The organism is Pseudomonas fluorescens (genome assembly GCF_902497895.1).
GTDB lineage: Bacteria > Pseudomonadota > Gammaproteobacteria > Pseudomonadales > Pseudomonadaceae > Aquipseudomonas > Aquipseudomonas fluorescens_BP.
Window position 1 is genome coordinate 1 of the sequence record NZ_CABVHQ010000039.1, and the last position, 54,864, is coordinate 54,864.

At 61.0% G+C, this 54,864-nt stretch carries 40 protein-coding genes and 4 tRNA genes; 21 read left to right on the plus strand and 23 right to left on the minus strand.

Annotation, left to right across the window (positions count from 1 at the left end):
• Positions 1-784: 784 nt before the first annotated feature.
• A tRNA-Val gene (locus tag F8N21_RS19150) sits at positions 785-861 on the minus strand.
• Positions 862-1,044: 183 nt separating this feature from the next.
• Between F8N21_RS19150 and F8N21_RS19155 the strand changes: the two genes are divergently transcribed.
• Positions 1,045-2,328, plus strand: a complete 1,284-nt coding sequence (locus F8N21_RS19155) for an NAD(P)/FAD-dependent oxidoreductase (protein ID WP_150643600.1) — start codon at positions 1,045-1,047, stop codon at positions 2,326-2,328.
• Positions 2,329-2,596: 268 nt separating this feature from the next.
• Here the strand turns inward: F8N21_RS19155 and F8N21_RS19160 are convergent.
• The 19 genes from F8N21_RS19160 to leuC form a co-directional block, all read right to left on the minus strand.
• Positions 2,597-2,673: transfer RNA gene (locus F8N21_RS19160), tRNA-Asp, on the minus strand.
• Between the two features lie 101 nt (positions 2,674-2,774).
• Positions 2,775-2,851, minus strand: a tRNA-Asp gene (locus F8N21_RS19165).
• Positions 2,852-2,907: 56 nt separating this feature from the next.
• Positions 2,908-2,983, minus strand: a tRNA-Val gene (locus tag F8N21_RS19170).
• A gap of 159 nt (positions 2,984-3,142) precedes the next feature.
• Positions 3,143-3,907, minus strand: coding sequence for an SDR family oxidoreductase (locus tag F8N21_RS19175; protein ID WP_191624355.1), 765 nt, complete (start codon positions 3,905-3,907; stop codon positions 3,143-3,145).
• 5 nt (positions 3,908-3,912) lie between these two features.
• Positions 3,913-5,124, minus strand: coding sequence for an O-succinylhomoserine sulfhydrylase (locus F8N21_RS19180; protein WP_150643602.1), 1,212 nt, complete (start codon positions 5,122-5,124; stop codon positions 3,913-3,915).
• Between the two features lie 30 nt (positions 5,125-5,154).
• Positions 5,155-6,660 carry an amidophosphoribosyltransferase gene (gene purF / locus F8N21_RS19185; protein ID WP_150643603.1) on the minus strand — a complete coding sequence of 502 codons (1,506 nt, stop codon included), beginning with the start codon at positions 6,658-6,660 and terminating at the stop codon, positions 5,155-5,157.
• A 41-nt stretch (positions 6,661-6,701) separates the two neighbouring features.
• A complete protein-coding gene (locus F8N21_RS19190) occupies positions 6,702-7,262 on the minus strand; it encodes a CvpA family protein (protein ID WP_150643604.1) in 561 nt (186 codons plus the stop codon).
• Between the two features lie 275 nt (positions 7,263-7,537).
• Positions 7,538-8,173 carry an SPOR domain-containing protein gene (locus F8N21_RS19195; protein ID WP_150643605.1) on the minus strand — a complete coding sequence of 212 codons (636 nt, stop codon included), beginning with the start codon at positions 8,171-8,173 and terminating at the stop codon, positions 7,538-7,540.
• Positions 8,157-9,464, minus strand: coding sequence for a bifunctional tetrahydrofolate synthase/dihydrofolate synthase (gene folC, locus F8N21_RS19200; RefSeq protein ID WP_150643606.1), 1,308 nt, complete (start codon positions 9,462-9,464; stop codon positions 8,157-8,159). The genes F8N21_RS19195 and folC overlap by 17 nt, the downstream gene beginning before the upstream one ends.
• Positions 9,461-10,381, minus strand: a complete 921-nt coding sequence (gene accD, locus F8N21_RS19205) for an acetyl-CoA carboxylase, carboxyltransferase subunit beta (RefSeq protein ID WP_150643607.1) — start codon at positions 10,379-10,381, stop codon at positions 9,461-9,463. Before accD ends, folC begins: the two co-directional genes overlap by 4 nt.
• A gap of 291 nt (positions 10,382-10,672) precedes the next feature.
• On the minus strand, positions 10,673-11,296 hold the full coding sequence (locus F8N21_RS19210) for a phosphoribosylanthranilate isomerase (RefSeq protein WP_150643608.1): 624 nt from the start codon (positions 11,294-11,296) through the stop codon (positions 10,673-10,675).
• Between the two features lie 63 nt (positions 11,297-11,359).
• Positions 11,360-12,214, minus strand: coding sequence for a tRNA pseudouridine(38-40) synthase TruA (truA, locus tag F8N21_RS19215; protein WP_150643609.1), 855 nt, complete (start codon positions 12,212-12,214; stop codon positions 11,360-11,362).
• A 382-nt stretch (positions 12,215-12,596) separates the two neighbouring features.
• Positions 12,597-15,584 carry a FimV/HubP family polar landmark protein gene (locus tag F8N21_RS19220; RefSeq protein WP_150643610.1) on the minus strand — a complete coding sequence of 996 codons (2,988 nt, stop codon included), beginning with the start codon at positions 15,582-15,584 and terminating at the stop codon, positions 12,597-12,599.
• Between the two features lie 195 nt (positions 15,585-15,779).
• The gene (locus F8N21_RS19225; RefSeq protein ID WP_150643611.1) at positions 15,780-16,790 is read right to left on the minus strand and encodes an aspartate-semialdehyde dehydrogenase; all 1,011 of its coding nucleotides are present in this window, start codon (positions 16,788-16,790) and stop codon (positions 15,780-15,782) included.
• A 306-nt stretch (positions 16,791-17,096) separates the two neighbouring features.
• Entirely contained in the window at positions 17,097-18,209 is a 1,113-nt protein-coding gene (asd, locus tag F8N21_RS19230) for an aspartate-semialdehyde dehydrogenase (RefSeq protein WP_150643612.1), read from the minus strand.
• A 67-nt stretch (positions 18,210-18,276) separates the two neighbouring features.
• Positions 18,277-19,359 carry a 3-isopropylmalate dehydrogenase gene (gene leuB / locus F8N21_RS19235; RefSeq protein ID WP_150643613.1) on the minus strand — a complete coding sequence of 361 codons (1,083 nt, stop codon included), beginning with the start codon at positions 19,357-19,359 and terminating at the stop codon, positions 18,277-18,279.
• A 65-nt stretch (positions 19,360-19,424) separates the two neighbouring features.
• The gene (locus F8N21_RS19240) at positions 19,425-20,189 is read right to left on the minus strand and encodes a class I SAM-dependent methyltransferase (RefSeq protein WP_150643614.1); all 765 of its coding nucleotides are present in this window, start codon (positions 20,187-20,189) and stop codon (positions 19,425-19,427) included.
• Positions 20,190-20,313: 124 nt separating this feature from the next.
• On the minus strand, positions 20,314-20,958 hold the full coding sequence (leuD, locus tag F8N21_RS19245) for a 3-isopropylmalate dehydratase small subunit (protein ID WP_108217789.1): 645 nt from the start codon (positions 20,956-20,958) through the stop codon (positions 20,314-20,316).
• A gap of 2 nt (positions 20,959-20,960) precedes the next feature.
• On the minus strand, positions 20,961-22,391 hold the full coding sequence (leuC, locus tag F8N21_RS19250; RefSeq protein WP_150643615.1) for a 3-isopropylmalate dehydratase large subunit: 1,431 nt from the start codon (positions 22,389-22,391) through the stop codon (positions 20,961-20,963).
• A 146-nt stretch (positions 22,392-22,537) separates the two neighbouring features.
• Between leuC and F8N21_RS19255 the strand changes: the two genes are divergently transcribed.
• The 4 genes from F8N21_RS19255 to F8N21_RS19270 all read left to right on the plus strand — a co-directional run bounded on the left by F8N21_RS19255 (position 22,538) and on the right by F8N21_RS19270 (position 29,017).
• Entirely contained in the window at positions 22,538-23,428 is an 891-nt protein-coding gene (locus F8N21_RS19255; protein ID WP_150643616.1) for a LysR family transcriptional regulator, read from the plus strand.
• Positions 23,429-23,504: 76 nt separating this feature from the next.
• Positions 23,505-26,783, plus strand: coding sequence for a PAS domain S-box protein (locus F8N21_RS19260; protein ID WP_150643639.1), 3,279 nt, complete (start codon positions 23,505-23,507; stop codon positions 26,781-26,783).
• A gap of 147 nt (positions 26,784-26,930) precedes the next feature.
• A complete protein-coding gene (locus tag F8N21_RS19265; RefSeq protein ID WP_150643617.1) occupies positions 26,931-28,403 on the plus strand; it encodes a PAAR domain-containing protein in 1,473 nt (490 codons plus the stop codon).
• Positions 28,400-29,017, plus strand: a complete 618-nt coding sequence (locus F8N21_RS19270) for a hypothetical protein (protein WP_150643618.1) — start codon at positions 28,400-28,402, stop codon at positions 29,015-29,017. Before F8N21_RS19265 ends, F8N21_RS19270 begins: the two co-directional genes overlap by 4 nt.
• 204 nt (positions 29,018-29,221) lie before the next feature.
• Here F8N21_RS19270 and cqsA read toward each other — a convergent pair whose 3' ends face one another.
• The 3 genes from cqsA to F8N21_RS19290 form a co-directional block, all read right to left on the minus strand.
• The gene (cqsA, locus tag F8N21_RS19280) at positions 29,222-30,400 is read right to left on the minus strand and encodes an alpha-hydroxyketone-type quorum-sensing autoinducer synthase (protein ID WP_150643620.1); all 1,179 of its coding nucleotides are present in this window, start codon (positions 30,398-30,400) and stop codon (positions 29,222-29,224) included.
• 198 nt (positions 30,401-30,598) lie between these two features.
• Entirely contained in the window at positions 30,599-31,024 is a 426-nt protein-coding gene (locus F8N21_RS19285; RefSeq protein ID WP_150643621.1) for a PaaI family thioesterase, read from the minus strand.
• 46 nt (positions 31,025-31,070) lie between these two features.
• Positions 31,071-31,508, minus strand: a complete 438-nt coding sequence (locus tag F8N21_RS19290; RefSeq protein WP_150643622.1) for a hypothetical protein — start codon at positions 31,506-31,508, stop codon at positions 31,071-31,073.
• 364 nt (positions 31,509-31,872) lie between these two features.
• Here F8N21_RS19290 and F8N21_RS19295 point away from each other — a divergent pair, with 364 nt between their 5' ends.
• From F8N21_RS19295 to F8N21_RS19370, 16 genes are all read left to right on the plus strand, one after another.
• Entirely contained in the window at positions 31,873-32,649 is a 777-nt protein-coding gene (locus F8N21_RS19295; RefSeq protein ID WP_150643623.1) for an ABC transporter ATP-binding protein, read from the plus strand.
• Positions 32,646-33,368 (plus strand): ABC transporter ATP-binding protein, encoded by a 723-nt coding sequence (locus F8N21_RS19300; protein WP_150643624.1) that lies wholly within the window; start codon positions 32,646-32,648, stop codon positions 33,366-33,368. Before F8N21_RS19295 ends, F8N21_RS19300 begins: the two co-directional genes overlap by 4 nt.
• A 109-nt stretch (positions 33,369-33,477) precedes the next feature.
• A complete protein-coding gene (locus F8N21_RS19305; protein WP_150643625.1) occupies positions 33,478-34,692 on the plus strand; it encodes an ABC transporter substrate-binding protein in 1,215 nt (404 codons plus the stop codon).
• A 73-nt stretch (positions 34,693-34,765) separates the two neighbouring features.
• On the plus strand, positions 34,766-35,653 hold the full coding sequence (locus tag F8N21_RS19310; RefSeq protein WP_150643626.1) for a branched-chain amino acid ABC transporter permease: 888 nt from the start codon (positions 34,766-34,768) through the stop codon (positions 35,651-35,653).
• A gap of 2 nt (positions 35,654-35,655) precedes the next feature.
• Positions 35,656-36,660: a branched-chain amino acid ABC transporter permease gene (locus F8N21_RS19315; RefSeq protein ID WP_150643627.1), complete on the plus strand. Its 1,005-nt coding sequence runs from the start codon at positions 35,656-35,658 to the stop codon at positions 36,658-36,660.
• Positions 36,661-36,960: 300 nt separating this feature from the next.
• Complete coding sequence (locus F8N21_RS19320; protein WP_150643628.1) at positions 36,961-38,229, plus strand: OprD family porin; 1,269 nt, start codon at positions 36,961-36,963, stop codon at positions 38,227-38,229.
• Positions 38,230-38,454: 225 nt separating this feature from the next.
• The gene (locus F8N21_RS19325; RefSeq protein WP_150643629.1) at positions 38,455-39,558 is read left to right on the plus strand and encodes an AI-2E family transporter; all 1,104 of its coding nucleotides are present in this window, start codon (positions 38,455-38,457) and stop codon (positions 39,556-39,558) included.
• 44 nt (positions 39,559-39,602) lie between these two features.
• Positions 39,603-41,120: an efflux transporter outer membrane subunit gene (locus tag F8N21_RS19330; protein ID WP_412071652.1), complete on the plus strand. Its 1,518-nt coding sequence runs from the start codon at positions 39,603-39,605 to the stop codon at positions 41,118-41,120.
• The gene (locus F8N21_RS19335; RefSeq protein ID WP_150643631.1) at positions 41,113-42,252 is read left to right on the plus strand and encodes an HlyD family secretion protein; all 1,140 of its coding nucleotides are present in this window, start codon (positions 41,113-41,115) and stop codon (positions 42,250-42,252) included. Before F8N21_RS19330 ends, F8N21_RS19335 begins: the two co-directional genes overlap by 8 nt.
• Entirely contained in the window at positions 42,242-43,267 is a 1,026-nt protein-coding gene (locus F8N21_RS19340; RefSeq protein WP_150643632.1) for a DUF2955 domain-containing protein, read from the plus strand. The genes F8N21_RS19335 and F8N21_RS19340 overlap by 11 nt, the downstream gene beginning before the upstream one ends.
• A gap of 294 nt (positions 43,268-43,561) precedes the next feature.
• Complete coding sequence (locus tag F8N21_RS19345; RefSeq protein ID WP_150643633.1) at positions 43,562-46,222, plus strand: helix-turn-helix transcriptional regulator; 2,661 nt, start codon at positions 43,562-43,564, stop codon at positions 46,220-46,222.
• Between the two features lie 220 nt (positions 46,223-46,442).
• Positions 46,443-47,603 (plus strand): thiolase C-terminal domain-containing protein, encoded by a 1,161-nt coding sequence (locus tag F8N21_RS19350; RefSeq protein WP_150643634.1) that lies wholly within the window; start codon positions 46,443-46,445, stop codon positions 47,601-47,603.
• Between the two features lie 63 nt (positions 47,604-47,666).
• On the plus strand, positions 47,667-49,541 hold the full coding sequence (locus F8N21_RS19355) for a DUF1302 domain-containing protein (RefSeq protein WP_150643635.1): 1,875 nt from the start codon (positions 47,667-47,669) through the stop codon (positions 49,539-49,541).
• A complete protein-coding gene (locus tag F8N21_RS19360; RefSeq protein WP_150643636.1) occupies positions 49,538-50,899 on the plus strand; it encodes a DUF1329 domain-containing protein in 1,362 nt (453 codons plus the stop codon). The genes F8N21_RS19355 and F8N21_RS19360 overlap by 4 nt, the downstream gene beginning before the upstream one ends.
• Positions 50,900-50,974: 75 nt before the next feature.
• The gene (locus F8N21_RS19365) at positions 50,975-52,051 is read left to right on the plus strand and encodes a WD40/YVTN/BNR-like repeat-containing protein (RefSeq protein ID WP_150643637.1); all 1,077 of its coding nucleotides are present in this window, start codon (positions 50,975-50,977) and stop codon (positions 52,049-52,051) included.
• 36 nt (positions 52,052-52,087) lie between these two features.
• Positions 52,088-54,523: an efflux RND transporter permease subunit gene (locus F8N21_RS19370; RefSeq protein ID WP_150643638.1), complete on the plus strand. Its 2,436-nt coding sequence runs from the start codon at positions 52,088-52,090 to the stop codon at positions 54,521-54,523.
• The last annotated feature ends 341 nt before the right edge of the window (positions 54,524-54,864 follow it).

The window sequence follows — 54,864 nt, forward strand, 5'->3', positions numbered from 1 at the left end:
CGAACGAAAGGGGCAAGAGCCCTTGGTTACTTGGGGCTTTTCCAAGTGACCCGCCGTAAGGGCGGAACCCTGAGTCGCCGTGACCGCAGCAACGGATATGTACCCAATCAACAAAATACAAGCCGACCGGCTCTTGATCCACCGCCCCCTCGCTACGCCTGTGTGTGTGTGCCTGAAACCCGAGCTTAAGTGAACAGCATTGCGACTCAATGGCCGGGCTTTGGTAGTTATCGCCTGTCGTCAGATAACGGTGACTGTTCATCTGCCGCCGGCAGGTCCCTGTCAGCGGGGTCTATCCAGTCTTCGGGGCGCTCCTTCGATACGTCGTCCGGGCGGCCCAGCGGATCGTATTTGCCGGGACGTACAGGATCCAACGGCGGCCTGTCTGTGCCCGACTCTGGTTTCGCAGGAACAGAGCCTGGCATTTTCTTGTCTTCGAAACTCGAATCGGTAGACATACGCACCTCACTATTAAGGTCCAGCAATTCTGGGCCGTACAGGTTTGAAGTCGGGACTGAGGACGAGGTGCGATTGAGTTGACGAGTGGCAGAGGTAACCCCCCTCTGATCCAGGATCTTTTGAGTTGCTGCAAGGCATTAGGGCATGCGGACGAAACGAAGCACTATCAGGAGGGATACGAAGAAAAAGTAATCGACTCCCGGTGGTGGGCGCCGAGCTGGCGTTTTGAGTGGAGTATTGCAAAAGTTTTGCAAATCGCAGGCAACAAAAAAGGGCCCACCTTTCGGTGAGCCCTTCCAGACCGCCCAGCAGAGCGGATTTTGTTTGGTAGGCGCGATTGGACTCGAACCAACGACCCCCACCATGTCAAGGTGGTGCTCTAACCAACTGAGCTACGTGCCTGCTGTGTGGCGGCATTCTACGGAATTGCGGAGGGGTGTCAACACCTTTTTTGCGGCTAAGCCTATGAATATGCGAATTTTTTAATTTAAGCGCGACAAACAAGATTTTTCCCTGGCTGGCAGCCGTTTTTCAACTCAGGTAGGATCGATGCACTCGTAAAATATATTAAACAGAGGCCGCAGGATGGCGAACACCCCCTACCCCGATTCCTATTACGCCGCATCGGCCAACGCGGTAACGCCGCGTCCATTGCTGCAGGATGACGTAGAGACTGACGTCTGTGTGATCGGTGCCGGTTATACCGGCCTCTCCAGTGCGCTGTTCCTGCTGGAGAGTGGTTTTCGGGTAACAGTCCTGGAAGCGGCCAAGGTCGGCTTCGGCGCCTCGGGTCGTAATGGCGGCCAGATCGTCAACAGCTACAGCCGCGATATCGATGTGATCGAGCGCAGCGTCGGGCCCAGGCAGGCGCAACTGATCGGGCAGATGGCGTTCGAGGGTGGCAGGATCATTCGTGAGCGTGTGGCCAAGTATCAGATTCAGTGCGATTTGAAGGACGGGGGTGTGTTCGCCGCGATCACCGCCAAGCAGATGGGCCACCTGGAGGCGCAGAAGCGTCTCTGGGAGCGTTATGGCCATACCCAGCTGGAAATGCTCGATCAACGCCGCATACGCGAAGTGGTGGCCTGTGATCAGTACATCGGTGGCATGCTCGATATGAGTGGCGGGCACATGCACCCGCTCAATCTCGCTCTTGGCGAAGCCGCTGCGGTGGAGTCGTTGGGCGGGACTATTTATGAGCAGTCGCCGGCCGTTCGCATCGAGCGCGGGGCCAATCCGGTGGTGCATACGCCCCAGGGCAAGGTCCGGGCCAAATTTGTCATCGTTGCCGGTAACGCCTACCTGGGCCATCTGGTTCCGGAGCTGGCGGCCAAGTCGATGCCATGCGGCACTCAGGTCATCACTACCGAGCCCCTTGGCGATGAATTGGCGAAAAGCCTGCTGCCTCAGGACTATTGCGTCGAAGACTGTAATTACCTGCTCGACTATTACCGGCTCTCGGGTGACAAGCGCCTGATTTTCGGCGGTGGCGTGGTCTATGGCGCGCGGGATCCGGCGAATATCGAAGCGATCATTCGACCGAAGATGCTCAAGGCCTTCCCGCAGCTCAAGGATGTGAAGATCGGTTACGCCTGGACCGGCAATTTCCTGCTGACCCTGTCGCGTCTGCCACAGGTCGGACGCCTGGGCGACAACATCTACTACTCCCAAGGCTGTAGCGGCCATGGCGTGACGTACACGCATCTGGCAGGCAAGGTCCTGGCCGAAGCCCTGCGCGGCCAGGCAGAGCGTTTTGACGCCTTTGCCGACCTGCCGCACTACCCCTTCCCTGGCGGACAATTGCTGCGCACGCCATTCGCTGCATTAGGCGCCTGGTATTACGGCCTGCGGGACAAGTACGGCTTCTGATTCCCCGTAGGAACTGGCGCAGGGTGCGATCTTTTTCGCGGGTACCACCATCGCAAAGATCAAAAGATCGCAGCCTGCGGCAGCTCCTACGCCGACCGCGCATGCCTGCAAGGGTATCTTTTGGGGGGTATGGAACAGGAGGCAAGGGAAAGCCGAATTCCAGATACAAAAAACCCCGGTCTTTCGACCAGGGTCTTTGCTATCAATCAGAAGAAGCCAGTGGCTTTCTTCGTAGCTTCAAGGCGTTCAGTGGGCCTTGAGGCAGATATGGCGCAGCGGACGGGACTCGAACCCGCGACCCCCGGCGTGACAGGCCGGTATTCTAACCGACTGAACTACCGCTGCGTATCGCTTGGACTTGCGTCCATTTGAACCTTTGAAATCGTCTGACTGGAAAGCTTCGAGGCTTTTCAATCTCAAACCGGGTAAACCCGATCTGGAAAATATGGCGCAGCGGACGGGACTCGAACCCGCGACCCCCGGCGTGACAGGCCGGTATTCTAACCGACTGAACTACCGCTGCGCGTCGGTGGAGGCTTTTGACAGCTTCCGTCTTGCTTTCGCAAAACTCTCAAGAAGTGGTGGGTGATGACGGGATCGAACCGCCGACCCTCTGCTTGTAAGGCAGATGCTCTCCCAGCTGAGCTAATCACCCTTTGCTTCGTTGAGGCCGCGAAATTTACGCAGATATCGAAGCTAAGTCAATAGCCTGCTTGAAGTTTTTCTGAAAAAGACAAAATCGGTCATCTTTTCGGGACAGCCTTTCTTTCGAACCGCCCCATCGCACTAACCGCATCGCGAGCAAGCTGCGCTCCTACAGGTAGACCATCTTCTTGGTCATGCCGCCATCGACCACAAACTCCTGGCCGGTGACGAAACCTGCATTCTTCGACAGCAGCCAGGCCACCATCGCCGCCACGTCTTCCACGGTCCCTACCCTGCCCGCCGGGTGCTGAGCATGATCAGCGTCCGTCAGCGGCTCGGCACGCCGCACAGACGGGTCTCGGGCATCGATCCAGCCGGGACTGACCGCATTGACCCGGATCTCCGGGCCAAGGCTGATCGCCAGGGCATGGGTCAGCGCCAGCAATCCACCCTTGCTCGCCGCATAGGCCTCTGAATCAGGCTCTGACTGTCCGGCCCGGGTCGAGGCCAGATTGACGATGACCCCGGCGTGAGCACGCAGGTAAGGCGCGCAGTGCTTGGCCAGCAACATCGGCCCGCTGAGGTTTACCGCCAGAACGCGATTCCAGTAAGCCAGATCAAGGCATTCCAGGGTGATGTTGTGCGGATCGGCCACCGCCGCGTTGCACACCAACGCATCCAGGCGCCCGAACTGCCCGAGCACCTCGGCAACGCCCACGGCGACCTGCCGCTCGTCCGCCACGTCCATGCTGATGAACCAGGCGCTTTCGCCGAGGACCTTGGCGACCTTCGAACCACGCACCCGATCCAGGTCCGTCAGCACCACCTGCCAGCCTTCGCTGATCAGCCAGGCCGCAATCCCCAGACCAATGCCACGCGCCGCGCCGGTGACCAGCGCGACACGCCCATGGGTGCTACCCGCCGCCATGGACATCTCGATCACAAGGCAGCCAGCCCACGCGCCAGATCGGCCTGCAAGTCGCCGACATCTTCCAGACCGACCGCAACCCGGATCAGGCTGTCGCGAATCCCCGCTGCCTCACGCTCTTGCGGCGCTAGACGGCCGTGAGAGGTGGTGCTCGGGTGGGTGATGGTGGTTTTGCTGTCACCCAGGTTGGCCGTAATCGAAATCAGCCGGGTCGCATCGATAAAGCGCCAGGCGCCGTCTTTGCCGCCCTTGACCTCGAAACTCACCACCGCACCGAAGCCGCGCTGCTGACGCAGGGCCAGTTCGTGCTGCGGATGGCTCTTGAGGCCGGCGTAATGCACTTTCTCGATGCCCTCCTGCTGCTCCAGCCACTCGGCCAGGATCTGCGCATTGGCGCAATGAGCACGCATGCGCAGGCTCAAGGTTTCCAGGCCCTTGAGGAAGATCCAGGCGTTGAACGGACTCAGGCTCGGCCCGGCGGTGCGCAGGAAACCCACCACTTCTTTCATCTGTTCGCTGCGACCGGCGACCACGCCGCCCATGCAACGGCCCTGGCCATCGATGAACTTGGTGGCCGAATGCACCACGATGTCGGCACCCAGTTTCAACGGCTGCTGCAACGCCGGCGTGCAGAAGCAGTTGTCGACCACCAGCAGCGCGCCCTTGGCGTGGGCAATCTCGGACAAGGCCGCGATATCCACCAGCTCCGCCAGGGGGTTGGACGGTGATTCAACGAACAGCAATTTGGTATTGGCCTTGATCGCCGCATCCCAGCCGGACAACTGCGCCAGGGGCACGTAATCGACTTCGATACCAAAACGCTTGAAATACTTGTCGAACAGGCTGATGGTCGAGCCGAACACACTGCGCGACACCAGCACATGATCGCCGGCACTGCACAGGCTCATCACCACCGCAAGGATCGCGGCCATGCCAGTGGCAGTGGCTACAGCCTGTTCGGCACCTTCCAGCGCAGCGATGCGTTCTTCGAACGCCCGCACTGTCGGGTTGGTGTAACGGGAATAGACGTTGCCCGGCACTTCACCGGCGAACCGCGCAGCCGCATCGGCGGCCGTGCGGAACACGTAACTGGAGGTGAAGAACATCGGATCACCGTGCTCGCCTTCCGGCGTTCGGTGCTGACCGGCGCGCACGGCCAGGGTATCGAAAGCTACGCCATCGAGGTCGCTGTCCAGCCGACCGGCATCCCAATCCTGACTCATGCTGCCTACTCCTTAGTCTTGATATCTAAATCAGTTGTTGTACAGGTCGATAATCGCGCTGACAGCCTGGGTCTTGACCTTGGAGGCATCGTTGCGCGCCTGCTCGATCTTGTTCAGGTAAGCCTCGTCGATGTCGCCGGTCACGTACTTGCCGTCGAATACCGCACAGTCGAAGTTCTCGATCTTGACCTTGCCGCCGCCGACCGCTTCGATCAGGTCCGACAGGTCCTGGTAGACCAGCCAGTCCGCGCCGATCAGATCCGCGACGTCCTGGGTGCTGCGATTGTGCGCGATCAGTTCGTGGGCGCTTGGCATGTCGATACCATAAACGTTCGGGTAGCGAACCGCCGGAGCCGCCGAGCAGAAGTAGACATTCTTCGCACCCGCTTCACGGGCCATCTGAATGATCTGCTTGCAGGTGGTGCCGCGAACGATGGAGTCGTCCACCAGCATCACGTTCTTGCCGCGGAATTCGAGTTCAATGGCGTTGAGCTTCTGGCGTACGGATTTTTTCCGTGCGGCCTGGCCCGGCATGATGAAGGTCCGGCCGATGTAGCGGTTCTTCACGAAACCTTCGCGGAACTTCACGCCCAGGTGGTTGGCCAACTCCAGTGCCGAGGTGCGGCTGGTGTCCGGAATCGGGATGACCACGTCGATGTCATGATCCGGACGCTCGCGCAGGATCTTGTCGGCGAGCTTCTCGCCCATGCGCAGGCGAGCCTTGTACACCGAAACCCCGTCGATGATCGAATCCGGGCGCGCCAGATAGACGTGCTCGAAGATGCACGGGCTGAGTTTCGGGTTGGTCGCGCACTGACGGGTGTGCAGCTTGCCGTCTTCGGTGATGTAGACCGCTTCGCCCGGCGCCAGGTCGCGGATCAGGGTGAAGCCGAGCACGTCCAGGGACACGCTTTCCGAAGCGATCATGTACTCGACGCCTTCGTCGGTATGACGCTGGCCGAAGACGATCGGACGGATGCCGTTCGGATCACGGAAACCGACGATGCCATAACCGGTGATCATCGCGACTACCGCGTAACCACCGACGCAACGGTTGTGCACGTCGGTGACCGCGGCGAACACGTCTTCTTCGGTCGGCTGCAACTTGCCGCGCTGGGCCAGTTCGTGAGCGAACACGTTGAGCAGGACTTCCGAATCGGAGTTGGTGTTGACGTGGCGCAGGTCAGATTCGTAAATCTCCTTGGCCAGCTGTTCAACGTTGGTCAGGTTGCCGTTGTGCGCCAGGGTGATGCCATACGGCGAGTTGACGTAAAACGGTTGAGCTTCAGCCGAAGTCGAGCTGCCCGCGGTCGGGTAACGCACATGGCCAATGCCCATGTGGCCGACCAGGCGCTGCATATGCCGTTGATGGAATACATCACGGACCAGGCCGTTGTCCTTGCGCAGGAATAACCGGCCGTCATGGCTGGTCACGATACCGGCAGCGTCCTGGCCGCGGTGCTGGAGGACGGTTAGCGCGTCATACAGCGCCTGATTGACGTTCGACTTACCGACGATACCGACGATGCCACACATGCGACGCAACCCCTACTTAATGGATCTGAACTGAACACTACTCACTGAGGCGTTTTGGCCGTCGGCAAGAGGTGCTCCTTGAACGGTATCTCAGCGGGTACGCTGATACCACTGGCAAGCCACTGACTGCTCCACCCGAGAATCAGGTTTTTGGACCAGTCTGCAACCAATAGAAATTTTGGCACGAGCTGTGACTGTTGCCACCACCCGTCCTGCTGTACCGGCCCCAGGCTCAACAGCCCGACCGCCACGACCACCAGCAACGCGCCACGCGCTGCGCCGAAGGCCGTGCCGAGAAACCGGTCGGTCCCGGACAGGCCGGTGACGCGAACCAGTTCGCCGATAAGATAATTGATCATTGCGCCTACCAGTAAGGTGGCGACAAACATGATGGCGCAGCCCGCGATCACGCGAGCCGAAGGTGTTTCGATGTATCCGGTGAGGTACTGTGACAATGAGCCACCAAATAGCCAGGCTACGACTCCTGCGATGATCCAGGTGAGCAACGACAGTGCTTCTTTGACGAAGCCGCGGCTCAAACTGATCAAAGCGGAGATGGCGATGATTGCAACGATCGCCCAGTCAACCCAGGTAAATGGCACAGTGCAGCCTACGGACAGATAAGGCGGCGTATTTTAGCAGAAGCGCATGCCTGTCGGTAAGCGGCGATTGTCAGTGCATTTCAAATCGGCTCGATAGCCTTGGGCGACAACACGACCTGCGCAGCAGCTGGCGCAGCCTGCGTTCGGCTGCGCAGCAGTCGTGAATTCGGCTTTCTCGGTTTATCTGAATGACCGAGATGCCTGGTTTTACGACTGCTGCGCAGCCGAACGCAGCCTTCGGCAGCTGCTACGAGTAACGTGGCGCCCCTGATCCATCAGCCGCGTTCTGGCTGGAAACGCACCACAAAACCCTTGAGGTTCTTCTGACGACCGAGCAAGTCCCGCAGGCGATCGGCTTCAGCGCGCTCGATCAGCGGCCCGACGAATACCCGATTCTTGCCGTTGGCGGTACGAATATAGGCGTTATAGCCCTGGCTGCGCAGGCTCTTCTGCAGACTCTCGGCACTTTCCCGGCTGGACAGGCTGGCCAACTGCACCGACCAACTGACCGACAGACCATTGGCATCGACCCGGCTCTGGCTCACATCCGGCTTGGTCGGCGGGACAGACGGCTTGGGAGCCGCAGGCGGCGCGACAGGCTTGCTGGTGGTGACCGGCGGCGCAGGAGCGACCGGTACAGCCGGCGCAATCGGCATCGACGGTTGTTCCTGAGCAATTTCCTCATCGCTCGGTACCGGCTCCTGCGGCAGGCTTTGCGGCTCGGGCACGATAACCGGCTCGACCTGAACCTGCGGCATGGCAGGCGCTTGAGGTGCGGCCGGGGCTTGAACGGTTATCTGGCGCTGCTCATCCTCACGGGAGAACAGCATCGGCAGAAAAATCACTGCCAATGCCACCAGAACCAGAGCTCCGACCATCCGCTGCTTGTAAGCGTTATCCAGCAAAGCCATTTGCAGCCTCCTCCGTGGAGTGCCGGGCCAGCCATTGGAGAGCCTCGGCGACACAATAAAATGATCCGAACAACAGAATCTCATCCTCGACTGTCGCTTGCGCACACTGCCCTTCCAGCGCGGCAGTGACACTCTCATAGGACGTCACCGACGCACCAAGGTTCTGCAAGGCCGCCTGCAGATCCGCGACCGGACGACTGCGCGCAGTATCCAGCGCAGCGACTGCCCACTGCTGAACACAAGCACTCAATGCGCCGAGAACTCCGTCAAGATCCTTGTCCGCCAGCAAACCGAACACCGCCAGACGCCTGCCGACCAACGGCCGACGCGCCAGACGATGGGCCAGATACTCGGCGGCATGCGGGTTGTGACCCACATCCAGCAGCAAGTGTAGGCGTTTGCCGTGCCAGTCGATCTGCCGTCGATCCAGACGCCCGACGACTCGAGTCTGTTTCAGCGCCTCGGCAATCTGCTCCGCCTGCCAGGGCAAACCGAGCAGCAGATACGCCTGCAACGCCAGCGCCGCGTTTTCCATGGGCAGATCGAGCAATGGCAAATCATGTAGCTCAACCGCCTGGCCCTGCGCATCAAGGCCGCGCCATTGCCAGTTGTGCTCGGTGATACCCAGGTCGAAATCGCGACCGCGCAGGAAAAACCGGCAACCCAACTCGCGGGCCTTGTCCAGCAGGGGTTGAGGAGGATTCAGATCGCCGCACAGCGCTGGCGCGCCCTGGCGGAAAATGCCGGCCTTTTCGAAGGCCACCGACTCACGGCTATCGCCGAGGTAGTCTGTGTGATCGACACCGATGCTGGTGACCAGCGCGAGGTCGGAATCCACCAGGTTGACTGCATCAAGGCGCCCACCCAGGCCGACTTCCAGCACCACCGCATCCAGACCGGCACGCTGGAACAGCCAGAACGCCGCCAGAGTGCCCATCTCGAAATACGTCAGGGAGATTTCGCCACGCCCGGCCTCGACCGCGACGAAGGCCTGGCACAGCTCGACATCAGTGGCTTCGACGCCGTTGATCTGAACCCGCTCGTTGTAGCGCAGCAGGTGCGGCGAGCTGTAGACGCCGACCTTGAGTCCCTGGGCTCGCAGCAAGGACGCCACGAACGCACAGGTAGAACCTTTGCCGTTGGTACCCGTAACCGTGATCACCCGAGGCGCCGGCTTGCCCAGGCCCATCCGCGAAGCGACCTCTTGCGAGCGCTCAAGGCCCATGTCGATGGCCGACGAATGCAATTGTTCAAGGTAGGCGAGCCAGTCGCCCAGGGTACGTTCGGTCATATGTTTGCAGGCACCGGTGGAACCACGATCGGCTCGATGGCCGCGGCCACGAACACCGGAGTCGGCACACCCATCAATTGCGCCAGCAGGTTACCCAGGCGCGGACGCAGCTCCTGACGGGCGATGATCATGTCGATGGCGCCGTGTTCCAACAGGAACTCGCTGCGCTGGAAGCCTTCCGGCAGTTTTTCACGGACGGTCTGCTCGATGACGCGTGGGCCGGCGAAACCGATCAGGGCTTTAGGCTCGCCGACGATCACATCACCGAGCATCGCCAGACTGGCGGAGACACCACCGTAGACCGGGTCGGTCAGCACCGAGATGAACGGAATGCCTTCTTCACGCAGACGCGCCAGAACCGCCGAGGTCTTGGCCATTTGCATCAGGGAAATCAGCGCTTCCTGCATCCGGGCACCGCCGGACGCGGCAAAGCAGATCATCGGGCAGCGGTGTTCCAGGGCGTAGTTGGCGGCGCGTACAAAACGCTCGCCAACGATGGCACCCATCGAGCCGCCCATGAAAGAGAACTCGAAGGCCGCAACCACTACCGGCATCCCCAGCAGGGTGCCGCTCATGGAGATCAGCGCGTCCTTCTCACCGGTCTGCTTCTGGGCCGCGGTCAGGCGGTCCTTGTACTTCTTGCCGTCGCGGAATTTCAAGCGATCGACCGGCTCCAGGTCGGCACCCAGCTCGGCACGGCCTTCAGCGTCGAGGAAGATGTCGATGCGGGCGCGGGCGCCGATGCGCATGTGGTGGTTGCACTTGGGGCAAACGTCCAGGGTCTTTTCCAGCTCCGGACGATAAAGCACAGCCTCGCAGGACGGGCATTTGTGCCATAGACCTTCAGGCACCGAGCTTTTCTTCACCTCGGAACGCATGATCGAAGGGATCAGTTTGTCTACCAACCAGTTGCTCATGCTTTCTTTCTCCAGTACCGGCGGCCCGAACGCTGTACGTTCGAAGCCCCGAGTATGCCCTTGAGCTAAATTCATGTGTGCGGCGATGATTCGTTCGCTACCGCGGTCAGCCGAGGCTTGACCTGCCCGTGGCGAATCGTTCCTCAGCCCTCTAGACAACTCGCTCCAGAGCGGTTGCCACTTCGATTTCGGCCTGCCCGGTAACGGTGCCGGACTGTTTTTTGTACGACTGTGCCAGCCTGTTTTGTACAGTGGTGTTGGACGGCGGCAGACTGCCAGCCGTCACATCGGCTACGTACTACTGCGTACAGCCTGCATGAATGCGCGAATCTTCCCGTGATCCTTGATCCCCTTGCTCTGCTCCACCCCGCCGCTGACGTCCACCGCATAGGGATGGACCCGGGCGATGGCCTCAGCCACGTTGCTCGCCGTCAATCCGCCTGCCAGGATAATCGGCTTGCTCAAGCCCTGCGGCACCAGCGACCAGTCGAAGGCTTCGCCCGTACCACCGGGAATGCCTTCGACATAGGTATCGAGCAAAATCCCGCTGGCCCCCGTGTAAGCCTTGCAACCGGCCGCGATGTCATCGCCGGCCTTGACCCGCAGCGCCTTGATGTAGGGCCGGTGGTAGCCTTCGCAATCGGCCGGTGTTTCGTCGCCGTGAAACTGCAGCAGATCCAGCGGCACCGCATCGAGGATTTCACCAAGCTCGCAACGACTGGCATTGACGAACAGGCCGACTGTGGTCACGAATGGCGGCAATGCGGCGATGATCGCCCGCGCCTGCTGCACATTCACCGCTCGCGGGCTTTTGGCATAAAACACCAGACCAATGGCATCCGCCCCGGCTTCGACTGCTGCCAGCGCATCTTCTATGCGGGTAATCCCGCAAATCTTGCTGCGAACGGCTGCCATATCGTTGGAACCTCAGGACTTATCCGAGAAAGTCCCGGATGGTAACAAATGCTTTTCCGGGCGTCAGCCGTCAAGTTCCGAGAAACCGGTAAGGAAATGTGGACCGATGAAGCGCTCGGGCAATTCAAATTCGTCGTGGTACTCGACCTGTACCAGATACAGCCCGTAGGGATGTGCCGTGACCCCTCCAGTTCGCCGCACGCGGCTTTCCAGCACTTCCCTGGCCCACTCCACCGGGCGCTCACCGGCACCGATGGTCATCAGCACCCCGGCGATGTTGCGCACCATATGATGCAGGAAGGAGCCCGCGCGGATATCCAGCACGATCATCTTGCCGTGCTGGGTCACCCGCAGATGGTGGAGCTTCTTGACCGGCGACTTGGCCTGGCACTGACCGGCGCGAAAGGCACTGAAATCGTGAGTCCCGACCAGATGCGCGGCGGCTGCGGCCATGCGCTGTACGTCCAGCGGACGATGGTTCCAGGTAATTTCCTGATTCAAATGCGCCGGACGAATCTGGTCGTTGTAGATCACATAACGGTAGCGCCGGGCAATCGCCTTGAAGCGCGCATGGAAATCCGCCGGCATGACCTTGGCCCAGCTCACGCTGATGTCATGGGGCAGATTGATATTGGCACCCATGGTCCAGGCTTTCATCGAGCGTTCGGCCCGGGTATCGAAGTGCACCACTTGCCCGCAGGCATGCACGCCAGCGTCGGTGCGCCCGGCGCACATTAGCGATACCGGTGAATCGGCGACTTTGGACAAGGCATTTTCAAGGGTTTCCTGCACCGTCAAGACACCGGAAGCCTGCCGCTGCCAGCCGCAGTAACGCGAACCCTTGTATTCAACACCCAGAGCGATCCTGAAAAAGCCTGCGGCCGCCCTTTCGGCGGCCGCGTTATCTATATTTGCCAAGGAGTTACAGCCTGCTGATGTACGCAAAGGCGCCCATTATACGGCCGCAGACCCCGGACGCCATACATATCAGGCCCATGCAAAACCCGTAGGAGCTGCCGCAGGCTGCGATCTTTTGGCGGCGCACGCCATTCTTGTGGGCTCGCCCCAATGCCGTAGCAGCTGCCGAAGCCTGCGTCCGGCTGCGCAGCAGTCGTAAAATCAGGCACTGCGGTATTCCAGACAAACCGTGCAAGCAGGATTTACGACTGCTGCGCAGCCGGACGCAGCCTTCGGCAGCTGCTACGGGGGCATTGGCGCTCGCCCGAAGGTGGCGTCCCAGGCGACTGGAAACAACAACGGCAGCCTCAATGGCTGCCGTTGTTGTTAAAGCAATTACACTTTATCCAGCCAAACGCTTCAACAATTGTTTGGCTTCGCTCTTCTGACCGTCATCGCCCTCGCTGAGGACCTCACTGAGAATATCCCGCGCACCATCGCTGTCGCCCATGTCGATGTAAGCCTGGGCCAGGTCCAGCTTGGTAGCCACTTCATCGGTACCGGAGAGGAAATCGAACTCCAGCTCGTCGGAGGCGGCCGCGGCCGCTGCATCCTCGGCGGTGAAGCGTGGCTCGGCAAACGGCTGCGCGATAGGCGGTTGTTCAAGGCTTTGCGACAGGCGCTCCAGCTCGGCGTTGACGTCACCCGGTTCGGTGGCGAGCGCGTCCGGCTCGGCCGGGGCATCGATTTCATCGGCCAGGAACAAATCGAAATCATCCAGCAGATCGAAATCTTCGATGGGTGTCTCGCTCACCGTCGGCGCCGCAGCTACCGCTGGCGCTTTCACCTCATCCTCAAGACTCAGCAGGAACTCGTCATCGGCCAGAGTCTCGGCCGGCATGTCGCCACCAAGGTCAAGATCGAATTCCGACAAGTCTTCCGGACTTTCCTTCGCTTCGGTCTGCTGCTGCAAAACCGCTTCGAAGCTCAAATCGTCGTCCAACGGAAAGGCATCAAGTTCTGCCTCTGGTTCTGGTTCTGGTACTGGTTCTCGCTCTGGCGCTGGTTCCGGCACTGGCGCAACCACCGCCGGAGAAGCCGATTCCAGATCATCCAGACTCAGATCAAAGTCGCTATCAAGCTCATCCGCCGCAGCAACAGCAGTCGGCGCCGGCACCTCTGGCTCATCCAGGCTCAGATCAAAGTCGCTATCAAGCTCCTCCGCCGCAGCAACAGCAGTCGGTACCGGCACCTCGGGCTCATCCAGGCTCAGATCAAAGTCGCTACCGAGTTCGTCCGCCGCTGCAACAGCAGTCGGCGCCGGCACCTCTGGCTCATCCAGGCTCAGATCAAAGTCGCTATCAAGCTCCTCCGCCGCAGCAACAGCAGTCGGTACCGGCACCTCGGGCTCATCCAGGCTCAGATCAAAGTCGCTACCGAGTTCGTCCGCCGCTGCAACAGCGGCCGGCGCTGGCGCCTCTGGCTCATCCAGCAACAGATCCTTGACGTATTGCGCGTCCAGCTCGGCAGCCACCGCCGCCGCGGCGATACCGCTGGCGGCCGCCACTGCAACCATCGCCGGGAAGCGGCTTTTCAGCTGTTCGACTTCAGCGTAATTCTTGCCGTTGGCCACCAATTGACGCTCTTGAGCGACAAAGGCATCGCGATCGCCCTGCTCACCATAGACTTCCATCAGCTTCAAGCGCAGGTCACTGCGTTGCGGCTCCTCCTTGATGGCTTTTTGCAGCAGGTCGGCAGCCTGATTCAGGGCACCGCGCTGGATATGCGATTGCGCCTGGGCCAGAACGTCATCGGAGCGCTCGGCTGCCCGAGCCACCAAAGGTGCGGCAATCGGTGGCACAACGACCACTGGAGCGATAAGAGTTGGAGTTGGAGCTGGAGCTGGAGCTGGAGCTGGAGCTGGAGCTGGAGCTGGAGCTGGAGTGAGCTTGACGCTTGGCGGTGGAACTTCAATGCCTTCGAAGCTGTTTGGCGGCAGATCCAGGTCCAGAGCACCAGAAAACTCCGGTTCGTCGGCCAGGGCCCGCGCCATGCGCAGATGCTTTTCGGCTTCCTGCTGGGCTTTGCGACGACGGGCCAGCAACAGCAACAAAAACAGAACCACAATGGCACCGCCACCCACCAGTCCCATCAGCAACGGACTGGTCAGCAGTTCATTGAATTTGGCTTCTTCTGCAGGTTCTGCAGGCGGCGACGCTTCTTGAACCGGTGCCTCGGCAGGTACGGCGGCCGGCGTGGCAGCATCGGCTGTCGCATCGGCCGGTGGTGTCGCGCCAGCCTGGGCCGCTTGAGGATCAGCGGCCAACTCAGCCGACATCGGCGCTGAAGGCTGAGCAGCGCCCGGACCTTCGGCCTGCAACTTGGCCAACTGATTATTCTTCAGCTCGATCAGGCGCTGGAGCTTGTCCATCTGACTTTGCAGTTCGGTCATGCGGCTTTTCAGCTCGGTGTTGCCACGCCGGGTCGTATCGAGGCTTTCCGAGGCGACCGCGAGTTTGTCGTTCAGCGCCTGGCTGTCGCCCGCGGCGCCTTTGCCGGCTTTACCGGATTCGGCGGAAACCAGGCTCAATTTATCTCTGGCCGGCTGTGAGGAAGTGGCATCGCCACCTCCTCGCTTGGTGGCGTCCAGTTGCCGCGGTTTTGCGACCAGACGACGACCCTGACGCCAGGCGGTATTCTGTGCGGCCACTTCGGTAATGGCCTGGGGTTGCGGTAGGCTGGCGCTCTGAGCAGCATCCGGCAGACGCAGCACCTGGCCGGTTTTCAGGCGGTTGATATTGCCGTCGATAAAGGCATCGGGGTTCATTGCCTGAATCGCCAGCATGGTCTGCTGGATCGAGGCGCCGTTACGGACCTTCGAGGCGATCTCCCACAGGGTGTCGCGAGCAGCGGTGGTGTGCTGCGCCGAATTGCCAGCCGCGGCTTGAGCCGGCGCTGGCTGAGCGGCGGCTTCAGCGGTTTGCGGGGAGAACTTCGAGGGATCGAGCAGCACACTGTAATCGCGCAGCAAGCGGCCATTGGGCCACATCACCTGCACCAGGAATTTGACCATCGGTTCGGTCAACGGCTTGCTCGATGTCACGCGCAGCACGCTTTTGCCACTGGCATTGAGCTCGGTGGTAAAGGTCAGGTCATTGAGAAACGCCTGACGATCGACGCCGGCCTTGGCGAACTCTTCTGGCGAGGCCAGGCTCGGCACCACTTCAGCGGCGCGGAGGTCCTTGACATCGAGCAGTTCGATTTCTGCCATCAACGGCTGGTTCGGAGTCGACTTCAGGGTCAATTCCCCGAGCCCAAGCGCCTGCGCCACACCGGAGGACAGCGCCGAGGCGGCCGCGATTGCCAGCACCAGTTTGCGAACTTGAACCATAGCCTCTTCCTTTGTTTAAACACTCCTCGGCCAGCGAGAAGGTCTAGTAGCCGCCGCCCTGAGGCGTTGCGCAGAGCATTGAAGACAACCTGCACGAGATTATTTCATTTTATGCCCGTGGAATCCGCAAAGGCGGCTCCAGACCCGGCATAGCACCCAGATAGAATCTTTCTGTAAATTGTTGCCAAGTATCTTTTACAGGAGGTCTTTTATCAACAACTCAGCCAACTGCACAGCGTTTAGCGCTGCGCCTTTGCGTACGTTATCTGACGTCAGCCACAGATTTAGTTCCGCCGGGTCGTCGACGCTGGTCCGAACCCGGCCGACATAGACCGCATCCTGCCCCACCGCATCGCCGACTGCCGTCGGGTAATCACCGGCTTCGACCAGCTCGATGCCAGGCGCCGCCTCCAGTGCCGCATTGACCTTTGCCAGGTCGATAGCCTTCGCTGCCTGCAAGGTCACACTAAAGCTATCGCCGAAAAACACCGGGGCTTGAATGCAAGTTACAGAAATTTTCAACAAAGGCTCTGCCAGGACCTCGCGCAGCTCCTTGACCAGGCGTTTTTCCAGCAAGGTGTGGCCTTGGGCATCCGGCGTGCCGACCTGTGCCAGCAGGTTGAAAGCCATCTGCCGATCAAAGAATCGTGGCTCCAGGGGGCGGACGTTGAGCAGTTCGGCGGTTTGCCGGGCCAGTTCTTTAACGGCTTCGCGACCTTGAGAGGAGACTGCCAGGCTGGCCGTCAGGTTGATCCGCTGAATGTCGAGCAAACCGCGCAACGGTGCCAGTACCACTGCCAGCACGGTGGCAGATGCGCTTGGGCTACTCAGCTGGACGGGCTTTTTCAATCCGGCCAGCACTTGACCATTGGCTTCCGGAACGACTTGCGGTGCTTGCGCGGCAGGCAGGGCGCCGGACAAATCGATCAGCGCACAACCGGCCGCCGTGGCGCGAGGCGCAAAGCTCAGGGTAACCGCGGGGCCGGCAGCAAAAAATACCAGCTGAACCTTGCTGAAGTCGAATTCGTCGACTTCCCGCACCCGTACGTTCTTGCCGCGGAACGGCACCGAATGCCCGGCCGACTCGCTGCTGGCCAGCAGGTACAGATTGGCGACAGGGAAATCGCGCTCTTCGAGAATCTGGACGAGTGTTTCGCCGACAGTACCGGTGGCGCCGATCACGGCGATATCAAAGGACTGGCTCATGTTGCTACCTCAGGCGAAACGGGGGAGCGGCACTTTACCGGGTGGTCGGCAGTTCGGCAATTTAGAGCAAAAGATCGCAGCCCCCGTAGCAGCTGGCGGAGCCTGCGTTCGGGCCGGGGTCGCGCTCGACCGCAGTCCTCGTGAATCCGAACACCTTGATCTTCCTGAAAAACCGCGCCCTGAGGTTTTACGACCGCTGCGCGGCCGAACGCAGGCTTCGCCAGCTGCTACGAAAAGCTCATCACCTTCACAAAGAAAAAACCCGCACCTCTTTCAAGGCACGGGTTCCTTCATTACTTCAATAAATCAACGCTCGAGCAGAATCCGCAACATGCGCCGCAGCGGTTCGGCCGCGCCCCACAGCAGTTGGTCGCCGACGGTGAAGGCTCCGAGGAACTGCGAACCCATATTCAGTTTGCGCAGACGGCCCACCGGGATATTCAGGGTACCGGTGACCTTGGTCGGGCTCAGCTCCTGCATGCTGATTTCACGCTGGTTCGGCACCAGCTTGACCCAGGGGTTGTGCTGGCTGATCAGCCCTTCGATATCGGCAATCGGCACGTCTTTGTTCAGTTTGATGGTCAGCGCCTGGCTGTGGCAGCGCATGGCGCCGATCCGCACGCAGATGCCATCGACCGGTATCGGGCTCTTGAAGCGACCGAGGATCTTGTTGGTCTCGGCCTGGGCCTTCCACTCTTCACGGCTCTGACCGTTCGGCAGTTCCTTGTCGATCCACGGGATCAGGCTGCCGGCCAGTGGCACGCCGAAGTTCTCGGTCGGATAGGCTTCGCTGCGCATGGCTTCGGCGACTTTGCGGTCGATGTCGAGGATGGCGCTGGCCGGGTTGGCCAGTTCATCGGCGACAGCGGCATGGGTCGCGCCCATCTGCTTGATCAGTTCACGCATGTTCTGCGCGCCGGCACCGGAGGCCGCCTGATAGGTCATGGCGCTCATCCACTCCACCAGACCGGCTTCGAACAGGCCACCCAGGCCCATCAGCATCAGGCTGACAGTGCAGTTACCGCCGATGTAGTTCTTGGTCCCGGCGTCGAGTTGCTGGTCGATGACCTTGCGGTTCACCGGATCGAGCACGATCACCGCGTCATCCTGCATGCGCAGGCTGGAAGCGGCATCGATCCAGTAACCCTGCCAGCCGGCTTCGCGCAGTTTCGGAAAGACTTCGCTGGTGTAGTCGCCACCCTGGCAGGTCAGAATCACGTCGAGGGTTTTCAGCTCTTCAATGCTGTAAGCATCCTTGAGCGGAGCAATATCCTTGCCCACGGACGGGCCTTGGCCACCCACATTGGACGTGGTGAAAAACACCGGCTCGATAAGATCGAAATCCTGCTCTTCCAGCATCCGCTGCATGAGCACGGAACCGACCATACCGCGCCAACCGATCAGACCTACACGTTTCATCGCAACTGCACCTTTTACAAAAAGTGGGCGCGCTTGCCACCATCAGCGGCAAGCGGGGCCCAAGAGATTACAGATTCCGCAGCGCGGCGACTACTGCATCGCCCATTTCCTGCGTACCGACTTTGGTACAACCCACCGACCAGATGTCGCCAGTGCGCAAGCCCTGGTCCAAAACCAGACTGACGGCCTTCTCGATCGCATCGGCCGCATCCTGCAGATTGAAGCTGTAACGCAGCATCATCGACACCGACAAAATGGTCGCCAACGGGTTGGCAATGCCCTGCCCGGCGATGTCCGGCGCCGAACCGTGGCACGGCTCGTACATGCCTTTGTTGTTGGTATCCAGCGACGCCGACGGCAGCATGCCGATGGAACCGGTGAGCATCGATGCCTGGTCGGACAGAATGTCGCCAAACAGGTTGTCGGTGACGATCACGTCGAATTGCTTGGGTGCACGCACCAGTTGCATGGCGGCGTTGTCGACGTACATGTGGCTCAGTTCGACTTCAGGGTAATCCTTGGCCACTTGCTCGACGATTTCACGCCACAGTTGGCTGGAGGCCAGTACATTGGCCTTGTCCACCGAGCACAGCTTCTTGCCGCGCACCATGGCCATGTCGAAACCGACACGGGCGATACGCCGGATCTCGCTTTCGCTGTACGGCAGGGTGTCGAAAGCCTGACGCTCGCCGTTTTCCAGGGTGCGGGTACCGCGTGGCGCGCCGAAATAGATACCGCCGGTCAGTTCGCGGACGATCAGGATATCCAGGCCAGCAACGATTTCCGGCTTCAGGCTCGAGGCCTCGGCCAGTTGCGGGTAAAGGATTGCCGGACGCAGGTTGCCGAACAGGCCCAGTTGCGCACGAATCTTCAGCAAGCCGCGTTCAGGACGGATGTCGCGTTCGATGGCGTCCCATTTCGGACCGCCGACTGCGCCAAGCAGTACAGCGTCGGCCGCGCGGGCACGAGCCAGGGTTTCGTCGGCCAGGGGCACGCCATGCTTGTCGATGGCCGCGCCGCCGATCACATCAAAGCTCAGTTCGAAGCCCAGCGAGTACTTGTCGTTGGCCAGCTCCAGCACCTTGACCGCTTCGGCCATGATTTCCGGGCCGATACCGTCACCAGGGAGAATCAGAATCTGCTTGCTCATGCTTTCCTCATTTCATCTGTCGGCATGCCCTCGGGCGCACCTGGAAAAATTCTATTGCTCGGCGCTTATCGTTCAGCCATCAGCACCAGCACATCCGTACTGAACGAACCATCGGCCTCAATCTCAAAATACTCGCGCACTTCATTGCCCATGGCCTGCTGCAACTCGAGGATCGCGGCGCGCATGACCTGCGGCGTGCGCATCCGCTCGACCCAGGAGTTGTACTCCAGGCGCAGGCGCTGGCGCGTGGTGCTGCGGGTATGCAACCCCGCTTCGCTGACCTGACGCAACCACTCACCGGCGGAATAATCGCGCACATGGCTGGTGTCGCGCAGCACTTCGACGCTCTGCAGGTAAGTGTCGAACAACGGACTGCCCGGCGACAAGACATCAACGAATGCCGCCACCCCACCCGGCTTGAGTACCCGCCGCACTTCCCGCAGGGCCAGGCCGAGATCGCTCCAATGGTGCGCCGAATAACGGCTGAAGACGAAATCGAACTCACCATCGGCGAACGGCAAGCGTTCGGCGGCGCCCAACTGGGTGGAAACGTTGCTCAGCCCCCGGTCAACCGCCGCAGCGGCGACCACATCCAGCATCTGCCGGGACAGGTCGTAGGCCACCACCTCTTTGACCAGCGACGCCACCTGGAAACTCACATGACCGGCGCCACAGCCCAAATCCAGTACCTTCGCATCCCCACGACCCGCCACCTCGGCCTGTAGCAGCGCAAATTCGGTGCCTTGAGCGTGCACGGCGCTACTCAGATAGGCCGCGGCCTGTTCACCGAATTGCTTTTGGACTACCTGGCTGTGGGCATTGCTGGTCATGCCGATTTCCTTATGCGTTGTGAAGATCAAAAGATCGCAGCCTGCGGCAGCTCCTACAGGTGTACGCAATCCAAATGTAGGAGCTGGCGAAGCCTGCGATCTTTTCAGCGATCACACCAAAACATCACGCGTCGCGAAACAACCAAGGCTGGCTCGCCCGGTGCTTGGCTTCGAACGTGGCAATCGCTTCATGGTCCTGCAGGGTCAGGCCGATATCGTCCAGACCGTTAAGCAGGCAATGCTTGCGGAATGCGTCGATTTCGAAGCTCAAGACCTTGCCATCCGGACGGGTCACCGTCTGGGCTTGCAGGTCGACCTGTAACTGATAGCCAGGAGTCGCTTCGACTTGCTGGAACAGCTCATCGACTTCGGCATCGCTCAAGATGATCGGCAGCAAGCCGTTCTTGAAGCTGTTGTTGAAGAAGATGTCGGCATAGCTCGGCGCGATGATGCTGCGAAAACCGTACTCTTCCAAAGCCCATGGCGCATGTTCGCGGCTCGAGCCGCAACCGAAGTTTTCCCGGGCGAGCAACACGCTGGCACCTTGATACCGCTCGGCGTTGAGCACGAAATCCTTGTTCAACGGGCGTTTCGAGTTGTCTTGGTACGGCTGGCCGACATCCAGGTAACGCCACTCATCGAACAGGTTCGGGCCGAAGCCGGTGCGCTTGATCGACTTCAAGAACTGCTTGGGAATGATCTGATCGGTGTCGACGTTGGCGCGATCCAGAGGCGCGACAAGACCAGTGTGCTGGGTAAAGGCTCTCATGTTTACTGCGCTCCCTGGGTCAATTCACGGACGTCGATGAAACGACCGTTGACGGCCGCCGCGGCAGCCATGGCCGGGCTGACCAGGTGAGTACGACCACCGGCGCCCTGACGGCCTTCAAAGTTACGGTTGGAAGTCGACGCGCAATGCTCGCCCGATTCCAAACGGTCCGGGTTCATCGCCAGGCACATCGAGCAACCTGGTTCACGCCATTCGAAACCGGCTTCCAGGAAGATCTTGTCCAGGCCTTCCAATTCGGCCTGAGCCTTCACCAGGCCCGAGCCCGGCACCACGATCGCCTGCTTGATGGTCGAAGCGACTTTGCGGCCCTTGGCAATCACCGCCGCGGCGCGCAGGTCTTCGATCCGCGAGTTGGTGCAGGAACCGATGAAGACCCGGTCCAGTTGAATGTCGGTGATCGCCTGATTGGCGGTCAAACCCATGTACTTCAAGGCGCGTTCGATGGAGCCGCGCTTGACCAGATCCATTTCCTTCGCTGGATCCGGAACGTTCTGATCAACAGCAAGCACCATCTCGGGCGAGGTGCCCCAGCTGACTTGCGGCTTGATCTGAGTGGCGTCGAGCTCGACGATGGTGTCGAACTTCGCATCCGCGTCGGTCACCAGATCTTTCCAGGCTTCGACCGCCAGGTCCCATTCCGCGCCTTTCGGAGCAAACGGGCGGCCTTTGACGTAGGCCACAGTCTTTTCATCGGCGGCGACCAGACCCACTCGTGCACCGGCTTCAATGGCCATGTTGCAGATGGTCATGCGGCCTTCGACCGACAAATCACGAATCGCGCTGCCGGCGAACTCGATGGCGTGGCCATTGCCGCCGGCGGTGCCGATCTTGCCGATGATCGCGAGGACGATGTCCTTGGCGGTCACGCCGAACGGCAATTGCCCTTCGACGGAAACCAGCATGTTCTTCATTTTTTTCGCGACCAGGCACTGAGTGGCGAGCACATGCTCGACCTCGGAGGTGCCGATCCCGTGAGCCAGAGCGCCGAACGCGCCGTGGGTCGAGGTGTGAGAGTCACCGCAGACCACGGTCATGCCCGGCAAGGTAGCGCCCTGCTCCGGACCGATGACGTGGACGATGCCCTGACGAATGTCGTTCATCTTGAATTCGACAATGCCGTATTCATCACAGTTATCGTCGAGGGTCTGGACCTGCAAACGCGAGACCTGGTCGACAATGGCTTCGATCCCGCCTTTACGCTCCGGGGTGGTCGGTACGTTGTGGTCCGGAGTCGCGATATTGGCATCGATGCGCCAAGGCTTGCGCCCAGCCAGACGCAGGCCTTCGAAGGCTTGCGGCGAAGTCACTTCATGGATGATGTGACGATCGATATAGATCAGCGCCGAGCCATCGTCGCGCTGCTTGACCAAATGCGAATCCCAGAGCTTGTCGTAGAGCGTTTTGCCGGCCATCAGACGGTCCTCATCAGCTTGTTTCTATGCCCTGGGCTTGAAGCAACTCAATGACCCCTTGGCTTGTGAGGTCGATCCTAGGGCGTTACATTAAATAACTCAAATTCATATTTTTCATGCTTTGGATAACTATCTGGAATGCGACCATGGACCTGGCCAACCTTAACGCTTTTATCGCGATCGCCGAGACCGGCAGTTTCTCCGGAGCCGGCGAGCGCCTGCACCTGACGCAGCCAGCGATCAGCAAACGCATTGCCGGGCTGGAACAGCAGCTCAAGGTGCGCCTGTTCGACCGGCTTGGCCGTGAAGTCGGCCTGACTGAAGCCGGGCGCGCATTGCTGCCGCGGGCCTACCAGATCCTCAACGTACTGGACGATACCCGTCGGGCACTGACCAATCTATCCGGCGAAGTGAGCGGGCGCCTGACTCTGGCCACCAGCCATCACATCGGCCTGCACCGCTTGCCACCTCTCTTGCGAGCCTTTACCCGGCGCTATCCCGAGGTAGCGCTGGATATCCAGTTTCTCGATTCGGAAGTGGCCTACGAAGAAATCCTCCATGGCCGCGCCGAGCTGGCGGTCATCACCCTTGCACCGGAGCCGCACACACTGGTGCGGGCGACGCCGGTCTGGGACGATCCGCTGGACTTCGTCGCCGCACCCGAACACCCGTTGGTCAACCATGGCGCGGTCAGCCTGGCCGACATCGCCCTGCATCCAGCGGTGTTCCCCGGCGGCAACACCTTTACTCACCATATTGTCCAGCGCCTGTTCGAAGGCCAGGGGCTGACACCGAATATCGCCATGAGCACCAATTATCTGGAAACCATCAAGATGATGGTCTCGATCGGCCTGGCCTGGAGCGTTTTGCCACGCACCATGCTCGATGATCAGGTGGCGCGCATCCCTTTACCGGGCATACAGCTCACTCGCCAGCTAGGCTATATCCTGCACACCGAACGGACGCTGTCGAATGCTGCACGGGCTTTCATGGCCTTGCTGGATGCACAAGTCGATTTGCCAGGGAGCCAGACATAACAACCGGGCATAAGTTGTGCTGACCCGCTATGGTTTGTCGTGCTAAATGCCCTATTCAGTTCAAGGCCTGCTGCCAATGCACAAACCCGCTGACCGTGTACCGCGTATGCCGCGTATCAAGGCAATCGACCCAAAAACCTCGGAGCAAAGCTGGGAAAGCGCTCCACAGTTGCTCGCTGCGCTGAACGGTGCACACTTGGGTGCCTGGTATTGGGACATCGAGCGCGGGCAAATCAGTTGGTCTCGTGGCACCCAGGCGTTGTTTGGCTTCGACCCACGGCAGCCGCTGCCGGCCGATCTGGAGTATCTGGACCTGCTGCCCGTCGAAGATCGGGCCAAAGCCACGCGCGCCTTCAATGCCGTGCTCGCCGGCGCGCCACTGGAGCAGGCGATGCATCACCGGATCCGCTGGCCGGACGGCAGTCTGCACTGGCTGGAGATCAACGGCAGTCTGTTGCCAGACAAGAACGGTAAACCACGAATGATCGGCGTGATCCGTGAGATCACCCATCAACGCCAGCGCGAACAAGCCCTGAGCAGTTCGGAAAAGCGCTTCGCCACATTGTTTCATCTGTGCCCGAACATGGTCCTGCTGACCCGTCAGGAAGACGGCCTGATCAGCGAAGCCAACCAGTATTTTGAAAGCCTGTTTGGCTGGCCGGTGCAGGATGCGATCGGCCGCACAACCCTGGAACTGGGGCTCTGGGTCCATCCGGAGCAACGTGCACAACTGATCAAGGCCACCAAGGCCAAGGGCGACCTGGTCAACATGGAGGTGCAGTTTCGGGCCAGCAGCGGGCAGATCCATGACGGCATTCTCAGCGCGCAAAAGGTCGAACTGGAAGGCCAGCCTTATCTGCTCAGTACCTTCCTCGACACCAGCGAACGAAAAAACGCCGAGCTAGCCCTGAAAGACAGCCAGGAACGCCTCGACCTGGCACTGGATTCCGCCCAGCTCGGCACCTGGGACTGGCACATTCCCAGCGGCATGCTCTATGGCTCGGCACGGGCGGCGCAGCTGCATGGCCTGGACCCAAAACCTTTCCACGAACCGTTCGATGCGTTTTTCGACGGGGTGCCCGGCGAAGAGCGCGACACCATGCGCGACGCCTACCGCAGCCTGCGCGAGGGACCGGCCGGCAGCTATCAATTGACCTATCGCGTGCAACTGGAAGACGGCAGCTCACGTTTTCTGGAAAGCCGTGCCCGACTCTACCGCGACGAAGACGGCAACCCGTTACGGATGGCCGGCACCTTGCTGGACATCACCGACCAGGTTGAGCGCGAGCAACGCCTGGTCACCTCGGAAGAGAAGTTCGCCAGCCTGTTCCAGGTCAGCCCGGACCCGATCTGCGTGACGCGCCAGGATACCGGCCAGTTCATCGAGATCAATTCCAGCTTTACCCAGACCTTTGGCTGGACCGCCACCGACGTCATGGACCGCAGCGCCGACCAGATCGGGCTCTGGGACGATTCGGCGAAACGCCAGCAGCGTATCGAACAAGTCATCCGCGAGCAGGCGCTGAATAATGTCGCGGTGATTGTTCATCACAAAGACGGGCAATCCTTGACCTGCGTGATCTCAAGTCGCCAGATCAGTGTCGGCGATCAGCCGTGCATCGTCACCACCCTGCGTGACATCACTCAGCAGCAACGCTCCGAAGCCGCGCTCAAGGCCAGCGAAGAGAAGTTCGCCAAGGCATTCCATTCCAGCCCCGACGCCATCACCATCTCCGAGCGCGACACCGGGCGTTACCTGGAGGTCAATGACGGTTTCTGTCGGCTGACCGGCTACCGCGCGGATGAAGTCATCGGGCGCACGGTGTATCAGGTCGGCATCTGGGCCGGAGAGAAACAGCGTTCAGCCTTGCTCGCCGAACTGCAGATAAAAGGCCGGGTCCATCACCAGGAAATGCTCGGCCGCAACAAGCGCGGCGAGATCCTCACGGTCGAAGTCTCGGTCGAACCCATCACCCTGAATGAAATCCACTGCCTGCTGCTGACGGCGCGAGACGTCAGCCTGCTGAAGAATGCCGAGGCGCAGATCCGCCACCTGGCCTACCACGACCCGCTGACCAATCTGCCCAACCGTGCACTGCTGATGGATCGCCTGAGCCAGCAGATCGCCCTGCTCAAACGGCATAACCTGCGTGGCGCGCTGCTGTTCCTCGATCTCGATCACTTCAAGCACATCAACGATTCCCTCGGCCATCCGGTGGGCGATACGGTGCTGAAAATCATCACGGCCCGCCTCGAGGCCAGTGTGCGCATGGAAGACACCGTCGCACGCCTGGGCGGCGACGAATTCGTGGTCCTGCTCAGCGGCCTCGAAGGCACCCGCAGCGAAGTCAGCGAACAAGTCCGGGAACTGGCCGATACCTTGCGCGAACTGCTGTCCGAACCGATGTTTCTCGACGGTCAACGCCTGCAGGTCACGCCGAGCATTGGCATCGCCTTGATTCCCGATCACGGCTCGACCCCGGCCGACCTGCTCAAGCGGGCGGACATCGCGCTCTACCGCGCCAAGGATTCAGGGCGCAATACCACGCAAATGTTCCACAACACCATGCAAAAGGCCGCCAGCGAGCGCCTGCGCATGGAAACCGACCTGCGCCTGGCCCTCTCGCGAGGCGAGTTCAGCGTGCACTTCCAGCCACAGGTCGATGCCCGCAACAACCGCATCGTCGGCGCCGAAGCCCTGGTTCGCTGGAATCACCCCGAACTGGGCGCGCAAGCCCCCGCCGAGTTCATCAAGGTGCTGGAAGACAGTGGGCTGATTCTGGAGGTCGGCACCTGGATTCTCGATGAAGCCTGCAAAGCCTTCCGCCAACTGATCGACGAAGGCCGAATCGATCCGCTCGACTTCAGTCTTTGCGTGAACATCAGCCCGCGACAATTTCGCCAGAATGACTTCGTCGAACGCATCGAACGCAGCCTGAGCAACCAGCAACTGCCCTGCTCACTGCTGAAGCTGGAGATCACCGAAGGCATCGTGATCCAGAACCTGGATGACACCGTCAACAAAATGCGCCGTTTGCAGAAGCTCGGCGTGAGCTTCGCCATGGACGATTTCGGCACCGGTTACTCCTCACTGACCTACCTCAAGCGCCTGCCCGTGGATGCGCTGAAAATCGACAAATCGTTCGTCCACGACGCCACCAGCGATCCGAACGACGCCGAAATCATCCGCGCGATCGTCGCCATGGCCCTCAGCCTCGAACTGACGGTGATTGCCGAAGGCGTGGAATCCCCTGAACAGCTTGGGTTTTTGCAGGGGCTGGGCTGCCATTTGTATCAGGGCTACCTGCATAGCCCGCCGCTGCCGCTGGATGAGTTCAAGAAGCGGCTCAAATAGGAGGAAGCGGGATCACTCGCACCTCCTGATCGGCAGAAGCCTGAGTCCAGAACAAACCTACACCAGACAAAGAAACGTCTGATTTATCTCCCGTATCGCCTTACCTAGCGTGTTCGTCCCTGCAGATAAAACAAGGACATAGACCGCATGAGGCGCTATCACATCACCGTCGGGGCCAAAACCACCGTCGACGGCACCGTGCGCACCGGTTGGGAGTACAGCACGATCAATGGCCTGGCCATGGCCCGCGAAGGCGATGAAGTCTATTGCCCGGAATGCGACAGTACCGGGGAGATTGCCTGCGACGGCCCGCACCTGGTGGACCTGCTGGATGGACGCCACGCCGCCCTGGACGGCGACCTCTGCAGGTGCAAGTGCGACCCGCCGCCGCGCCTGATTGCCAACCAGACCCTCAGGTGTCAGGAGATCGAGGGTGGTGGCGCCGTGCCGCGCCCCCGAGCCGCCGCTCAACCCGCCGCTACGACCTCAACCCATCGATCGGTAGCCGAGTCGCGCTCTTCCGGTTTCACGCCGGCACCGAGCCATCGCACACCAACTTTCAGCGAACTGCCGGGACGGATCTGCGAGAACCTCTGGCGCGGGTACCAGCAACGAGCCGAAGCCATTGTGGCGCCGAGCGGCACGCTGATCGCCGACCCCAAGGCGCGTAATCGCGCGATCAATGCCGCCTATGCCGGGTTATGGCTTGAGGATCAGCGTTTCCAGTGGGCGGGCCTCGCAGCTTTCGCGTCCAAACAGGTCGGTTGCGGCCTGCTGCACGCCGCCGATTCGATCGATAAAGTGCAGGCTGAATATGAGGCGGGACAGCGCTTGAGGAATAGCGCCAGGAAAGGGTTCTTTGGCTTGTTCAGCCGCAGTGAGCGTGACAGGCAGGCGAAACTGCGGGAGTTCGAGCAGACACAGCGCGATTACGAGCAAGCCTACCGCAACAACCCGTTGCCGAGCATCGACCTCGGGCGCGACGATGAATCGCTGTCGTATGCGCAGCAGCTGTACCAGTATGTGTACGAGATGCTGGCCATGGGCAATACCACGCTGTTTCTGGATGTGTTTCCGCTACATGCTTTTTACCAAGAACGTGGGTTGCAGGCGCTCAAAACCTGCTTGCCTTCACGCAAAAACATTTATGGGCATGACCAGCACCCGCTGCTGTGGCCGGTCGGCCAGAAGAAGCTAAGGTTCGGTAATAACTACGAGGAAATTTTGCAAGCCTTCGAAGCCATTGAGGCTGGCAACATCGCCGAAAGTGTTGAGCATCTGGCTTGGCACGAGCAGCGGAATATCCTGCAACCGGCGATGTACAGCGACCGGGGACTGGAATGGTTGCTACGCAGCAACCATGTCTCCTATGTCATTGGCTTCCCGTCCGGCGCCGCTGAAGCCATCGAACTGACACTGGCCAGCCAGTGCCGCCGCGTCGATGATGAACGTACAATTGGCTTCGGCAACAACGCCATGGCCGACCTGTCCGATATCCATCAGCGCATGCCCTTCGTGCTCAAGGCCGCGGCGCGGTTTGATGTGCTACTGCATGACAGCAATCGCTATCAGATCGAACAGGCGATTCAGGATATCGCCACAGGTCGGGGCGTGCGATGAGCCTGCTGCAACGCGTGGGCTGGCGACGGGGCGGGATTGGGCTGGCCTTTGTCGCACTCCTGGTGTTGGCGGCGGTACGCCTTGGCGCCAGTGAGCCAGAAATCGCGCTGGTGATTGGTGAGCCCTGGGAAGCCATGCGCCAGCGCTCCAGTGCAGCCATTGATCCAGCCATAGCGGGACATTTTTGGGGGAGATTACCGAGGTCGGATGCTCGCCTTCGTTTCATAGACCCTCAATACGGGTTCGTGACCCCACTGGCTCGCTTCTTCACGGTGAGTTTCAATAGTGATGAGTTAGTCAACAGTGTCCGAATGTCCCCGCAGATTGAGCCGCTGTTGCTCGACGATACGCTCAAGATCGTGCTGGATCTGCAGGAGCAATGGCGTAAAGGGGGTTGGATACCAATCCGGGTCAAGGACGATCCACCGTTCGCCGACACGCCGCAATGGCGTATCCGATTGCGCGACGTGAATAAAGGCGGAACGTCTTATTGGCAAGCGGGCAACCAGTATCAAGCGATGCTAGTGGTCGGGCGTTTCGAGGATGACAAGCGCCCCGACGAGGAGCGCTACCTCATCACGCTGGCGCTAGCCAGGCCATGGGTTGAGCCTTGACCCTTCGCATTGATGAAAGGCGCACCATTGGCTTCGGCAACAACCCCGTGGCCGACCTGTCCGATATCCTTCAGCGCATGCCCTTCGTGCGAAATATTCACCATGCATTTTCAAGTTGGCGTTATGGCTTGTTTGCAGTGCTGCAGCGTTCAATGCAGCAGGCCGCATCTGGGCCTGCGCCAATGGCACAAGGTGCATTACTCCTCATGAATAACGTCGCCACAGCTTTAACCCCACTTCATCTCGAATGTCGGAGCAGGCGTGGATGAGGCGGGCAACATCCTCCTCGGTCAGTCCCGAGTTCATTGAGAGCCGCATCAGCGAGCGGTTGAGACCGGTAGCCGGGGCGCAGAAGACCGAGCCAAAAATGCCTCGTGATTGCAGTGCATTTCGCAGCAGCAGGGTCAGCCGTTCAGGACCGGGTTCCAGGGCGATGATCTGCTCGGTTCCAGCACGGACGTCATATCCCAGTTGCGTCAGTGTGGTTCTGACCTGATGGGTAATGGCGTGTAGCCGCGCTCGACGTCCATTGGCCTGTTGTAGAAAATCAGCTGCCCGGTCGAACCAGGCCAGTTCATGGTCAAGCAGGCTGGAGCTGAAAATGGCCGGATAGGACTCCATGGCAAAATAGTCCTTGAACCCACGGGGGCACGTGATCAAACCGGCGCGCCCGGCGAATGCTTTTGCCAGGCTGATGGTTTGGAAATGAACCTTGGAAAACAGCTGATGCTGGGCGACCAGTCCTGCTCCCTGTGGCCCGTGTGTCCCCAGCGAATGAGATTCGTCGACCACCAGGGCGCAGTCGTAGCGTTGTGCAATGTCGGTAAAGTCAGCCAATGGGCAGAGGCTGCCATTGGTGCTGTAGACCGCATCGACCGCTATGACGCCTCGCCCGTGTTTCTTGATTTGCCGTTCCGCGTGGGTGGCATCGTTGTGGGCGAAAGCGACAGCACGCGCGCCGGCCGCATGCGCTCCCTGCCAGAGGGACATGTGCGCATTGATATCCAGATAGACCGGGATGTGCTGACTGGCGATGGCTTGCAGCAGGCCCACATTGGCAGCCCAGCCTGATTGGCAAAGAATGCTGTCTTGAGCACCCGTGAACTGCGCCAGCCGCGCCTCTAGCCGGGCGGTAGGCGTGTCCCCGTGGAGGAAGGCTGCGGACATCAAGAGTTGGTGTTCGGATTGAAGCACCGCCTGGGCTTGAGCTTCGATCAACGAGCGCTCTGCTTGCAGGCAAAGGTAGTCGTTACTCGACAGGTGCAAGGCATCCGGGTCGGGTGTCAAGCCGTGCAGAGGATGCTGTCCAGCCCATCGTTGCTGGATGCGACCAAGGATATGGCCTTCGATTCGTAATTGAATAAAGTCAGGCAGTGGCGCCATGGACGCCTCCCTCCATAGAGCAATCGATTCGTCCTGAACGCCAGGAACGTGAGCTCACTACACGCCCGGTCTCGCTTTATGGCTACTGTAAGAATTGACAGTATTTTTAGAATTCAGACCAACGGCTGTCAGACAAAGTGGAGGCTGATCCATTTCAAAAATGCCCTTCGCAAGGACATTCGGGACGCACGCTCCATGTCAGCGGAGGTTGCAGATACGGTAGGTGGCTGTCGCCGTTGCCAGGACCTCGCCGGCTTCATTGATCAGCCGACCCGAGGTAAAGCAAATCGCGCCCTTTGCATGATCGACCCGGCCCCATCCGATAATTCGACCTGGCGATGCGGGGCTGACGAAACTGGTTTTCGATTCGATCGTCACGGCGATTTGGTTGACCGGCAAGTTTGCGTATATGGCAGGTCCCATGCAGTCGTCCAGCATGGCCGAGAGCATTCCGCCCTGAATATTGCCCATTGGATTGGTTAACGAAACCGCGGCGTCAAACTCGATATGCGCTTCGCATTGCTCTTCATCGTAATCGACGAATTTCCACCCCAGCAAGATGGCGGCATTCGGCAACGGAAGTTTACCAGTGACTACTTTCCAGAATAACGCGTCGCGATTCATGGTTGGCTACCTTCGACTGTGGGGTATTGGGGGGCTTGCGCCGGGGCTATATGTACCGACCTGAGAGCACTGCAAACGTGAATCCAAGCAATGACAGAATCACTAGCAAAACAGCGCTTCGGACAGGTGTCGGTGCATTGGTTTTCTTTCGCACATAGGTGGCCACCGCTACGGGAGGGGAAAGGGCAATCAGGCAGAACAATTGAAATACGATCAGCTGGACAAACTCCCCATCAGCGGAGAACAACCAGTACAGGAGGAAAAATCCTGCCAGCGCCAATGCCAACCAGGCCGCCCCGGTGACCTTGATCAGCGCCAGGAGTAGCACCTGAGTACGTGGTTCGACTTCGCTCCAACGACGGCCCATGGCGATGCCGTGGTAGGGCATGAAGTCAGACCGCTTCAAGTAAGCGATCGAGAAAGCTAAAACGATCAGAAAAGCCAGCGAGTAGCTGACGAGCGCAAACCAGGCAAACAGGTTCATGGCAAGGTCTCCAATCAGTGTGCCAGGGGACACGATTGACTATCGCGCAACACCTGTCTGGAAGACTGCGTCCTGCCTGAGGTCAATGGGTGTTAACAAAACACGTTGACTGGTTTTCATGCCGTTCACCTCGTTCGAAAGCCTGTCTGGCCCGAGCACGATCTAACCTAGTTTGTGATTTGACGCTTGTCTACTGTCAGAAATAACAGGTGTGCACCCTCGAACTCGCTCCACAGGCCATGTTTTTTTGCACAACGGATCCCTGACCCGTATTAGACTTTCGTATAGTGTTGTCGTTTACGTAAACGTAATAGTGTCTGCAGCGCCATAACCAATAAAAACAATCAAGGTTAGAGGGCTCCACATGTCACCAGAGATCGTGTTGGAAACGCGTGGCTTGACCAAGGAATTTCGCGGTTTCACCGCGGTGGACTCGGTCGATCTACGTGTGCAGAAGGGGCACATCCACGCACTGATCGGACCCAACGGGGCCGGCAAAACTACCGTTTTCAATCTCCTCACCAAGTTCCTCCCGCCCACTCGTGGAGAGATCCTCTACCTGGGCCAGCCGATCACCCGTTTCAAACCCAATGAAATTGCCCGTCTGGGCCTGGTGCGGTCATTTCAGATATCCGCGGTGTTCGGCCACATGAGTGTGGTGGAGAACGTTCGGGTGGCGCTGCAGCGCAAGCTGGGTAACTCCTTTCACTTCTGGAAGTCCGAGCGCAGCCTCGATGCCCTTAATGAGCAGGCTCTGCAGATGCTGGAGGAAGTCGGTCTGCTCGACTATGCCGACACCCTGACCATTGAATTGCCCTATGGCCGCAAGCGCGCCCTGGAATTGGCCACCACCCTGGCACTCGATCCCACGGTGCTGTTGCTCGACGAACCGACCCAGGGCATGGGCCGCGAGGACGTGAACATGGTCATTGGCCTGGTGCGCCGTGCCGCTATAGGGCGCACGGTGCTGATGGTCGAGCACAACCTCGGGGTGGTCAGCGAACTGTGCGACCGGATTACCGTGCTGGCCCGTGGTGCGATTCTCGCCGAAGGCGACTATGCCAGCGTTTCCGCCAATCCGCTGGTGCGCGAGGCCTACCTGGGCAGTGAAGCCACCTGCCTCGAGGGGGCTCACCCATGAGCAGTCTGCACAACCCGGATTTCGAGCAGCTGCGGGTCGGCGACCTGCATGCCTTCTATGGCGAATCACACATTCTGCATGGCATCGACCTGCAGGTGCGGCGCGGTGAACTGGTCACCCTGCTTGGACGCAACGGCTCGGGGCGTTCCACCACCCTGCGGGCGATCATGAATATGGTAGGCCGGCGCACCGGCTCGATCGTGGTCAACGGCAACGAGACCATCGGTCTGGCCGCGCACCTGATCCCGCGTCTGGGCGTCGGTTATTGCCCGGAAGAGCGCGGTATTTTCGCCAGCCTCAATGTCGAGGAAAACCTCCTGCTGCCACCGATGGTGCGCAGTGACGGCATGAGCCTCGACGAAATCTACGAGATGTTCCCCAATCTTTACGAGCGGCGTTTCAGCCAGGGCACCCGACTGTCCGGCGGCGAGCAGCAAATGCTGGCCATGGCGCGGATCCTGCGCACGGGCGCCAATCTGTTGCTGCTGGACGAGATCACCGAAGGCCTGGCCCCGGTGATCGTGCAGAAGCTGGCCGAGGTGCTGATCAAGCTCAAGAAGAAGGGCCTGACCATTGTGTTGGTGGAGCAGAATTTCCGCTTCGCCGCACCTCTGGCTGACCGCCATTACTTGATGGACCACGGTCAGATCGTGGAGGAAATCAGCGCCGCTGAACTGGAGTCGAAACAAGAGCTCCTGCAGAACTGTCTCGGCGTCTGAGACCCGTTTTACCCCTGGCTACATCTATGTCGGCGCGGCTCCAGGGCTGCCGGCACGGGGTTGCTTTGCCCGGAACAACAACAATAACTGTGGAAAGTGGGTGAACTAGATGAAGGTTTTTCAGAAGACTGCACGCGCCATTCTCGTCTCCAGCCTGATCGCCAGCGCCGCCCAGGCGCAGGTCAGCGACGACGAGGTGCGAATCGGCTACCTGGCCGATATGTCCGGGACTTACCGCGACCTCTCCGGCCCCGGTGGCCTGGAAGCATTAAATATGGCCGTCGAGGACTTCGGCGGTCAGGTCAACGGCAAGAAGATCGTGGTGTTCAGTGCCGATGACCTGAACAAGCCGGATGTCGGCGCCAACACCGTGCGCCAGTGGGTCGATGAGCGCAATGTCGACATGGTCACCGGCATGGTGGCGTCCTCGGTGGTACTGGCGGCGAGCAAGGTGGTGGAGCAGGCCGGCAAACTGGCGCTGATTTCCGGCGCGGCGGCTTCCAGCCTGACCAACGAATTCTGCTCGCCCAATCACATCCACTGGACCTACGACTCTTTCGCGCTGGCCAACGGCACCGCCAAGGCCGTGCTCGCTTCCGGGGGCAAGAACTGGTTCATCCTGACGGCCGACTATGCCTTCGGTCATGCGATGGAATCCGACATCACCAAGGTCGTCGAGGCCGATGGCGGCAAGGTGGTCGGCAAGGTTCGCCATCCGTTCCCGAGCAGCGATTTTTCTTCCTACATCTTGCAGGCCCAAGGCTCCGGCGCTGATGTGATCGCCTTTGCCAACGCCGGTTCCGATACCGTCAATTCGCTGATGACCGCCAGTCAGTTCGGCATTGCCCAGTCCGGTCAAAAGCTGGCCGGCATGGTGGTGTTCCTCAACGACATCCATGCCATGGGCCTGGATGTGACCCAGGGGCTGATGCTGACCACCGGCTGGTACTGGGACATGAACGACGACAGCCGCGCCTGGGCGCAGCGCTACTTCAAGCGCACCGGCAAGATGCCGGGCATGGTGCCGGCGGGTATCTACTCGGCGACCATGAACTACCTGAGCGCGGTCAAGGCCAGCGGTAGCGACGATGCGCAGGCGGTGCGCGCGCAGATGGTGGCGACCCCGGTCAACGACATGTTCGCCAGGAACGGCACGATCCGCGCCGATGGCCGCATGGTCCACGACATGTACCTGGTCCAGGTCAAGACCCCGGCCGAATCGAAGGGGGAGTGGGACCTGTACAAGATCGTGCGGACCATTCCGGGGGAAGAAGCCTACCGTCCGCTGGCCGAAAGCAAGTGCAAGCTGCTGACGAAAAGCTGATCGGCATGTGACTCCAGCTACTTACCCGGCTGCCGGCAGCCGGGTGTCACGGACTTTCAGCGGGTGGTAAATCATGACTATCGTATTCGGTATTCCCCTGAGCGTACTGTTCGGCCAGGTGCTCCTGGGGCTGATCAACGGGGCTTTCTATGCCTTGCTCAGCCTGGGCCTGGCGATCATCTTCGGGCTGCTGCGGATCATCAACTTTGCCCATGGCGCCCAGTACATGCTCGGTGCCTTCACCGCAGTAATGGGGCTCAACTACCTGGGCGTGAACTATTGGGTCGCGTTGGTGCTGGCGCCGCTGTTGGTCGGCGTCCTCGGCATGCTCATCGAGCGTGGCCTGTTGCGGCGGATAGCCGGTGAGGATCACCTCTACGGCCTGCTGCTGACCTTTGGCCTGGCGCTGATCGTCGAGGGCTCCTTCGTCAAGCTGTTCGGCGTCTCCGGGTCCTCCTACCCGATGCCGGAGCTGCTCAAGGGCGGCTACAACCTCGGTTTCATGTTCCTGCCGACCTACCGCGCCTGGGTGGTGGTGGCCGCGCTGGTGGTGTGTGTGGCCACCTGGTTCATGATCGAGCGCACTCGTCTGGGTTCCTACCTGCGGGCCGGTACCGAGAATCCGAAGCTGATGCAGGCGTTCGGCATCAACGTGCCGCTGCTGATCACCCTGACCTATGGCTATGGCGCAGCCCTGGCGGCGTTCGCCGGTGTACTGGCCGCGCCGATCTACTCGGTCACGCCGACCATGGGCGCCAACCTGCTGATCGTGGTGTTCGCCGTGGTGGTGATCGGCGGCATGGGCTCAATCATGGGCGCCATCATCACTGGCCTGGCCATGGGCCTGATCGAGGGGGTGACCAAGGTTTTTTATCCTGAGGCGGCCAACACCGTGGTGTTCCTGGTCATGGTGCTGGTGTTGCTGGTTCGTCCCGCGGGACTGTTCGGAAAGGAGGCGTAAACATGACGAGTCTGGAAATCAAGCAGGGCGCTCGCGTCCCGCAACCGCAGGTGGTCCAGGAGCGGCGTCAGGCCGCCATACGGCGCAAGCGTTGGTTCTATCTGGCACTGTTTGCCATAGCGCTGGCCGCGCCGCTGGCGGTGTACCCGGTGTTCCTGATGAAGCTTTTGTGCTTCGCGTTGTTCGCCTGCGCCTTCAACCTGTTGCTCGGCTACGCCGGTCTGCTGTCCTTCGGTCATGCCGCCTTCCTCGCCAGCGGGGGTTATGTCACCGGTTACCTGCTTAGCCACTACAGCGGCCTGGGGACCGAATTGGGCATTCTCGCCGGGACCCTGGCATCCGCCGCGCTCGGGCTGCTGTTCGGCCTGCTGGCGATCCGGCGCCAGGGCATCTACTTCGCCATGATTACCCTGGCGTTGGCGCAGCTGGTGTTCTTCATCTATGTGCAGGCGCCATTCACTGGGGGCGAAAACGGTCTGCACGGCGTGCCCCGTGGCCGACTGCTTGGCCTGTTCGACCTGAACAACAACCTGACGATGTACTACTTCGTCCTCGCGGTGTTCGTGTTCGGCTATGCCGTCATCCAGCGCACCATCCACTCGCCCTACGGGCAGGTGCTCAAGGCGATCCGCGAGAACGAGCCGCGAGCGATTTCCCTCGGTTACAACGTCGATGCGCACAAGCTGCTGGCCTTCGTCATCTCCGCCGCGCTGACCGGCCTGGCCGGCTCGACCAAGACGGTGGTGTTCCAGCTGGCGTCGTTGACCGACGCCCATTGGCACATGTCCGGCGAGGTGATCCTGATGACCCTGCTCGGCGGAGTGGGCACCGTGCTCGGCCCGTTCGTCGGCGCCACAGTGGTAGTCACCCTGCAGAGCTACCTGTCCAACGGACCGCTGGGGGAGTGGGTGCACGTGATCCTCGGCATGATCTTCGTCATCTGCGTGCTGCTGTTCCGGGTCGGCATAGTCGGCTGGGTACTCAAGCTGGCCCGGCGCAATTTCTAGGGCTTGCCCACCCTGTAGGAGCGAGCTTGCTCGCGATGGTCGTTAACGATAACGCGGGTTTTCTGAATGCACGCGACGCCCTTGGGTCCATCGCGAGCAAGCTCGCTCCTACAAGGACGTTAACGATAACGCATGTGTTCTGTATAAACGCGCTGCCCTGTAGGAGCGAGCTTGCTCGCGATGGTCGTTAACGATAACGCGGGTTTTCTGAATGCACGCGGCGCCCTTGGGTCCATCGCGAGCAAGCTCGCTCCTACCTTGACCGAAGAAAATCCAGTTATCCAATAAGAAGAGAGATTTATGCACGTCATTCGTTCTGCCTGTGTTTTTCTGCTGCCCGGCCTCGCCGGCGCTATTGGGGTCTGTTCTCCCGCTTCGGCTGAGTTCCTTGCTGACAGCAAGGCCAGTCTGGACATGCGCAATTTCTATATGAACCGCGACTTCCGCCAGCCAGCGGCCCCACAAAACAAGGGCGAGGAGTGGGCACAAGGATTCCTGCTGCGCTACGAGTCCGGTTACACCGAAGGACCGGTGGGCGTCGGGGTCGATGCTCTTGGTCTGCTCGGCATCAAGCTGGATTCGAGCCCGGATCGCGCGGGCGCCACCGGCCTGCTGCCGCGTAGCGCCGAGTCGAGGAGGGCACCCGATGAAAACAGCGAGCTTGGCCTGACCGCCAAGCTACGGGTCTCCAAGTCCACCCTCAAGGCGGGGACGCTGATTCCCAAGCTGCCGGTATTGCAACCCAACGATTCGCGCCTGCTGCCACAGACCTTCCAGGGTGGCTGGCTGAACTCGACGGACCTCGCGGGCCTGACCTTCGACGCCGGTCGCCTCACTCAGGTGAACCAGCGCGACTCGACCAACCGCGAAGACATGACGCTGATGAAAGGCCCCAGGCGCAACATCGTGACCGGGGCAAAGTCCACCACCGACAAGTTCGACTTTGTCGGTGGCAACTATATGTGGAGCAAGGCGCTGAGCACGGGCTACCACTATGCGCAACTGGACGATCTGTACAAGCAGCATTACCTGACGCTGGTGCATGTGTTGCCGGTTACCGAGGGGCAGGCGCTGAAATCCGATCTGCGTTGGGCCCGTTCGACCGATGACGGCAGCAGCAACGTCGACAACAAAATGCTCGGCGCCATGTTCACCTACTCACTGGGCGCGCATGCTTTCGGTCTCGGCTACCAGAAAATGCACGGCGATACCGGTTTCGCCAACGTTCACGGCACCGACCCGTACCTGGTCAACTTGCTGCAGATCAACGACTTCGGCAATCAGGACGAGCGTTCCCTGCAAGCCCGTTACGATTTCAACTTTGCCGGCCTCGGCATTCCCGGCCTGACCTTCATGACCCGCTATGTAAAAGGCGATCAGGTCGACCTGGGGGCAGCTTCCGGAACCGGCAAGGAGTGGGAGCGCAACACCGACATCGGCTACGTGATCCAGAGTGGCGCGCTGAAAAACGTCGGCATCAAATGGCGCAACGCGACCTATCGCTCGAGCTTTGCCAGTGAAATCGACGAAAACCGCCTGATCGTCAGCTACAGTTTGCCGATCTGGTAGGGCTGTCCTGGGTACAAATCAGAAAGCAAGATCAAAAGATCGCAGCCTGCGGCAGCTCCTACGCCGACCGCGTACATCCGCAATTTTGCGGGTGTACAAAAATCCCCCTGTAGGAGCTGCCGCAGGCTGCGATCTTTTGAGGGGCACACAAAGATGACGTCCCATTGAACGTCTATGCTGGGCTTACCCCCCATACCTGTGCAGCGACCTGCAAGGAGGCAATCAATGGTGCCCACGCCCATCTCTGAGAAGGCATTTTCCCGTGGTCTGCTCGATGTCTTGATTCGTGCCGGGCTGATTGTCGTTCTGGTGCTGTTCTGTTTCGAGATCTTCCGTCCGTTCCGCGATCTGTTGTTGTGGTCGCTGATCCTGGCGATCACCCTCTACCCACTGCAAGGCCGGCTCAAGGGCATGCTGGGCTACAAGGACGGACTCATCGCGACGCTGATCGTGCTGATCTCCATCGGTATTCTCATGGTGCCGATCTACCTGTTGGGCACCTCGATTGCCGACTCGGTCGAGCATGTCATTGGCGTGGTCAAGAGCAACAATTTCCAGATTGCTCCGCCGGCCGATTCAGTCGCCGATTGGCCGCTGGTGGGCAAGCGGCTGCATGGCCTCTGGCTGCAGGCTGCCACCGACCTTCCGGGGCTGACCGAGAAGTACATACCGCAGATCAGAGGTATCAGCCTGACCTTGTTGGGCAAGCTCGCCGGGGTCGGCATGGGTTTCCTGGTTTTCATCTGCTCCCTGATCATCGCCGGGATCTTCATGGCCTATGGCGAGGGTGGCAGCCGCAGTGCGGTGCAGATCGCTTCGCGCATCAGCGGTCCGGCCAGGGGGCCGCAAATCGCCGGGCTGTGCACCGCGACCATCCGTGCGGTCGCGCTGGGGGTGGTCGGCATCGCTTTCATCCAGATGCTGCTGGTTGGCGTCGGTTTCGTGCTCAAGGGCATCCCCGGTGCCGGATTGCTGGCCCTGGCGGTGTTGCTGCTGGGCATTATGCAGTTACCGGCAACGCTGATTACCATTCCGGTGATCGTCTACGTGTTTGCCACCGAGGGTGCCAGTACGGCGACCATAGTGTTCGCCATCTATGTGTTCGTTGCCGGCCTGGTGGATAACGTACTCAAGCCTCTGCTGTTGGGGCGCGGGGTCGATGTGCCGATGCCGGTGATACTGATCGGGGCCCTGGGGGGCATGGTCACCGGTGGCATCATTGGTTTGTTCATCGGCCCGGTGGTGCTTGCGGTCGGCTATCAGCTGTTCTGGCAGTGGGTGCAGGACCAGCCGCAAGCCAGCGCGCCTGATGACCAGCCGAAGATCTGACGGGCCCCATGTCTCCTCCATTTCACCCGGGCCGGCTACTCCTGATGGGGGTGCTCCTGATGGAGGGACTGGGCCTCGGCGGCTGCGTGCGCCTGGGGCCGGACTTCCAGGCGCCAGGCGAGGCATGGATCGAACACTGGAACAGTCCGGCGCTCGAGCAGGCCAGCCAGCAGCGCCCACAACCCGATAGCCGCCAATGGTGGCAGGTGTTTGCCGATCCGGTACTCGACCGTCTGATTGCCGAAAGCGATGCCCATAACTCCAGCCTGAAAATTGCCGGCCTGCGGGTGATGGAAGCCCGTGCCCAGTTGGGTATTGCCCAAAGCGGACGGTATCCGCAACTGCAGCAGGCCAGCGCCGACAGCCTGTACTTCGACCGCAATCAGTCCGGTGGACGCAACCCCCAGGACAGCCATTTCTGGCAACACAGCGCCGGCTTTGACATCGGCTGGGAGCTGGACTTCTGGGGGCGCTTCAGTCGTGCCATCGAGTCATCCGATGCCGCCTACTTTGCCGCCCAGGCCAACTACGAGGACGTGCTGGTATTGCTGCGGGCCCAGGTCGCCGACACGTACTTTGTGCTGCGTACCACTGAAGCGCGTTTGCGTGTCGCCCGCGAAAACGCCGGGCAGCAAAAACGCAGCTTCGAGATCACCGAAAAACTGTTCAACAGCGGGCAGACGGCCGAGCTCGACCTGCAACAGGCCAAGACCCAGTACCTGGGCACCCTGAGCACTATCCCGGATTTCGAAGACCAGGTACTGCGTACCCGTAATGCCCTGGCGGTGCTGATCGGCCGCCCGCCCGGTCCGCTGGCGCAACTCGCCGAGCAAGAGGGGCTGATCCCGCTGGTCGACCGCGCGGTGCTGCAGGACGTACCGGCCAATCTGCTGCTGCGTCGGCCGGATGTGCGCGCCGCGGAACTGAATGTCGCGGCTCAGTCTGCGCTCATCGGCGTGGCCGAAAGCGATTTCTACCCGTCGCTGACCCTGCTCGGCAGCATCGTCTGGTCCACCACCTCACTGAGTGGCGCGTCCAATACCCTCGACCTGGTCGGCGGTCCCAGCCTGCGCTGGAATCTGTTCGATCACGGACAGATCAGCAATAACGTACGGGTGCAGGATGCCCGCTTGCAGCAGTTGATCGAGGTCTACCGCGACCAGGTGCGCCAGGCGGCGCGCGAGGCCGACGATGCCGCCAGCGGCCTGATCAAATCCCTGGAGCGCGAGCGCATCCTGCGCGAGGCGGCAGTGTCCGCCCAGCGTTCGCTGGTCCTGGCCAGCGCCCAGTACCGCGAAGGTTACTCGGACTTCCAGCGGGTGCTGGATGCTCAGCGCGCGCTGCTCCAGCAACAGGACAACTACCTGCTCAGCCGCAGCAATGCCGTGAGCAATCTGATCGCCCTGTACAAGGCACTCGGGGGTGGTTGGTACAGCGCCCGGCCAAGAGTGGATCAAACAACCCGCGAGCAGATGCACAAACGCAGCGACTGGGGCGACCTGCTGGATGAGCCCGCAGCCAGCCCCGACCCGACGCCAGGCGAGGTAAAAAGCCATGACTGAAACCGCGCAGCCCAGCCCCGAGGCGCCTGTCCCCGAGGCCCGACAACCTGCAGCCGATCCGGTGCGCAAGGGCACGAAATGGGTGGTAGTGCTGATCGGCCTGAGCCTGCTCTGGTACCTGCTGGCCGACCGCTTCACGCCCTATACCCAACAGGCTCGGGTGCAGGCCTTTGTCATTCCGGTGGCGGCGGAGGTGGCAGGAAGGGTGACCCGAGTGAATGTGCGCAACAATCAGGACGTCAAGGCTGGAGAACTGCTGTTCGAGGTGGATCAGCAGTCGTACCAGATTGCCGTCGATCGCGCGCGCGCCGACCTCGAGTCGACCCGCCGCCAGATCGGTGCCAGCACCGCCGGTATTGTCTCGGCGCAAGCCTCCTTGCGGGCCGCCCAGGCCAATGAACTCAAGGCGCGCCAGGACAATCAGCGCCTTGAGGGCTTGTATCGCGAAGACCGCGGAACCATCTCCGTGCGCCTGCTTGAAGTGTCTCGGGCCAACCTCGAACAGGCCGTCAGTCAGGTCGCCGCCGCCCGTGCCGAAGTTCAACGTGCACGTGAGCAAGAGGGGGGTAGCGAGGAAGACAACGCCCTGCTGCGCAGCGCCACCACCACCCTGGAAAAAGCCCGGCTGGACCTGGCCAACACTCAGATACGGGCCCGCTCTGCGGGGTTGATCACCGATCTGCGCACCGATGTCGGACTGTTTGCCGCTGCCGGAAGTCCGGTGATGACCCTGATCGCCATCCACGATGTGTGGCTCAGTGCGGAAATGACCGAGAACAACCTGGGCCTGGTCAAGCCTGATACCCCGGTGGCGATTGTGCTGGATGCGCTGCCCGGGGAGATATTCGAGGGGCGTGTGCGCAGTGTCGGCTACGGTGTCAGCGTGGGGCAGGCGCCGGCGCCCGGAACCTTGCCCAGCGTGCAGAACAGTCGCGACTGGCTGCGCCCGGCACAACGCTTTCCGGTGATTATCGAGTTTACTCCAGAGGCATTGGCCACGCTGCGTGACAGTCGCGGTATCCGCGCCGGGGGGCAAGCCGAAGTCATGGCCTTCCCGACTCAAGGCAATCCGTTGAACCCCCTTGGCCGCCTGTTTCTCTGGCTGATGAGTTGGCTGTCCTATGCCTACTGAACGCGCCCCCCGGGTTCAGCGGGCGTTGCGCCTGGCCACAGGCACTGCGCTGTGCCTGGCCCTAAGCTTCGGTCTTGGATTGCCGATTCCCTTTATCGCGCCGGTGCTTGGCCTGCTGCTGCTGGCCACGCTCAATCGGCCGCTGCCATTCAAGGCCGGATTGATGCTCGCACTGGCCGCGATCCTGACCACCGGCGTCGGCCTGCTGTTGATCCCCATCCTGCGTTATTACCCCTTCAGCGGGGTGCTGTTGATCGGCGCAAGTCTGTTCCTGGCCTTCGGTTTTGGTCTGCGCGGTGGTAGCAACTTGATCGTGACCTTTCTGGTGATCGGCATGACCATGATCTCCTCGGCAGGCATCGCCGATTTCAGCCTGGCGGCCATGGTCGTCGGGGCACTGGTCAAGGGATTGCTCCTCGCCGTCACAATGCTGGCTCTCAGTCATTGGTTATTTCCGGAACCGGCCAATGCGCCGTCGCCACCCGCGGCCCCGGCCCTGCCGGCGGAAGAGGTCGGCAGGGTGGCGCTGCGGGCAACCCTGATCGTGCTACCGACGTTCCTGCTGGCGCTGATCGATCCGGCCAGCTATCTGCCGATCATCTTGAAGGCCGTCAGTCTGGGTCAGCAGAGTTCCACGACCACCACCCGCAACGCCGCTCGCGAGTTGCTCGGCTCGACCCTGCTCGGTGGCCTGCTGGCGATGCTGTTCTGGTGCGCCCTCAGCCTGTTTGTGCATCTGTGGATGTTCTTTCTGTGGATGCTGCTGTTCGGTCTGCTGCTGGCGCGCAAGCTCTATGCCTTGAGCCCGACCCGGCAAAGCCCGGGGTTCTGGCTCAACAGCATGATCACCCTGATTATCCTGCTCGGTCAGTCGGTGCAGGACAGCGTGGCCGGCAAGGACGTCTACACGGCCTTCGCGGTGCGCATGGGCCTGTTCATTCTCGTCACCCTATATGCCTGCTTGATGGTCCATCTGCTCGACCAACGCCAAGCCGTGCCGCAGCCCGTCCGCTGAGGCGGTTTTGTGTGTTCACAACATTGAAATACGGCGTACGTAGCAGCTGCCGAGCACGCGAGGCTGCGTTCGAGGACGCAGTCCTCGCAGATCCTGTGCTCGCGGTTTACCTGAAAAAGCCTGTTGCCTGATTTTACGACCGCTTCGCGGCCGAACGCAGCCTCGCAGGCTCGGCAGCTGCTACGGGCGTAGTCCTTCACCGTATTTATGCCCCAAGTGGCAGGAACGGCCGTTGCTGGTCGTCGTTCTGAAAGCGGGTAAGATGACGCATTGTACTGTCGAGGCATCGCCGACATGGATCGCATAGAGCCCGAGCTGGTCCTCAAGACCACTCCACCCCGAAGCCAGAAAATGGCGCAGTTGCGCGAGCGCCTGCGCATCGACGCCCCGGAGCTGGTGGACAAGGTGGCGATTGCCGTCCATGGTCCGGCGGGGTTCGGCAAGACTTACCTGCTGGCCCAATGGCGCCGGGAGTTCCTGTCCCGTGGGGCGGTGGTTGGCTGGTTGACTCTGGACAGCCATGATGATGGCGTGCGCTTTGCCCAGGGGCTGGCTGCAGCCATGGCCATCGGCAGTGGTCGGCAGTCCTTCGCTCTGGAGCGCATGCCCGGTCATGGTCGCGACGAGCTGGAGGGGCTGACGGACTGGCTGGCGGAGGTGGCCGATCTGGGCAGCGAAACCGTGTTGATTCTCGACGAAGCCGACAGCTTGCCGGCGGCGACTGTTCGTCATTCGCTGACCTACCTGTTGCACAACGCTCCGGCCAACCTGCGCATCATCATGGCCTCGCGCCGACGCTTGAACCTGCATGTGGCCGACCTGCTGGCAAGTGGGTTGTACGTCACGATAGCGGCCACGGCCTTGCGTTTTCGCGTCGAAGAAACCGTGGCGATACTCACTAGCCGCTTTGCCGCGCGTATCGACCCGGATCTTTGCGTGCGCCTGCACGAAATCACCGAAGGCTGGCCGCTGGGGCTGCAACTGGCGATTTGCGCAATAGAGAAGAGCCCTAACCTGTTAGCGGCTATCGAGGAACTATCGGCCTGCTCGGGTGATATCCAGCGGTATTTCGTCGATAGCCTGGTTGCCCGGTTGTCTGTCGAGCAGGTCGAATTTCTCACCTTCATCGCCCTGTTGGAGATGGTTCATCCCTCGCTTTGCGTAGCCCTGACAGGCAACGAGCGGGCAGCTGAACTGCTGCATGAGCTGTGCATCTCGACGCCGATCTTCGTCGAAAGCGTCGACAGCGACTGGGTACGTATCCATCCGTTGGCCAGGGAGTTCCTGCTCGGGCGTTTTGCCGAACTGCCCCTGGCGCAGCGGCAGGCGTTTCATGAGCGGGCGGCGAGCTGGCTTGAAGCGCAGTCGTTCTTCGAAGAGGCGGCGCGGCAATACCTGTTGGCCGGGCGCGCCACCCAGGCCTACGAGATGATCGAACAATGCCTGTACGAGATCATGCTGCGTGGCCAGTACAGTCGGGTGTTGGAGTGGATCGGTGAGCTCCCACCTGAAGAAGTGCAAGCGCGCCCGCGCATGTGTCTGGCAGCGGCCTGGTCTCTGGCGCAGAGCGAGCGGCATGTCGAGGCGGCCAGTTTGATCGCCGGCATCCAGCAAGATCCATCCGCGGATGAAGCCACTCGCTGCGAAGCGGCAGCGATAGCCACCGCCGCGGCCTATTTTGCCGACCGGCCGGACGAGTCGCAGACGCTGATCACCCCCTGGGTGGACGCACCGCCTTCCGGCTCGATCAAACTGCAAGCCATCATTGCTAACCAGTTTGCCGGGCTGATGCTGATCCAGGGGCAACCGGAAAAAGCCCGACGCATCTTCCAGCGAGCGCCACACTACGCCTGGAGCCCGGGCCTTGACGCGATTCGTGGGTTTGGCGAGTGGGTGGTGGGCATGAGCTACCTGAGCGAGGGGCGTATGTTGCCGGCAGAAACCGCGCTACGTGACAGCCTGTTGCGGGCTGAACAGGACATCGGTCGGCGCAGTCAGGTGGCGGTGATGCTGGCCAGCGGTCTGGCCACGGTGCTGCTCGAACGTGGCCAGATCCAGGAAGCCACGACGGTGCTGGCCAACCGATTGGATGTGGTTGAACGGTTGGCTTCGCCGGAGGCGATCGTCATGGGGTTTCTCACCGCCGCACGCCTGGCCATGCTCCAGGGCCAGACGCACCGAGGCTATGACCTGCTGCAGGCACTCCATGCCCTCGGTGAGGAGCGTGGCATTGCGCGTTTCTGCATGGTCGCCCTGGGTGAGCAGATTCGCCTGAATGCTTTGCTTGGCCGGGCCGATACCTGCCAGGCGCTGTGGCGTCGCCTGGATGAGGGGACTCCCGAGGTTGCCCGTGAACAGCGTGGTTTGCTCGGGCCGGAATTGAGCATGGTGGCCGGGCTGGCGAACGCCTATGTCGCTCTGGTGCAGCGCGACTGGCCGAGAATGTTGGACGTCCTGGCCAGGGTTGGCGAGATAGCCGAGCGCTTGCGACGTGGCCGCGAAATCGTTCAGGTCAAGTTGCTCAAGGCATTGGCGCTCAGGGAGTTGGGTGGAGACGGACTTCCCTGCCTTCTGGAGGCTATCAGCCTGGCCGAGGAATACGGTCTGCAGCGAGTCGTGCAAGACACCCATCCGGATCTGCTCAAGTGGGCGCAAACCCTTGAGCGTGAAAATGCCCCAGCGGTTACGCCGGCCCCGCACCAGCCACCGCCGGTTCCGCGGCCGGAACCGACCTCGAACGTTTCTCCCAGCAGCCTGTTGACGCCCAAAGAGCGTGAAGTGTTGCAGCTGCTGGCACGCAACCTGTCGAACAAACAGATCGCCCTGGCGCTGAATGTCGGCGAAGAAACCGTGAAGTGGCACTTGAAAAACCTCTTCGGAAAATTCCAGGCCGGCACCCGCCGGCATGTCGTCGATCGCGCCTACATGCTGGGTATCCTCCACCCGGCCGGTTAAGGCCGGATCCGCAGCTGATCCAGGCAATCCTTGCACTACCCCCCACCCCGAATTCACTCCCCCCCTGACGATGGGGGTGGCTGCCGTTCAGCGACGCCATAGTCTGAGTCCCAAGCCGAGTAAGCGCTCCTGACCGGATTCTGCGGTCCTGGGTAGTGATGCTCGACAAGACAATCAACAAGACTTGCCGACGTGTGCCGGCTATTCAGGAGCAGGGGCTATGAGTGAAAGAGTGCTGATTGCGGGGGTGGGTATGGCCCCGTTCGTCCCGCTGAGCGCTCGCGACAGTGTCGCTGCGCTGGCAGGCCGGGCGATCCGCTCGGCGCTGGACGATGCGCGCATCGACTTCGACCTGGTCGACCAGGTGTTCGCCTCTTGCGTACAGGGCGAGGCCGGTAGCGCAGAGCAGGTTTTGGCGCAGATCGGCCTGACAGGTATTCCGGTCTTTACGACCAGCGACGGCTGTGCTTCGCCCAGCGCCGCGTTTCAGCTGGCCCGCAACAGTGTGCTTTCAGGCGAGGCTGAATGCGCCCTGGCGCTGGGCTTCGAATGCATGCCGGCGAGTATTTCCAACCGGGCCTTCTTCGGCCTGGACGAATGCCCGGACGCTGAGTGGGACAGCCTGGCACGGGACAACGACCCACTGGCATTTCTCGCCCGCCGTCAGCACCCGGCCGCGCTGTTCGCTGCCCAGACCAGCTGGTTGTTGACCCGCATGGCCATTGACGAAAGCAGCTTCGAGCGGGTGATCAACCAGGCTCGGGCGCAGGCCAGGCTCAATCCTTACGCGGTCCTGCAGCGTTGTTCAGACCGCGATGGCTGGCTCGCCCCCTACCTCTGTCCGCCCGCCCGCGGCGCAGCGGCGGTGCTGCTCTGTACTCCGGCGTTCCTCGCGCGTTACGGCGCTCGCGGCGGTGTCGCGGTGCTGGCCAGCGTACGCGGCAGCGATACCACCTCCGAGCAGTCCGGCTGTGTGCTCGATGTGCTGGGGCGGGCCGCGACTCGGCGGGTTGCCCAGCAGGCCTACGAAATGGCCGGAGTAGGGGCCGAGGACATCGAAGTGGTCGAGCTGCACGACCAGAGCGTCGGCGACTTCATGGTGTACAGCGCTGCATTGGGATTCTGCCAGGAAGACCGGATCGACAGCTTCGTGCGGCACACCTGCCGATCATGGGGCGGACAGGTTGCCGTCTGCCCCTCGGGAGGCTTGCTGGGCCGTGGGCATGCCCCCGGCGCCACAGGGCTGGCGCAGATCTGCGAGCTGGTCTGGCAACTGCGCGGTGAGGCCCAGGCCAGGCAGGTCAGCGGCGCCCGGACAGCACTCCAGCACAGCGCGGCCCTTGGCCGTTCGGTATCCGTAACCATTCTGCAGCGCACCTAAGGAGAGAACGCTGCGGACTCAAGCATGACTTTTCGTGAACCCTAGAGAAGGTGAGCAAGTTAGATGAACAACAACAATAAGATCTGCCATGCAAACTTGCGTAGAGGGCTACTGGCTTCGGCGATTCTGGCGGGGCTGGGGATCACTCCGGTGCAGGCCCTCGAGATCGATACCGGCAACGAGGATCTGTCGGTGCGTTTCGACAACACCTTGAAGCTCAACTATGCCCAGCGGGTGGAAAGCGCCAACTCCAAGCTGGCCAACGCCTGGAACAACAACGACGGCAACCGCAACTTCTCTTCGGGCAGTGCGGTGTCCCAGCGTGTCGATCTGCTCTCCGAACTGGATGTGGTGTTCAAGCAGAAGGCGGGCTTTCGCGTCAGTGCCAACAGCTGGTACGACCATGCCTACGACAACGTCGGCAGCGCCAATCCGGCGACCAACCAGCTCAACCACGGCGTGCCTGACTCGCGGCACATCAGCGGTTACGCCGAGCGTTATTACAACGGTCCCAGCGCCGAAATTCTCGATGCCTTTGTGTTTGGCAGCACGGAAATCGGCGAGGAGTCGCTGCTCAGCGCCAAGCTCGGTAGCCATACCCAGTACTGGGGCGAAAGCATTCTGGCCTTTGCCCATGGCAACAGCTACGGCCAGTCCGGCCTGGATATTTCCAAGGCGCTGGCGGTGCCGGGCACCGAAGCCAAAGAGCTGTTCATTCCGCGCAACCAGCTGTCCACCAGCCTGACGCTCAACCCGGAACTGACCCTGGGCGCGCAGTATTTCCTCGACTGGGATCCCTCGCGCTTGCCGGAGTCCGGCACCTACCTGGGGTTCAACGACGGCATCCAGAATGGCGGGCATAACCTGTCGCTGATCGGTGGTCTCAATCCGTTCTTCGGTGCGCCGGGTCCGATCGGTGCCAACCAGTTCCTGCGGCTTTCCAACGGCCACACCTTTACCCCGGACGACCGCGGCGACTTCGGCCTGATGGCCAAGTGGAGCCCGGAATGGCTCGACGGGACCCTGGGCTTCTACTACCGCAATACCTCCGACATCTTGCCCAACCTGGCGCTGCAACCGACCGCGGTGGGCCCGGCGCAACTGATCTCCGGCAACATCGGCAGCTACAACCAGTTCTATGTCGACGACATCGATATCTACGGCATCAGCCTGTCCAAGAGCATCGCCGGGGTCAGCGTCGGTTTTGATCTGAACTACCGCGAGAACATGCCTCTGGCCAGTATCGCGGGAACCGTCAGCCCGGCGGCGGCCGCTGCCGGCTTGCCCGGATTTATCAGCCGCTTCGATGGTGAAAACGCTGTGGCCCGCGGCAACACCGTGCATGCGGTGCTCAACGGCCTGACCACCTTCGGCGATACGCCCATCTGGGATTCCTCCTCGTTGCTGGTCGAACTCGCCTACAGCCGCTGGCTGGATGTGACCGACAACAAGCAGCTGTTCAAGGGCGAGGACTGGTACCGCGGGGTCGATAAGGTCACCAAGGACAACTACGTCCTGGGCGTGAACTTCAACCCGACCTGGTTCCAGGTGTTCCCCGGCGTCGATATGTATATGCCGATGTCTTACAACGTCGGCCTCCAGGGCAACTCCGCGGTACAGCTGGGCGGCAACGAAGACTCCGGCAGCTACTCGGTGGGTGTCGGTTTCGATGTCCACAATCAGTACCGTTTCGACCTGAAGTACGTGGACAACTTCGGTCCGTTCGACACCTGCGACAGCGCAGGTACTACACCCGCAGGGGGCACACAGGGAGCGGGTGCCGCACCGGGAGCCAACGGCATGTACAACTGCGCGCCCGGCCAGACCACGGCATTTGCCGGGACTCAGCCGCAGCTCAAGGATCGCGGCATGGTTACTGCCACCTTCAAAACCACCTTCGGATCGAAGCGTTGCCTGATAACAGGAGAGACCCCATGAAATTCGTCCAAACCTTACTGGCCAGCACCCTTGCCCTGGCCGTCACCGGTGCTGCCCAGGCGGCCGTATCCCCCGACCAGGCTGCGAAGCTCGGTACCAGCCTGACCGGCGTCGGCGCCGAGAAGGCCGGCAACGCCGACGGCAGCATCCCGGCCTACAGCGGCGGGCTGACCACGCCGCCAGCCAGCTACCAGAAGGGCAGCTCGTTTCGCCCCGACCCTTTCGAGGGCGAAAAGCCGGCGGTGGTGATTACCGGCAAGAATGCCGCCCAGTACAGCGGCAAACTGACGGCCTCGACCCAGGAACTGCTCAAGCGTTTCCCGTCGTTTCGTATCGACGTGTTCCCGACCCACCGCACCGTGGCCGTACCGCAAAGACTCTTGGATAACACAGCCAAGAATGCCGTGGGCACCAAGTCGGTCGAGGGCGGCGTAGCCCTGGAGAATGCGCTGCCAGGCGTGCCGTTCCCGATCCCCAACGATGGCAATGAAGCCATGTGGAACCACCTGTTGCGCTATCAGGGACACGCGCTTAACACCAAGTACGACTCCTGGAACGTCGACTCTTCCGGCAGGGCGATCCTGGCGACGACCGGCAACGCTTACCTTGAGTACCCGCTGTATGACCCGGCCCGTACCACGCCGGCAAAGGAAAGCGATGTTTTCTTCAGGACCAAGCTCTATTACCAGGCCCCGGCCCGCCGCGCCGGCGAGGCGATCCTGCTGGTGGATGCGGTCAACCCGCTGAAACAGGAGCGTCGTGGCTGGCAATACCTGCCGGGACAACGCCGCGTGAAGCTGGCACCGGACATCGCCTATGACACGCCAAACCCTGGCTCTGCCGGTAGCTCCACCTACGATGATGGGTGGGTGTTCAACGGCGCGCTGGATCGTTACGACTTCAAACTGGTGGGCAAGAAGGAGATGTACGTTCCCTACAACACCTACAAGCTGAACTACCACAAGACGGCGGCCGACATCACCACGCCGAACCACGTCAATCCCGATCTGATGCGTTGGGAACTGCACCGGGTCTGGGTCGTCGAGGCGAAGCTGAAACCGGGCAAGCGCCACATCTACAGCAAACGCACCTTCTACATCGACGAGGACAGCTGGATCGCCCTGGCGTCCGACGAGTATGACGCCAGTGGTCAGCTCTACCGTGGGGCCTTCGCGCACATGGCTTACAGCTATGACGTACAGGCGCCGAACTCGGACAACCACCTGTTCTACGATTTTGTCACCGGTAGCTACAACATCACCGGCGTGTATGGCCCTTACGGCGGCATCAAGTACATCGAGCCGCTCTCCAAGGCCCAGTGGGCACCGGAGTCGCTGGCCGGCGCGGGTATTCGCTAACCGATCGCTCTAGTGGCAGTTTTCCATCGGGGGGAGTCGATGCCTCCCGGTGGTTTTTTTATCCGGGAACCAGCTATGAATATCTCAAAGTGGATAGCGTTTGCCGCACTGGCCGCGGCGCTGGCGTTGCCGTTCACCCGACACGTGGTGGCGGCGGATTTTACCGATACCCTGGACCGCCCGGCGATCCAGAGTGAAAAGGCTGTGCAAGGCATGTTCACGGGGCTGGCCAGTGCTGGGAAACGTCTGGTCGCGGTCGGTCAGCGCGGGCATATTTTTTATTCGGATGATGCCGGTCAGCAGTGGCGCCAGGCCCAGGTACCGGTCAGCTCCGACCTGGTGGCCGTGCATTTCCCAAGTCCTTCCCAGGGCTGGGCTGTCGGCCATGATGGCGTGGTCCTGCACAGCAGTGATGCGGGCCAGACCTGGAGCCGCCAGTTCGATGGGCGTGAGGTGGGGCCGAGCATGCTCGCGCATTACCAGCGACTGGCCGCCGATCAGCCAGAAGATGAAGCGCTGGCCGCACGGGTCAGCGAGGCTCAGCGGATGACGGAGGAGGGTGCGGACAAACCCTTCCTGGATGTCTGGTTCGAGAACGACCGCGTTGGCTACATCGTTGGGGCGTTCAACCTGATATTCCGCACCGACGACGGTGGTCGCCATTGGACCCCCTGGCTCGATCGTACCGATAACCCCAGTGCGCTGAATCTGTATGCACTGCGTCCGGTTGGCAATGAATTGTTCATCGTCGGCGAACAAGGCCTGGTGCTCAAGCTCGATCCGGCCGCAGGACGCTTCAACGCCACCCCGACACCCTACAACGGCAGCTTCTTCGGCATCACCGGCAAGCCCGGCGCCGTCCTGGTGTTTGGCCTGCGCGGCAATGTGTATCGCAGCATCGATGCCGGTGCCAGCTGGAGCAAGGTCGAACTGGGCCTGCCTTTGAGCATCACCGCCAGTACGGTCACCGCTGATGGACGAATCGTCCTGCTCAGCCAGGCCGGCCATGTGCTGGTCAGCGTCGACGACGGCGCGAGCTTCCAGCTCCAGCCACAAAACGCTCTGGCACCGGTTGCCGGAGCACTGGTAGCCGGTTCCGGTTCGCTGGTGCTCGCAGGCACTGGTGGCCTGCGCCAGCTGCCCCTCGAATAAGCCCACTCCCGTACAACAAAAGAGACAAGAAACGTTATGGGTAATTACGAACTCGATACGATGCCGGTGGTCCGCGAGATCAAGGGCTTTGATGCACGCTCCGGCAACCTGCTGGAACGGCTGATCTTCAACAATCGGTTGCTGGTGGTGCTGGTCTGCCTGACTGTGACGATCCTGCTGAGCTATTTCGCGGCCACCCGGCTGACGCTTAACGCCAGCTTCGAGAAGATGCTGCCGCAGAGCCAGCCATTCATCCAGAACTACCTGGAAAATCGACAGTCCCTGCGTGGGCTGGGCAATGCGGTGCGGGTGGTGGTGGAGAACAGTGAAGGCGATATCTACGACCCGCAGTACCTCGAGGTGCTCAAACAGGTCAACGACACACTGTTCATTACCCCGGGCGTGGACCGGGCCTGGATGAAGTCGCTGTGGACCCCGGCGGTGCGCTGGACCGAGGTCACCGAGGAGGGCTTTCGCGGTGGACCGGTGATGCCGGATGCCTATGACGGCTCGGCCAAGGGCGTCGAGCAACTGCGGCAGAACATAGCCCGTTCGGGCATCGTTGGCAGCCTGATCGGCAACAACTTCAAGTCGAGCATGATCTTCGTGCCGTTGCTGGAGAAAGACCCGGTCACCGGCGAGGCCATCGATTACCACGCTTTTTCGCGCATGCTTGAAGAGCAGCTGCGCAATAAGTACGAGTTCGCAGGTTCCACCAAAGCCCATGGCCAGGGCGAGGAGGGCAAGGGACCGATCAAGATCCGGGTGATCGGCTTTGCCAAGCTGGTGGGCGACCTGCTCGACGGCCTGGTGCAGGTGATGATGTTCTTCGGCGCTGCCGCGTTGATCGCCACCGCCATCATCTTCTTCTTCACTCGTTGCGTGCGCAGCACGACGCTGGTGATCCTCTGTTCAGTGATCGCGGTGGCCTGGCAGCTCGGCTTGGTCGCGCTGTTCGGCTATGCACTCGATCCGTTCTCGATCCTCGTGCCATTCCTGGTGTTCGCCATCGGCGTGTCCCACGGCGCGCAGAAGATGAACGGGATCATGCAGGACGTCGGGCGCGGCACCCATCAGCTGGTCGCCGCGCGCTACACCTTTCGCCGGTTGTTCCTCGCCGGCCTCACCGCGTTGCTGGCCGATGCCGTGGGTTTTGCGGTGCTGATGCTGATCGACATTCCGGTGATCCAGGACCTGGCGGTCACCGCCAGCATCGGCGTGGCGGTGCTGATCTTCACCAACCTGGTGCTGCTGCCGGTGCTGCTGTCTTACTGGGGCGTGAGCCGCAAGGCGGCCGCCCGCACCCTGCGCCAGGAAGACCAGGAACTGCACGGCCAGGGCCTGGGCAGTCTGTGGACGTTTCTTGACCGTTTCACCGAGCGCCGCTGGGCCACCGGGGCGGTGCTGGTGGCGGGCCTGCTGGCGGTGGGCGGCTTCATGGTCAGTACCCAGTTGAAGATCGGCGACCTCGACCCGGGTGCGCCCGAGCTGCGTGCGGACTCGCGCTATAACCGCGACAACGCCTACATCACCGCCAATTACTCGCTGTCCAGCGACCAGTTCGCGGTGATGATCAAGACCGCCAGCGAAGGCTGCCTGAAATACGAAACCCTGGTCGAGGCCGATCGTCTCGGTTGGTTGCTGCAACAGCAGCCGGGGGTGCAGACCACCGTGTCGCTGGTCAATGCGGTACGGCAGATCACCGCGGGTTCCTATGAAGGCAACCCGAAAATGCTGACCATCGCCCGCAATCAGGACGTGCTGAACTACGGTGCGCAGCAGGCTTCGGTGAACAATCCCGAGCTGTTCAACAACGACTGCTCGATGATGCCGGTGGTCGCCTATCTGGCGGATCACAAGGCCGAGACCCTCGACCGGGTGGTGCGAGTGGCCGAGACCTTCGCCCGCGAACACAGCACCGAAGAGCGCCAGTTCATGCTCGCGGCCGGCAGCGCCGGGATCGAGGCGGCGACCAACATCGTCGTGCGCGAAGCCAACCGCACCATGCTGTTCTATGTGTATGGCGCGGTGATCCTGCTGTGCTTCATTACCTTCCGCAGTTGGCGCGCGGTGGTGGTGGCCGTGGTGCCCTTGATGCTGACCTCGATCCTCTGTGAGGCGTTGATGGTCTGGCTGGGCATGGGCGTGAAGGTTGCCACGCTGCCGGTGATCGCCCTGGGCGTGGGCATCGGCGTCGACTACGCGCTGTACCTGCTCAGCGTCCAGCTGGCCCAGCAACGTGCCGGCCTGTCGCTGACCGAGGCCTACAGGAACTCGGTAGCGTTCACCGGCAAGGTGGTGGCCCTGGTGGGGATCACCCTGGCGGCTGGGGTCATTACCTGGGCCTGGTCGCCAATCAAGTTCCAGGCCGACATGGGCATCCTGCTGACCTTCATGTTCATCTGGAACATGGTCGGGGCACTGGTGCTGATCCCGGCGCTGTCGCATTTCCTGCTCAGGAAAGCCCACTGATCTGAAGCATAAAGCCCTGCGACTGGATGCAGCGCGGGGCAAACTCTGATGTCCGTCCGTTAAATACTCTGTACCTCCAAAAGATCGCAGCCTGCGGCAGCTCCTACACCGACCGCGTATTCCTACAAAATGTAGGTGAGCGCAAATTCTGTAGGAGCTGCCGCAGGCTGCGATCCTGGCTATCTCAAACTCGCCGAAAGCCTCTGGTTTGTGCCCTCGCCAGATTCAGCACTGTCCTGCGTAGCAGCTGCCGAAGGCCGCGTCCGGCTCGTGTAGCAGCTGCCGAGCCTGCGAGGCTGCGTTCGGCTCGTGTAGCAGCTGTCGAGCTTGCGAGGCTGCGT

Excerpts from the sequence above, each read along its gene's own strand:
- F8N21_RS19155 (WP_150643600.1), top strand. The coding sequence starts at position 1,045 with ATGGCGAACACCCCCTACCCCGATTCCTATTACGCCGCATCGGCCAAC.
- F8N21_RS19175 (WP_191624355.1), bottom strand. The coding sequence starts at position 3,907 with ATGTCCATGGCGGCGGGTAGCACCCATGGGCGTGTCGCGCTGGTCACC.
- F8N21_RS19180 (WP_150643602.1), bottom strand. The coding sequence starts at position 5,124 with ATGAGTCAGGATTGGGATGCCGGTCGGCTGGACAGCGACCTCGATGGC.
- purF (WP_150643603.1), bottom strand. The coding sequence starts at position 6,660 with ATGTGTGGCATCGTCGGTATCGTCGGTAAGTCGAACGTCAATCAGGCG.
- F8N21_RS19195 (WP_150643605.1), bottom strand. The coding sequence starts at position 8,173 with ATGGCTTTGCTGGATAACGCTTACAAGCAGCGGATGGTCGGAGCTCTG.
- folC (WP_150643606.1), bottom strand. The coding sequence starts at position 9,464 with ATGACCGAACGTACCCTGGGCGACTGGCTCGCCTACCTTGAACAATTG.
- accD (WP_150643607.1), bottom strand. The coding sequence starts at position 10,381 with ATGAGCAACTGGTTGGTAGACAAACTGATCCCTTCGATCATGCGTTCC.
- F8N21_RS19210 (WP_150643608.1), bottom strand. The coding sequence starts at position 11,296 with ATGGCAGCCGTTCGCAGCAAGATTTGCGGGATTACCCGCATAGAAGAT.
- F8N21_RS19220 (WP_150643610.1), bottom strand. The coding sequence starts at position 15,584 with ATGGTTCAAGTTCGCAAACTGGTGCTGGCAATCGCGGCCGCCTCGGCG.
- F8N21_RS19225 (WP_150643611.1), bottom strand. The coding sequence starts at position 16,790 with ATGAGCCAGTCCTTTGATATCGCCGTGATCGGCGCCACCGGTACTGTC.
- asd (WP_150643612.1), bottom strand. The coding sequence starts at position 18,209 with ATGAAACGTGTAGGTCTGATCGGTTGGCGCGGTATGGTCGGTTCCGTG.
- leuB (WP_150643613.1), bottom strand. The coding sequence starts at position 19,359 with ATGAGCAAGCAGATTCTGATTCTCCCTGGTGACGGTATCGGCCCGGAA.
- F8N21_RS19240 (WP_150643614.1), bottom strand. The coding sequence starts at position 20,189 with ATGACCAGCAATGCCCACAGCCAGGTAGTCCAAAAGCAATTCGGTGAA.
- leuD (WP_108217789.1), bottom strand. The coding sequence starts at position 20,958 with ATGAGAGCCTTTACCCAGCACACTGGTCTTGTCGCGCCTCTGGATCGC.
- leuC (WP_150643615.1), bottom strand. The coding sequence starts at position 22,391 with ATGGCCGGCAAAACGCTCTACGACAAGCTCTGGGATTCGCATTTGGTC.
- F8N21_RS19255 (WP_150643616.1), top strand. The coding sequence starts at position 22,538 with ATGGACCTGGCCAACCTTAACGCTTTTATCGCGATCGCCGAGACCGGC.
- F8N21_RS19260 (WP_150643639.1), top strand. The coding sequence starts at position 23,505 with ATGCACAAACCCGCTGACCGTGTACCGCGTATGCCGCGTATCAAGGCA.
- F8N21_RS19265 (WP_150643617.1), top strand. The coding sequence starts at position 26,931 with ATGAGGCGCTATCACATCACCGTCGGGGCCAAAACCACCGTCGACGGC.
- F8N21_RS19270 (WP_150643618.1), top strand. The coding sequence starts at position 28,400 with ATGAGCCTGCTGCAACGCGTGGGCTGGCGACGGGGCGGGATTGGGCTG.
- cqsA (WP_150643620.1), bottom strand. The coding sequence starts at position 30,400 with ATGGCGCCACTGCCTGACTTTATTCAATTACGAATCGAAGGCCATATC.
- F8N21_RS19285 (WP_150643621.1), bottom strand. The coding sequence starts at position 31,024 with ATGAATCGCGACGCGTTATTCTGGAAAGTAGTCACTGGTAAACTTCCG.
- F8N21_RS19290 (WP_150643622.1), bottom strand. The coding sequence starts at position 31,508 with ATGAACCTGTTTGCCTGGTTTGCGCTCGTCAGCTACTCGCTGGCTTTT.
- F8N21_RS19295 (WP_150643623.1), top strand. The coding sequence starts at position 31,873 with ATGTCACCAGAGATCGTGTTGGAAACGCGTGGCTTGACCAAGGAATTT.
- F8N21_RS19300 (WP_150643624.1), top strand. The coding sequence starts at position 32,646 with ATGAGCAGTCTGCACAACCCGGATTTCGAGCAGCTGCGGGTCGGCGAC.
- F8N21_RS19305 (WP_150643625.1), top strand. The coding sequence starts at position 33,478 with ATGAAGGTTTTTCAGAAGACTGCACGCGCCATTCTCGTCTCCAGCCTG.
- F8N21_RS19310 (WP_150643626.1), top strand. The coding sequence starts at position 34,766 with ATGACTATCGTATTCGGTATTCCCCTGAGCGTACTGTTCGGCCAGGTG.
- F8N21_RS19315 (WP_150643627.1), top strand. The coding sequence starts at position 35,656 with ATGACGAGTCTGGAAATCAAGCAGGGCGCTCGCGTCCCGCAACCGCAG.
- F8N21_RS19320 (WP_150643628.1), top strand. The coding sequence starts at position 36,961 with ATGCACGTCATTCGTTCTGCCTGTGTTTTTCTGCTGCCCGGCCTCGCC.
- F8N21_RS19325 (WP_150643629.1), top strand. The coding sequence starts at position 38,455 with ATGGTGCCCACGCCCATCTCTGAGAAGGCATTTTCCCGTGGTCTGCTC.
- F8N21_RS19330 (WP_412071652.1), top strand. The coding sequence starts at position 39,603 with ATGGGGGTGCTCCTGATGGAGGGACTGGGCCTCGGCGGCTGCGTGCGC.
- F8N21_RS19335 (WP_150643631.1), top strand. The coding sequence starts at position 41,113 with ATGACTGAAACCGCGCAGCCCAGCCCCGAGGCGCCTGTCCCCGAGGCC.
- F8N21_RS19340 (WP_150643632.1), top strand. The coding sequence starts at position 42,242 with ATGCCTACTGAACGCGCCCCCCGGGTTCAGCGGGCGTTGCGCCTGGCC.
- F8N21_RS19345 (WP_150643633.1), top strand. The coding sequence starts at position 43,562 with ATGGATCGCATAGAGCCCGAGCTGGTCCTCAAGACCACTCCACCCCGA.
- F8N21_RS19350 (WP_150643634.1), top strand. The coding sequence starts at position 46,443 with ATGAGTGAAAGAGTGCTGATTGCGGGGGTGGGTATGGCCCCGTTCGTC.
- F8N21_RS19355 (WP_150643635.1), top strand. The coding sequence starts at position 47,667 with ATGAACAACAACAATAAGATCTGCCATGCAAACTTGCGTAGAGGGCTA.
- F8N21_RS19360 (WP_150643636.1), top strand. The coding sequence starts at position 49,538 with ATGAAATTCGTCCAAACCTTACTGGCCAGCACCCTTGCCCTGGCCGTC.
- F8N21_RS19365 (WP_150643637.1), top strand. The coding sequence starts at position 50,975 with ATGAATATCTCAAAGTGGATAGCGTTTGCCGCACTGGCCGCGGCGCTG.
- F8N21_RS19370 (WP_150643638.1), top strand. The coding sequence starts at position 52,088 with ATGGGTAATTACGAACTCGATACGATGCCGGTGGTCCGCGAGATCAAG.